This is a genomic window from Akkermansia muciniphila, from assembly GCF_018709685.1.
Classification (GTDB): domain Bacteria; phylum Verrucomicrobiota; class Verrucomicrobiia; order Verrucomicrobiales; family Akkermansiaceae; genus Akkermansia; species Akkermansia muciniphila_E.
Genome location: NZ_JABDHQ010000019.1, coordinates 1 through 43,696, shown reverse-complemented (window position 1 = coordinate 43,696; position 43,696 = coordinate 1). Strand labels below are relative to the sequence as shown.

The following is a 43,696-nucleotide window of genomic DNA, read 5'->3' as shown; positions in this document are numbered from 1 at the left end:
CCGTTAAGTTATCCAATTCTGCTTGATTCACTTAGGGCAAATGAAGCAATCATTGGAGTGCGGATTGATAAGTCAAAATATCACGAATGTACGCGTATTTTGATAGAAAATCTTCCGCGCGGCGCGAGCGACTTCTTTAAGTTTTGCATGGAAAGAATGGAATGTTCCGTGCGATGGAACGTTTTTCCGTCAATTTTTTCCGTGCAGGGACGGGATGGGGGCCCTGGCCGGAAGGGTGTATAGTTTCTCAATATCGTCCAGGTACCGGGAAATAGGGGTGTTGGCCGGCTGGTCCTGTTCGCGGAGCAGCTTGACGGCTGCCGCGTAGGAGGCAAAGGTCTTGCCGGTTCCGGTCCGCGTATTGATCTCATACCAGTCCATGTAGTCCCGTACGCGCCGGGCGGTTTTCATGGAAAGCTCCCTGATTTCCCGGAGCTGGCTGATTTTTGGCGCGGCTTCCCGGCTGTGGATCCTGCCCGTCTGCATCAGGGCGGCGAGTTTGGCGTATTCTACAATGACGGGCCGGTAAGCCGGAAAACACCGGCGGCTGAGATTGAGCAGGCTGCCGGAGATGTTGGAGAGCTGCCTGTTCAGGTCCGTCAGGGAATGGGCCTGTTCCAGGTCATCCAGGGGAAAGGTGGCGGTGGTCCGGGTATCCGGGTCATACTTCACCAGGGTAAGGGCTTCCTGAAGATGCCGTTCCGTTTCCGTGATCGTCAGGGTTTCCGTCAGGGGAGGGGTAGCCATGCGGGAGAGCTGGAGCGTCCACCATTTGTGAAGGGAGGAGGGGGTTAGGTTGAGCTGCGGAAAATGGCGCCTGATAAGGTTTTTGGGGTCGTCATTGCCCAGGATGGCCTGGTCCAGAAGCTGTTTCATCCCTTCCGGGCCGTTTTCCTGGTTCAGCAGGCAGAGCACCAGGGCCCCGCAGGAGGTTTGATAGGCGGCGTAGGAAGTGGCGTCCAGTTCCTTTTCCGGTTCCTTGCAGTTCAGGATTTCTTCCGGAGTCATGATGCCGGACTGCTGGAACAGCGTAGAGTACATGGCCCGGTCCGCCTCGTTATTGTGCCACAGGACGGCCTGTTCCAGTCCGGAAATGAGCCACGGGGGGAGCGTCACTTCATCCGGCAGCCCCTCCGCGTCCACGGCGCGCAGCATCATTTCATAAAGCAGGGTGGAGACGATGCCGTGGCGGAGCCTGTCCTGGTTGATGCCGCGGCCCAGGTGAATGAAGATGTTGTAGGAGAGGCTGCTTCCCACAATCAGGGTTTGCAGGCGGATGGGATTGGCGGGAACGGGGCTTCCCGGCTCCCCCACCAGGCGGATGATGATTTTATTTTTCCATTCGTCAGGCTGCTTGAGGATTTTCACCAGGGCGGCGCGTATGGAATCCGCACGCGTGGCAATGGCTCCGGCAAGCAGGGCGTCCATCCCGATGACGTGGAACTGCTTGGACGCGGAAACGCTGGTGAACGGCTGGCGTTTGATGGAAGGCTCCTCCCTGCCGGCTCCGGCGGGGGAGGCCCCCGGCTGCTGCGGGGCAGGGAGAACGGGGCTGACGTTGGAGCTGCCCTCCGGAACGGCCCGGTCTGAAGCGTCGTCAATCAGGGAGGTGTCCGGAACGGGGACGGAAGGCGCTTCCTGAGGAGGCTGCGGTTCCGCGGCCGGAGCTTCCTTCTTCTCCTGGCCCAGAACGGGCGGCGGGAGAAGGGCCAGCAGCAGGGCGGCGCATGTTCCTCTGAATTTCATGAACAGGGAGGTTAGTCAAATTGTTCCGCCAGGCAGCCGAAGTCTTTTTCCGCATGCCCTTCACGGCACAGCTTCCCCATGATGGAGGAGACCAGGGCGGCGGCGGGCGGGTGGATTCCCTTTTCCGCGGCCAGTTCCTGGGCGTAGATGCTGTCTTTCCTCATGTTATCCAGGGAGAAATGGGTGCTGAAGTCACGCTCCGCCATCAGGGGGAGCTTGAAGGCCGCCAATGGGGAGGCGATGACGTTCCGGGAGATGGCCTGGCCCAGCAGTTCCGGGGAAATGCCGTATGCCTGAGTGATGGACAGGGCCTCGCTCAGGCTCTGCACCATGGTGGCGGAGACCATGTTGGTGACCAGCTTGACGACGGTGCCGGCCCCGATGCCGCCCAGATGCAGGATGTCCCGGGAGCTGTGTTCCAGAATGGGCCGTATGCGGTCCAGGGTGGAGGAATCCGTTCCCGCGTAATAGACCAGCTCCCCTTTTTCCGCAGGCAGGCGGGAGCCGGTGAACGGGCAGTCCACATACGTGCAGCCGATGGCGGAGCACATCAGGGAGAGTTTTCCTACGGTGGCCAGGTCAATGGTGGAATGGTTCAGGATGATGTGTTCCGGGGTCAGCGCGCCCCTCATTTGTTCAAACACTTCCAGGCAGGCGTTCCTGTCCTTGAGATAGAGCTGGATGATTTTGGAGGCGCGGGCGGCATCCGCCGGCGTGGCAACCGCCTCCGGAAAGTCCTCCCGGGGCGTGCGGTTCCATACGGTAACCTTGTCGCCCAGGCTGGTCATGTGGCGTGCAATTCGCGAGCCGATGAGGCCCAGGCCTAAAATGGAAACTTGGTACATGGCGGTTTTCAGAGGAAAGGGTGGGGAGGGAAGCGGGCGTCAGGAGCCGATGCGGAAGCGGCTTCTCCTGCGCGGCGCTTCCTGTTTTTCCGGCCTGGGCTGTTCCGCAGCGGCGGTCGCGGCTTCCGCCTGCGGCTGTGCGGGAATAGCCGCGGAGCCTGTTTCCCGGACCTGGGTTTCCAGGGAGGCGGCCGCGGTTTCCGGACGGTGGCTGACGACGACCTGCTTGGGGCCCGCAGACGGTTTTTCCACGGCATTGGGGTCTTCCGCCACGCTGGCGGGCACCTCATGGCCGTCATGGGGAATGTCCGCCGGATTACTCACAGCCGCCAGTTGCATGCCCTGTTCATTTGCGGCGCCCGCGGGGGCGTTGCCGGGAGCCGCTTTTTTGACGGGGAGGGTGGTGGCGCCGGTGATGGCCAGTTCCAGGTCGGAATCCGGCAGTCCGCCGCAGCGGATGGCGGCATCATAGCTCTTGCGCGCCTGCGCCGTGCGGCCCAGGCGGGAATAAGTCCAGGCCAGGTTGAAATGGGCGTCCGATGATTCCGGCTGGATTTTCAGGGCGTTTTCAAAGTGGCCCACCGCTTTTTCATAATTGCCGGCGCTGGTTTCCAGGTTGCCCAGGTAAAGCAGGGCCGGGGCGTTGGCCGGGTCCAGACGGACGGTTTCCGTCAGGGAGGCGATGGCATGCTGGTCCTGTCCGGAGCGGTACTGGGCCACGCCCATCATGAACCACGCGGGAGAGGAGGATGCGTCCAGCTCCGTGGCCTTTTTCAGGTATTCTATGGCTTCCTCCGCCTTGTTGCGCTGGAGCAGGATGGTGCCCAGGTTGACCAGGGCCGGAACGTGGGCCGGCTGGAAGTCCAGCAGGGTGCGGTAAAGCTGTTCTGCGGCGGCATAACGCTTTTTGGCGAAGGCCTCCGCGGCGCCCTGTCCCAGGGCCTCCGCTTCCAGCTTTCTGCGCACGGTGGTTTCCATGCTCCGGTTCAGCGCTTTTTCCTGGTCCGGCGTGATGGCTCCGGCGGAAATGGCGGCCAGGCGCGCCTGTTCCGCAAACCGGGTTTTCAGCTCATCCATCTGCCGGGTAAGTTCCTCCACCTGGAGGTTTTTCTGTTCCAGGGCCTTCTGGGTGCGGGCCAGGGTTTCCGCCTGGGCCTTGTCATTTTTGGCGGACTTGGCCGCCTTGGTCTTCGGCTGGGTGCGCGCCTGCTCCAGGTCCTTTGCCAGCTGGGCGGCCTTGTCCCGTTCTGCGGACAGGGCCAGCGCCAGCTTGTTGATTTTTTCCTTCTGCTGGTCCGTCAGGGGGATGTTGATTTTGTTGTCGCTGGCGATGGCGTTGACAATCTGCTTTTCCGCCGGAGTGAGCTTGATGGCCTCTTCATTGTCCATCAGGGCGGCTATTTCCGCCGTTTCCGGGTTCTCCTGGTGCAGCCGCTTATATGTGCTGATGAGGAGGGAGCGGCTCTGGTCCTGCACGGAAAGGATGCGGAGCTGCTTGGCTATGGTGGAGCGCAGCAGCTGGTTTTCTTCCAGCAGCAGGGGGCTTTTGCCCGGATTGGCTTCCAGCTTGGAAAGCTCCACGTCCGCATTGATCAGCTTGGTATTCAGCTCCGTGATGCGCTTGCGGTAGCCGATGTTTTCATCCCGGATGGCAATGAGCTTCTGCTTCAGGTCCGCGGATTCGCCGCGCGCCTCCTCCAAGGCTTTCAGGTTGGCCTTCCGCTGTTCTTCCGAGTCCGACTTGGCCGTCTCCAGGGCGCTTATTTTATTCTGCGCGTCCTTGAGCAGGGCCGCCAGCGTCAGGTTGCGGTCCAGCAGGTTCTTGGTTTTATCCGGGCTGTTGAGTTCCACCAGGGCGGCGAGCTGGTCGCGCTCCTTCTTGAGGGCGTTCCTGTCATCCGTGACCTGGGCCAGCTTGTCCTGATGCTCCTTGAGCTGAAGCTGCAAAGAGGCTATCTGCTCCAGGTACTGGGTTTTTTCCCGGCTCAGGGTGGCGACAGTCAGTTCCAGTTCATCCACGCGCTTGGTAAGGGTCTTGAGAAGCTTGTTGCTGGTCTTCCTCTCGTCGTCCATCTGCTTTTTGACCTTGAGCAGCTCATCACGGTAGACGGATTCCCCGGCGGACGCAACAGCCAGTTTTGCCAGAATGTCCTCCTGTTCCTTCCGGGTGCGCTTGAGCGCCTGGACCAGGGCCTTGTTCTCCATGATGGTTTTGTCCAGCAGCCTGCGGATGCGCTCGTAATTGCTTTCCACTACTTCCGGGGCCGCGCCCGGGGCAACGGAGGAGGACGGAATGGTGTTGACCAGGGGCTCGCCGGGACGGTTGGGGAATTCCACTCCCTTGTAGCCGGGGGGAAGGGCAATGTTGGGCCTGGGGCGCGGCGCGCGGGCCGGGCGTTCCAGTTCCAGCCCGGGGCCGGAGGGCGCGGCGGCGGCCTGCCGCTGGGCCAGTTTCTGCCACTTGTCCAGATTCTCCCTGTTGAGCTGGCGGCGCGTCTGGAGCATGTTGGGCTTCCATTGGGGATATTCCTTCACCAGGCGGCCAAATTTTTCTTCCGCCTGCTGTGTCAGGCGGATAGCCCCTATGTAGTCCCGTTTTTCCACCAGGTCCGCGGCCCTGGTCACCAGCTTTAACGCTTCCAGATACATGTCCGCAGGATCCTGCCTGGCCCCGGCGGAGACGGGCATGGGACCCGGCACATAAGTGCCCTGGGCCAGAAGGGGCAGGGCGCCGCAGGTCAGGGACAAAGCCAGGGTAATGCCAAGAGGGAGAGGAGTCATCATGGGGAGAAGCTTTGTTTACATACTGTAAACCATCCTGAATCGCAAGGATAAACCGTGTCTTGTGCTTGTGTTCGCGGGGGCGGGTGCTAGACTCCTTCCAATCCTTGATTTTCCTGATGAATATCTCCGTTTTAGACCGTTTTTTGAAGTATGTTTCCGTGGATTCCCAGTCTGATGCGGATTCCGCCGCCGTTCCGTCCACGCCCGGCCAGACGGCCCTGGCCCGGATGCTGGTTGCGGAACTGGAGGAACTGGGGGCGCACGCGGAACTGGACGCGGCTTCCGGCATCGTGTACGCCTCCATCCCGTCCAACGTGGACGGGCAGGTGCCCGTCATCGGCTGGGTGGCCCATGTGGACACGGCCCCGGGCGTCTCCGGCAGCGGCGTAAAGCCCCGCATCGTGCACTCCTATGACGGCGGAGACATCATTCTGGACCGGGAACAGGGAATCGTGCTTTCCCCGTCCGTTTTTCCGGAATTGGGCAGGTATGCCGGCCAGGACCTGGTGGTGACGGACGGAACTGCCCTGCTGGGCGCGGACGACAAGGCGGGAGTGGCGGAGATCATGGACATGGCCGCCTCCTTCCTGCTGCATCCGGAACGCCCTCACGGAGAAATCCGGATCGCCTTCACGCCGGATGAGGAAATAGGCCGCGGCGCGGACTCGTTTGACGTGGCGCGCTTCGGCGCGGATTTTGCCTATACCGTGGACGGGGGAGGCTTGGGGGAAATTGAGTACGAGAATTTCAATGCGGCCTCCGCCGTGGTGACAGTGCGCGGCGCCGGCATCCACCCGGGCAGCGCCAAGGGCCGGATGCTGAACGCGTGCCTGGTCCTCATGGAATTCCAGGGGATGCTCCCCGTGTTCCAGAACCCGGCCTTTACGGAAGGTTATGAAGGCTTCTACCATCTGGACTCCCTCCGCGGGAATGTGGAGCAGGCAACCGGGGAATACCTGATCCGGGACCACGGCAGGGAGGAATTTGAACGCAAGAAGGAATTCATGCGGGAGTGCGCGGCCCTGTTGAACCGGAAATACGGGGAGGGAACGGTACGGGTGGAGGTAAAGGATTCTTATTACAACATGAAGGAAAAGATTCTCCCCCACATGCACCTGGTGGAACACGCCCGCAGGGCCATGGAGGCCGTGGGCGTGCAGCCGGAAATCATTCCGGTGCGGGGCGGCACGGACGGCGCCCGGCTCTCCTTCATGGGGCTGCCGTGTCCCAACCTGTGCGCCGGAGGCCACAACTTCCACGGAAGGCATGAATACGTTCCGGTCCAGTCCCTGGAGAAAATTTCCTCCATCCTTCAGGAAATCGTTTCCGGATACGCCAGGTACGGGCTGGAGCCCCCGGCGCGGGAAAAACAGGAATAACGGGGAGCTTTCCCCGCAGAAGCCCGGTTCCCCGGCCCTTGGGAAAGAACCCCGTAAAGCGGCGGCTTTTCCGCCCGTTGCCGGGAATGAACCGTAAAACCCGGTTGCCCCCTGAAAGGGGAAAGTGCTTGCTTTTTTCCCTTCCGTCACGATCATGGCGGTCCACCGTTTTTTATAACCCCCGCATACACACATTTTGATATGAGCGTGATTCCCAATGTCCTGGCTGAAAGGTACGCATCCTCCGCCATGAAATCCATCTGGTCCGCAGAGGGCCGCATCATTCTGGAACGCGAATTCTGGATTGCCGTGATGAAGGCCCAGAAGGATTTGGGGCTGGATATTCCGGACGGCGTGATTGAGGCCTATGAACGGGTGAAGGACCAGGTGAACCTGCCCGCCATTGACGCCCGCGAACGCGTTACGCGCCACGACGTGAAGGCGCGCATTGAAGAATTCTGCGAGCTGGCCGGGTGCGAGCACATCCACAAGGGCATGACCTCCCGCGACCTGACGGAAAACGTGGAACAGCTTCAGATCTGGAAGTCCATGCAGATCATCCGTGACAAGGCCGTGGCCGTGCTGAACCGCATGAGCGCCCTGTCCGAACAGTGGAAGCACGTAACCATTGCCGGGCGCACGCATAACGTGGCCGCGCAGACCACCACCATGGGCAAGCGCGTGGCCATGTTCGGGGAAGACATCGTGCACGGCCTGGGAACCTGGATTTCCCTGATGGACCGTTACAGCGTCCGCGGGCTGAAAGGCGCCGTGGGCACCCAGCTTGACCAGCTCTCCCTCTTCGGGAAGGATGCCGCCCGCGTCCTGGAACTGGAGGACCGCGTGTGCGCCCACCTGGGCATCCCCTCCAAGTGGATGAACGTGGGGCAGGTATATCCCCGCTCCCTGGACTTCTCCGTGGTTTCCGGCCTGGTGGAGCTGACCTCCGGCTGCTCCTCCTTTGCCAAGACCCTGCGCCTGATGGCCGGCCATGAACTGGCTACGGAAGGCTTTGCCAAGGGGCAGACCGGTTCCAGCGCCATGCCGCACAAGATGAACGCCCGCTCCTGCGAACGCGTCAACGGCTTCCACGTCATCCTGAAGGGCTACCTGATGATGGTCTCCGGCCTGGCCGGGGAGCAGTGGAACGAGGGGGACGTATCCTGCTCCGTGGTGCGCCGCGTGGTGATGCCTGATTCCTTCTATGCCGCGGACGGCCTGTTTGAAACCTTCCTGACCGTCCTGAACCAGATGGGCGTGTATGAAGCCGTGGTGGCCGCGGAACTGCGCCGCTACCTGCCTTTCCTGATGACCACCACCATCCTGATGGAGGCCGTCAAGCGCGGCATTGGCCGTGAAACCGCCCATGAGGTCATCAAGGAGCACGCCGTAGCCGTCTCCAACGACCTGCGGGCCGGAAAGATCATGGAAAACAACCTGCTGGACCGCCTGGCGGCAGACGGCCGCCTGGGCATCGGCAGGGAGGCTCTCCAGGACATCTTTGACTCCAACTCCTCCGCCACGGGCATGGCCGACGCCCAGGTGGAGGCATTCCAGGCCATGGTGCGGGAGCTGACGGGCAGGTTCCCGGACGGCGCCTGCTACATGCCGGGAGACATCCTGTAAGCGAACGCCGGAAGAAGGCGTGCGCTGCGGCACCCATTGTATTTTCAGACGCCGTCCATCCGGGCGGCGTCTGTTTTCATGCCGGATGCGTACATTCTTTTTCAATTTCTTTGCGTCAGGAGAGCTTGACGAATCAGAAGGTTGCCAGTAAGCTTGAATCCAGTAAACGGGCGCGTACGTTGCATGCGCCTTTGCAAGCAACCCTCCTGTTAACCAATTTTCAATATGGAAAACCAGCAGCTCAGCCTTTTGGACCGTGTGTACACCGTTCTCAGAAAGAGAGGGGAAGAAACGGAATGGATCACTTCCGCAGACAACCTCAATCTCAGAACGGGCATCGCGTTCGTCCCCTGTGATACGTTCACGCCCGTGAGCCTCCTGTACACGATGATAGAGCATCCGGAGACGCTGGTCATTGACGTGCTCTTTGCCGCCAAGGTGCCTGAACACCGCCGTGTGGAAGTCAGCATCATCCTCAGTGAACTGAATGCGGACCAGACGGCCGGCGCCTTCCAGCTGGACCCCGACAGCGGATACGTCTACTACCGCCAGTCCTTCGTTCTGGAAGGCATGGACCTTACGGAAGCCCAGTTTGCCCAGTTGATGAAGAACATTGAAACCGTGGCTGTGGAAACGGCGGAAGCCTACTCCCACATCATGGAGACGGAATACCCCAAATAACGGGCCGCGTTCCCCCCGGAGCTGTTCATGAGCGAGGCCCCTCACAAAAAGGGAACATCATGGTCCATAGGCATCGGCCTGGGGATCGTCGCTCTCTTGATCGGCACGGCCATTATCACGGACCCGTCTTTCTCCTCCTCCGGAGAAAGGGACGAGGCCTCCTCCGCCGGAACGGCGGAACCCCTGCATTTGCAGGAAAACGTTCTGACCATTTCCGCGCCCGGCGTGGTGAAGGCTTCCCACCTGACCATGCTTTCTCCCGGTGTTTCCGGAAAAGTGGACAAGGTGCACCCCCTCTTTAACGCGGGGGAAATCATCCTGAAGGGAACCCCCCTGCTGGAGCTGGAAAAATTTGAATACCGCGCCCGGCTGGCGAATGCCCAGGCGGAACTGGAACAGGCTCGCCTGGACGTCTCCACGGAACAGGCGGAAGCCCTGAAAGCCATTAAAAAGACGTACAGCTCCGTCTCCAAAAGCGGCAAGGAATCCGAGCTGGTGCTCCGGGTGCCGCAGCGCCGGGCCGTGAACGCGCGGCTGAACGCCGCGGAGGCGTACGTGGCTGAGGCGGAGCAGGCCCTCCGGGATACGGTGCTGGAAGCCCCCTATACCTGCCAGGTAGTGGAATGTTCCGTAGGCGCCGGGGCCCGCGTGGTTGCCGGGCAGCCCGTGGGAAAGGTGATCCCCCTTCAGGAGCGGATGATACGCGTTCCCGTGCCGCTGGAAGAATTTTCCGCGCTGCCCAGGGATGAGCAGGGCAAAATCAATACGGCCCTGACCGCCTCCTGCGTGCTGAACAACGGCAAACGTCTGCAATGGCTGGGCCACGTGACGGCGGTAGACTCCGCGCTGGATTCCGAACGCAATTCCGCCGTGCTGATCGCCTCCCTGGAGCCTAACGGCTCCCACGTTTCCGAATGGCAGGTGGCCCCCGTCAACATGGCCCTTCAGGTGAATATCAACGTTCACGTTCCCGCCTCCGTATGGATTCCCTCCCAGGCCGTCCGGGATGGGAGCTCCATCCGGGTGAAAACCCCGGAAGGCGTGCAGGAGCGCAAGGTGCACGTGGTGGCGCTGAAGGACGGCAAATCCCTGGTCACCATCCCGGAATTCCAGGAAGGGGACGCCCTGGTGCTTTAAAGCTCGCGGGAGGATTTCCCCACTCCCTTCACCCGGGAAAGCCGTTCTTTCAATACGGTTTCCGTCACCGGAGCCAGCCCGTAAAAAACCATGCCGGCCGGAGGGGAAGGCATGGTATTCCATTCATGGGGCTTCCCATGTGTCAGCGTCCGTCCGTTCTCATGTCAAATACCAGCACCTCAAAGGGCTGGAGCTCCACGCTCACGGGCTTGCCCTGTTCCAGTTTCAGCGTCTTGACGCGCTGGTCCGGGTAGGAGGCTTTCATGGAGAAAACAGCGGGCTGCCCTGGAACGGGCTCAAAGACGGTCCCGGCATCCAGCTCAATCGACCGCGGCCTGTCGTCCGGATTGCGGAGGGCCAGCGTGCAGCCCCGCGGGCTCCAGGCCGCGTAACCGTAAGGTTCCAGTTGGTTCGGGTTGCCGCCCACCCAGTGCGCGTCCGCCAGAACGTCCTGGAAGCGCCGCGCCCAGCGCGCTCCTGCCGCTACGTCATCCCATGCCTTTTTGTCCATCATGGCAGGGGTAAGGTAAAGCTCCTGAAGATTGGCTCCGGAACCAAAATAAATGCGGGCGTCGTTTTTAAGGTTCCTGTTATCCTGTTTTCCGTCCTGCCCCTTGCTGACACGCTCCGCCTGGAACTTGGTGCCCAGCACCATGCCATGGTGCATGATGGAATTCAGCGGGTAAAGGGGACCCGGCTTGACAATGACGTTGTAGCAGGCGCCGTCACGGAACGTGATCCACTGTTCACGGTCATTTCCCTTGCCGGTCCAGCCCACGTCCGCCGTGCCGCTGCGCCAGGTGGAATCCACATGGTTGAGCCAGAAGGGGGAGGGCCAGGTACCCACCGTCGTATTAATGAACAGGCGGGGATTTTCCCGGCGAAGCTCGCTGGCGATGGAAAGAAGGGCCATGAAATGGGGACTGATGCCGTCCCCGGCCTTGTCCCATTTGAAATATGTCACCTTGTCTTTCTTCATCAGGTCGGAACAGCGTTTTTTGAACCACTCGTAATACTTGGGGAAGGAGAGGTCGAACCCCGCGGCGTCCGCGGGCAGAATGCCTTTTTCCTTGGCGTGCTGCACCCGCTTTTCCGGGCCAAAATATCCGCCCAGCGGGGAAATCCAGATGCCGAACCCGGAGGGAATCCGCCCCACCGCCTTGACCACAGGTCCAAATCCGTGCGGGAATTTTTTGGTGGATGGCTGCCAGAGGTCTTCATTCACGTCGTCCCACCCGTCATCCAGGACAAAGCCGTCCAGCTTCACCTGGCGGGAACCCAGCTCCTTCCTGTATTCTCCGGCGGTCTTGACGAGCGTTTCCTCCGTAGGGTCCAGGCCGTCGTCATACCAGCCGTTATAATGCAGGAACTGGTGGTAGGGCGCGGCCCGCTCCCGTTCCAGATAATAAAGAAAGCCGCGGCGCAGCTGGTTTTCCGGCCATACGCCCAGCACCGTGGTGAAAGTCTGGGCGCTTCCCGGCCCCATGGGCAGGTTGCAGTCAAACCCTACGGTCCCCGTTCCGCCGCTAACATGCGCCCTGGCTACGGGAAGTTCTATGCCGGCAAATGTGCCCTCCTTCCCGCTGACCAGGGGGCTGCCGGGTACGGAGCCCTTCACGGCCAGGGCGGGGTCCAGCAAATCAATCAGCTGGATTTTCTTCAAATCCACCTCTCTGGACGCTTCAATCCTGTAGGTTTCCTTGACGTAGGAGGAACCTTCCCTCAGCTCCGCCTTCCAATAAACCGTGAGCCCGCTCTGCTTGTCCCTGAAGACGGCGGAAATCACCACCCCCTCCAGCCGTTCCCCCAGCCGGGGACTCGCGGCGCGGCCTTTCAGCGCGCTGATGGAGGGCGTTCCCTCCATCACAAACCGGGAGGAGGGGAGGTTGTAGCCTTCCTTCTCCGTGGAAAGACGGAACAACTCCGGAGCCTGTCCGCCGGAAGCGTCGTTCTTCTCTCCCTTGCCATCCCGTTCCCGGTTCACGATCCCCAGGGGAACCAGCCTGCTGCCGGAAACCTTCCATGAGGCTGTCAGCACCTTGTTGCTCAAGGTGTAAACATCTCCCTCCCGATGGGCGGCGGGAGCTCCGGGGGCCGTTCCCGGATAGATGACGGATGCGGCGGCGTCTTGAAGGCAAACGCAGGAACAGGCCGCCAGGGCAATCACGGGAAGGGATGATACATGCATGATGTGAAAACTTCCAACATCTGAAAGCATCCGTCAATTTAAAAATACGGGAGGAGCGGAGAAGACCCGGCGGCATCTCCGTTCCCCCTGGACCGGGCAAATGGGTCAGTGGGCTTCCAGCCAGTTGCTCCCCGTCCTGGCCTCCACCAGGATGGGGACGCCGTTGGGGAGGGGCAGGGCGCCGATCATGGCCTCCTCAATCTTGGGGATGAGGTCCGTTTCATCCTTGTGCAGGTCCACCAGCAATTCATCGTGAATCTGGAGGATCAGCCGGGACCTGGTTCCCTCCAGCAATTTGTTCACATGGATCATGGCTATCTTGATCATGTCCGCCGCGGTGCCCTGGATGGGGGTGTTGATGGCGGTGCGCTCCGCGGCTGACTTGATGGTCTTGTTGGCGGAATTGATTTCCGGAATCATCCTCCTGCGGCCCAGCAGCGTTTCCGCGTAACCGGTCTTTTCCGCCTTGTGCACCAGGTTCTCCATGAAGGACTTGACCACCGGGAACTGGGTGAAGTAATTTTCAATCAGGGTGGCGGCCTCACTGCGGGAGCATCCCAGCCGCTGAGAAAGGCCGAAGGCGGAAATGCCGTAAATGATGCCGAAGTTTACCGTCTTGGCCGCGCGGCGCATGGTCACCTCCACCTCGTCGCGGGAAATGCCGTACACCCTGGCCGCGGTTTCCGTGTGAATGTCCCTGCCGGCCTGGAACGCCTCGCACATGGCGGGGTCTCCGGAAAGCGCCGCCATGATGCGCAGCTCAATCTGGGAATAGTCCGCGGAAAGCATGGTGTACTCATCAGAGGCGGGGACGAAGGCCGTGCGGATCAGGCGCCCCTGTTCCGTCCTTACCGGAATATTCTGCAGGTTGGGGTCCTGGGAGGCCAGCCGCCCGGTAGTGGTCAGCATCTGGTGGAACTGGGTGTGGATGCGGCCGTCCCGCGGGCAGATGTACTTGGGCAGCGTGTCCAGGTACGTGCTTTTCAGCTTCATGTTCTCCCGGTAGGCCAGGATATCCGCCACAATGGGGTGGCCGGGAGCCAGGGCGGAGAGGGTGTCTTCATCCGTCACGAACTGGCCCGTCCGCGTCTTCTTGGGCTTCTTCACCAGCTCCAGCTCCCCGAACAGGAAATCTCCGAGCTGCTTGGGGGAATTCAGGTTGAGGGGGTGGCCCGCGGCTTCTTCAATCCTCTCCCGCAGGCCGTCAATGATGGCGCCCACCTTCACGGAAGCCTTTTCCAGGGACTCCGGAAGCACGCGTATTCCGGTAAACTCCATGTCCGCCAGCACGGGCAGCAGGGGCAGTTCCACCGTGCGGAAGAGCTCCTGCATGCCGCTCTCCTTCACCTGCTTTTTCAGGATGCCGGAAAGCTGGAGGGTAATATCCGCGTCCTCCGCGGAATACTTGCCCATGACTTCTACGGAAATGCCGCTGGTATCCAGTTCCCGCTTCCTGGCTCCCGGCGCGGCGATGTCCTTCAGCTTGATGGTGGAATATTGCAGGAAGCTCTCCGCCAGAAGGTCCAGGTCATGCTTCATGCCGGGGGCGATCAGGGCATGGGCCAGCATCGTGTCAAAAAAGGGCCCCTTTACCCGGATGCCGTTGGCGCGCAGGATTTCCAGGTCAAACTTCAGGTGGTGGCCGATCTTTTCCGCAGTGCCTTCCAGAAGCGGCCTCACCGCTTCCAGAGCCTCCGGACCGGAAACGGGCAGGTACCATGCCTTGCGCGGTTCCGCGCAGAAGGCGATCCCCCGCAGCTCGTCCGTCAGGGGATTCTGGCCCGTGGCCTCCGCCTTGAAACACCAGGAACCATGCTTTTCCAGTTCCGCCGCCATGGCGGCGCGGGCTTCCGCCGTATCCGCAATAAGGTATTCATGCTTGAAATCATCCGCCGTTTTCAGATGGCGTTCTTCAAACAAATCCATTTGGCCCGCTTCATGCTGCTGCCTGGGCTGTGCGGGAGCGGCAGGCGCTTCCGCCGCGGGCTCCGGCGTCCCGGCCGGAGCAAACAGGTCATCCGCGGGGATGGGGGCTTTTCTGGCCTCCGGGGCTTTTTTACCGAACAGCTTGGACTGCATGGCACGGAATTCCAGCTCCTGGAGAAGGGCCAGGAGGTCCTCCGGGCTCGGTTCCTTCTTCACCAGGTCAGGCAGGCTTACCGTCAGGGGCACTTCCCGGTCAATGGTGGCCAGTTGCTTGGAAAGGGTGGCCAGCGCGCCGTTCTCCTCCACCATCTGCCTGCGCTTCCCCTTCAGCTTGTCCGTGTTGGCCAGCAGGTTTTCCACGGAGCCGAACTCCCCGATCAGCAGCTTGGCCGTTTTTTCACCCACGCCGGGAATCCCCGGAATATTGTCGGAGCTGTCCCCCATCAGGGCCAGGATGTCAATCACCTGGTCCGCGCGTTCAATGCCCCAGTTCTCTTTAAGCTTTTCCAGGTTAATCACCTCATGGTCATTGCCCCGCTTGCCGGGACGCCACAGGAAGCAGGTGGGGGAAATGAGCTGCCCCAGGTCCTTGTCCTGGGAGACCATGTAGGTCTGGAACTCCTTCGTATCGTCCGCCAGGCGCGCCAGCGTGCCTATCGTATCGTCCGCCTCATATCCCTCATAACGCAGGATGGGAATATTCATGGCCTCCAGAAGCCGGAAAATCAGCGGCATCTGCGCGCTCAGATCCTCCGGCATGGATTCCCGGTTGGCCTTGTAGGCCGGGTAAAGCTGGTGGCGCTCCGTGGGAGCAGAAGTATCAAAGCAGGCCGCGATGTGCGTGGGCCGCTCATGCTCCAGAATGCCCAGCAGCGTATTGGCAAAGCCGTACACGGCGGACGTGTTGACTCCCTTGGAATTGCGGATGGGGTTGGAGAAAAAGGCAAAATGGGCTCTATAGGCCAGAGCCATTCCATCCAGAATAAAAAGGCGTTTGGAAGGGGAATCAGTCATTTCTGCCCCACTTTACCATGCGGTGCAGGGGGACGCTACCGTTAAATGCGCCCCCGTCCGCCACTTTCCGCAAACCCTGGACAACGGATAAAATTCATGGGCAAACTCCTGCAAGCGGAAAGCGGAAGAAACGGCCGCCGCCGCGTTCAGGCGGGAAGGGACCCATGCCGGAAGCGTTTCCGCCCGCCAATCATTCTTCTTCCAAGGTTGATTTCCATGTCCGGGACGTTATCATTCCTCCGCTTCCATGACTTACACCATCACTCCCTTGATTGGGGAGCAGGCCATCAATGACCGCGTCAAGGAACTGGCCGCTTCCATTGACGCCGACATGGCGGGGCGGAACTACGTTCTGCTCCTGTTGTTGAAGGGCGCCCTTCCTTTCGCGACCCTGCTGACGGGGCATTTGAAATCCCGTCCCGCGGTGAAAGCCGTCAAGGTCACCAGCTATGCGGGAATGGCGGCCTCCGGCTCCATTGTCTGGGAGGGTGACTGCGGCTCCTTCCATCCGGAGGAACCCGTTCTGGTGGTGGACGACGTGCTGGACACGGGCGCCACGCTTGCCGAAGTCTGCCGGGAATTGAAAAACAGGGGCGTGAAGCGGGTGCTCACCGCCGTGGCCGTGGACAAGCATTGCTGCCGCAAAGTGCCCTTTGAGGCTGATTACGTCGCTTTTACCTGGGGAAATGACTTCCTGGTGGGGTTCGGAATGGACCTGGACGGGCGTTACCGGGAATTGCCCTATATCGGAAAAGTGGACATGGATTGAAATAATCCCGTTTCAAATTGAACAACCTGCTGAATAAAAGTGTCCAAGTACGTTGGAGCGGTAGGATGATCCGCCGTCCCGCACAGACCAGGGAAACCGGAAAGGAGAACCAAGACATGAAAATCAACAGGGCAAGACAACAGGAAAGCGTGGCCGTCTTTGGCCATGAAACGTCCCTTATACGGGATGTTTTGGACAATCTGGAACTGGAACACGCGCTGACATGGCTGCTGGAGGCCATCAGCGGCCACCAGTCCGGAGAAACGGATGACGAACCGTGGCATCTGTACCAGACCACGCTGTTCGCCATGTATGTGGATTATGACAACGGCATGGTGCGCATATCCGCCGCTCTGGCATGCCATGATGCGGACCTGGAAATGTCCCTGAAGGACTTTGTGGAGATATTGAGCCGGGAAGCCGCCAGGGAGGCGAACCCGCTCCACTATACCCCGGGCGCCCCCAGGAACTGCATCCACCGTTACCGCAACCCCTACTTCAAGCGCAGGCGGCAGGAACGGGAACCGGACACCGGTTTTTATTCCTGAACGCAGGCCCTGGTGCACGGGGCATCCTTTCCAATGGCCGGGTCCCTTCGGGAATCCGGCCGTTTTTTATGGGACGGGAAAGCGGGGATTCCCGGTTGGACAGGAATGCGAGGCATGGGCCCGCAGGGTAAGATGAATCAGCTTCTTGTTTCCGGCAAGGTGGCTGTTAAAAAATGCTGGGAAGGGCATGTTCCCGGGAATAGTCCTTCATCCGCCGGCTGGGAGCGGAGGCCTCCGGCCTTCGTCCAGGAAATTGTTCTGAAGCGTAGCGGAGGGAAATTTTCCTCTCCCCGTTTTTCATTGGGAGTTTGCAAGGGGGCAAGCCCCTTGTCCCCAACAGAAGGGCCATAGAAAAACACGGGAGAGGACCTACTCTCCGGTGCGGCTGGAAACCTCCATGGAGCGCCGCAAAAGTTGCGGCCTTCCGTCAATAGAAAGAGTGACAGAACGGCCCCGGCACGGTATGAAGAAAGGGCCATGGATACGTGCACGCCTTCACAGCCTCTTGCCGGACACAGGCACGGAATCAGCCTGCGGGCGGCAACGGAACGGGATGCGGAGGCGCTCCTGTCCATTTACGGGCCTTATGTGGCAGCTACGGCGGTTACCTTTGAATATGAAATTCCCTCCCCGGAGGAGTTTGCCGCACGGATCAGGCGCGTACAGGAAAAATATCCCTGGCTGGTAGCGGAAGCGGACGGGGAAATTCTGGGATATGCCTATGCGGGCGCCTTTCATGAACGGGCGGCTTATGAGTGGGACGCGGAGCTTTCCGTCTATGTGGCTCCGGACAGAAAAAGACTGGGCATAGGCTCCAGGCTTTATGAAGCCCTGGAACTCATTCTGAAGGAGCAGGGAATCCTGAACCTGTACGCCTGCATTGCCTGTCCGGAGAAAGAAGATGAATACCTTGCCGCGGACAGCATCAGGTTTCATGAAAAGCTGGGGTTTCACATGGCGGGCAAATTCCACCGGTGCGGGTATAAATTCCACCGCTGGTACCACGTGGTCTGGATGGAAAAGCACCTTGGCCTTCATGTGGAGAACCCGCCCGGAGTCAAAAGCTTTGGAGAAATTGAACCCGTGGCCGGCGGAATACTGGAAGGATGCTAAAAAACGGACGGGCAATAAAAATAGTGCTTTTGCGGCACGGTTCGTCCAGAATGGCGCCGTCATGACCGCTCTCTCCGCCACCCCTGTCTTTCAGGGCCGTTTGCCCTGGGTGGAGATTGCGCGCCTGCTGGCCACGCTGGTGGTCGTCATGCAGCATGTCCCTTCCGCGGGATTCCCTCCCAACCAATGGCTGATTGGCCCTGCGCTGGCGGTGTTTTTCCTGCTGGCGGGGTATTTTTCCGCGCCACGCCTGCTGGGGGCGGGCGCGGCCAAATGGACCGCCGGGCGGCTGATGTCCCTGCTGCGCCCGTACCTGTTCTGGTGCGCGGCCTACTGGCTGCTGGCGGGAATGCCCGTTTCTCCCGGCGCGCTGGCTTCCGTATTCGGCCTGGGGGCGTGCCCCATGCTCACCCCCATGTGGTTTTTGCGTGACCTGATGATATTCACGCTGGCCGCGTTTCTTCTTTCCAGGGTCCGCTGGGTTCTTTACTCGCTGGGCCTGTTGTGCCTTTTCCTGAACCGGTGGGATGATTCCCTGGCATGGCCCAGCCCCTACATGTTCGGGGATTTTGTGCTCGGCCTCCTGCTGGCGTCTTCCGTGCCGGACTGCCTGAACCGCTGGGAAAAACTGCCCCTGGCCGTCCACGGCTCCATTCTGCTGGCCTGTGCGGCGCTGGTCTGGGCAAGCTGTACGGATACCTTCCCGGTTCCGGCCGCCGCTTTTTCAGGGCTGGCCGTGCTGGCCTTCCTGAGCTTCGGGATAGTGCTGAAAACCGTCAATTCAGGCGCGGCGCGGCGCATGGCGGAATGGGCCTCCGGCAGCTTCTTCGTGTATTGCTCCCATATCTTTGTGCTGATTGCTTTGACGGGCGTGGAAATGTGCTTCCCGTCTCCATGGCCCGCCTGGGCGTGGTGGTGCCTGGCGCCTGTGGTTTACATGCTGGCGCGTGGCGTTTATTTGTTTATCAAGCGGTATTTCCCGCGCGCCCTCATCCTGATGACCGGGGGAAAATGACTTCCGGGGCTGCGGGGGAAAAGCGGCGGAGACGGAAAACCGTCCCCGCCTCACAGATTCAGGGGGCCGCCACGCGGAAGGCCCGGGCCGGAATGGCCTCTTTTTTGCCGCCTTCCTTCTGCCAGAAGAGGGTGGGAAGCTCGGAAAAGCCTTCCGTCTCCACCAGGAGGGGATGCCAGCCCTTTTCCAGCGGGATGGGTTTCAGGCCCGTCTGGTCAGGCGCGCCTTCCGTGGTATTTTCCCCCATGGAGGAGGATACCTCCGTGCCGGGCCTGTAGCCGTATTCCGCATCCAGCAGGTGAGCGTCGTGCAGCCTGACGAATGCCATGGCCCCCTTTTTGGCCGGAGTTTTCATGAAAAAGACGTATTTCCCCGTTTCCGGAACGTTCAGGTAAAGCACTCTTTTCATGCTGCCGTCCTTCCGGCGGACGCCCTGGGCGGACTGCGCCGTCAGGGGAACCAGTTTTCCGGGCATCTCCTCCTTCCTGAGGGCCGGAACGGGTTCTTCATCATAGGGCCGCTGGGCAAAGGTGCCGCGTTCCGGATGGGTGTAATCGTAAATGCGCCGCATCCTCAGCACTCTGTCATGCATGACGGGCTGCATCTTTTTGCCTTCCGGCGTGTCTTTCAGGTCATGGCGTTCCGCCGGGTCCTTCGCGGTATCGTAAATCTCAAACGGGTCCGCATGGGACTGGATGTTGGTGCGCACTCCCTTGTATTTGCCGATGTAAACCATCTGCTCGTCACCACGGACGGCGTTCCTCCTGGACGGCAGGAAGTCCTTGTAGCCGGGCGTCGTCTTCTTGCTCTGGGACATCTTGGCGCTGTACTCCATGTACAGGCGGCTTTCCGGCTGGGCCCCCTTGTTCAGCAGAGTGGGGAGCAGGGAAACGCCGTCGCTGCGGAAGGGCGCCCTGACGCCGCCGATGGCGGCCAGCGTCGCCATCCAGTCGTGGAACTGGGACGGATGGTCGCTTACGGAACCGGCCGGAACGTGGCCGGGCCAGCGCACGATGGCGGGAACGCGGAAGCCGCCCTCCCACGCATCCTGCTTGATGCCGTCAAAAGGCCCGTAATTGCGGAAAAACTGCGGATTCTGGCCGCCCTCGTCATGGGGCCCGTTGTCGGACGTCATGATGATGACGGTGTTCTTGTCAATGTTCAGGTCCTTCAGGGTCTGGATGAGGTCTTCAAAGGAATCGCTCAGGCGAGCGATCATGGTGGCGTACCTCTTCTGCGCCATGGGCCATTTCTTGTCCGCATAGCGCGGATAGATGTAGGAGTTGATCTTGCCCTCCGCGGTGTTGACCAGCTTGTGGGGCTTCCCCAGCCACTGTACGCCGCCTTTCACGCCGCGGCCTTCCGGATACGGGCCGGTGGGTATTTGAAGCTGGGAGTGGGGGGCGATGTGGGTCAGCGCCAGAAAGAAGGGCTGGCGGGGGTTCTGGCGGTTTGTGTCTATAATCCATTTTTTGGCGCGGGCCGTCAGCAGGTCCACGGAATAGGCCTTGTCGCAATCCGCCGTAATGCACTTGTCCCCGTCCCAGATGCCGCTTCTTTTGGTCGGAGAAATGGGATTGGGGTCTTCCTTGGGATAATGGTGGTGGCCGCTGACGTGGTCCAGGTAGCCGAAGTAATAGTCAAAGCCGCGTTTGGTAGGGTAGGCCGTGGATTCCTGCGGGGTGCCCGCATGCTCCCGGCCGCCGCCTATCCCCCATTTGCCGATGAGAGCCGTCCTGTACCCGGCGGACTGCATGACCGTGCCGAGGGTGGGGGCATTTTCAATGGGCAGGTCAAAGGACCTGTCCCGGATCACCTTGGCATGGCCCTGGTGCACGCCCGTGAACAGGGAGCCCCGGGCAGGGGCGCAGAGCGGGGCGGAGGAATAATGGCGCGTCAGCGTCATTCCCTCTCTGGCCAGGGAGCGCAGGCCGGGGTTGTCCATGGCGGGAAGCCCCTCCTTCATGCGCTGGTCCTGGTAGGAGGGCAGGTCCCCCCAGCCCATGTCATCCATCAGGATGAGAATGACATTGGGCCGCTGGGCGGCCGTGGCGAAAGGAACCGCCAGCAGAAAAGCCAGCAGGGGGAATAAATGTTTACTTCTCATGGCAACCGGAAAGCTGGAATCCTACTTTTTCCCCCTGGTCTTGACGTAATAGCTTGGATCGGCAACCCAGCGGTCTCCCGATTTTTTCACCGGAATGAAGCTGACGCCCCAGGACTGGAAGCTGCCCGTGTACGGCTGTTCAATCAGGATTTTGTTTTCCCCGGCCTTTACCTGGAAGGGGACCGGAGGCCGCGCCCACCAGAATTCCTCATTGTCAAAGGATATTTCATTGGCGGGAGAATTCCAGGTGTGCTTTTCATAACGCCGCTGGCCTGCCAGCTTATAGGTCTGGGGGTTTTTCACTTCCTTGCCGTTCACCCATATCCTGGTGCCGCACTGGGACCATTCCCCGGCAGCCGGAACGCCGGAACAGCGCCGTGTGGAGCGGGCCGGAGCGTCAAAGCCCACCATGGCGTACATGGTGCCTGCCTTGGGCGCGTAAAAGGTCGTCTCCGCCCAGGCGGTATTGCCTGGCTTGGTCTTGGAGAACAGGCCTTCCGCTCCCGCACGCGTGCGGAAGTACAGGTTGCCGCCGCGCGCCTGGAGCTGCTCCACGCCCGCGGGGGATTTTCCGGCCAGCAGGCCGTTCCTCACTTCCTCCTGCCTGTCTTTCGGAACGGGGCCGGACACGGTCCATTCCACGAAGGAATCCCGCCAGTAGGGGAAGGGCTTGTTTCCGGCCAGGGCTTCCATGCGTTTTTCAAACAGGGAGAAGGCCTGATAGGCCTCCGTATCCTTTTCCGGCAATTTTCCGGCAAAGCGGGAGCCGTCCTCCGGAATGCCCTTCCAGCTGCGCTCCGCCATGGCGAACATGGCCGGCCACTGGGGGCTCTGGATGGGGATGTTCTTCTTGTCCTCCACCCGGGTATCCGGCCACAGGCACTGGATGACGCCCAGGGAATGGTCGTCGCTCTTCGCCGTTCCGCAGGGCTGGCGGAAGAAATTCCTGCGCACCAGGATGCCGGGGTCAAAGGAATTGATGTAGCCTGCCGTGGAGTCAAAATAGGGGTTCTTCTGCTTGGCGGGGTTCGGCAGGCCTACGGAATTCTCGTCATTCCACAACTGGGCGTAACTGTCTCCGGAAACGGGCAGGTCGTTATTGCCCGCCCACTGGATGGGCTGGCGTCCCAAAGATTTGACCTTGGCCGCCATCCGGTCCGCAAACTGCTTCCCGTTGGGGATGTGGATTTCATCCGCGCCGATGTGGAGGTAGGGGGACATTTCCACCGGAATTTCCCGGCAGAATTCTTCCAGCAGTTCCTCCAGAATCTTAGCGCCCCTGGGGTCGTGCATCGGAAAACCGAAGCAATTCTGGAAATAGGTGCTGTGCCCCGGCATGTCGATTTCCGGAATGATCTGGATGTGGCGCTTTTTGGCGTACCGGAACAGGTCCCGGATCTGGTCGTAGGTATAAGTGTCGTTGACGTCCCGCCCCTTGATCCTCTTGGAGGGATCATTTAAAACAGGGTACTTCTTGCACTGGATGCGCCATGCGGGGTAGTCCGTCAGGTGCCAGTGGAAGGCGTTTATCTTGAGCCGGGCCATCTCGTCAATGTCCGCCTTGAGCGTTTCAATGGGCCGGAAATTGCGGCCTACGTCGTGCATGAAGCAGCGGATGGCGAATGCCGGGCTGTCCTTGATGTCGCAGCACGGGTAATCCCCCTTGGCGCCCAGCTGGTCCAGCGTCCTGCGGGCATAAAAAACGCCTGCGTCGGCAGCCGCCCTGATCAGGATGCCGTTGGGGCGGATCTGGAGCTCGTAGCCTTCCTTGCCCAGCGTTTTGGCCAGGGCGGCGTTCTTTTTCACGGAAACGGGCGCTTTTTTAGGGCATGTTCCCGGTTTCCAGTCTACCTGGGCCGGGAAGGGGATGAGGGGCACCGGTGCGGCTTTTTCCTGCTGGAGGGGGTGCGGGGAAGTCCAGTCTCCGTAGGAAGAGGGGGAACAGAGCATCAGGCCTGATGCCAGCAAAAGGAGGGAGGATGTTAGTCGCATAATAGTAATACACTTAAATAAAAGCCTCTCTTTCATCAAACTTTAAATGGCGCGGAACACTGGTCTTTTCTGTTGTCTCACCTTCTTTTCCTTCTGAGGGCGCAGACACCAAGCCCGAGCAGCGTGACGGCAGCGGAGGAAGGCTCCGGAACCAAAAGGCCCTCCATGCTGAAATTGCTCACGGCAAGCTCCTGGTAAGCGTAGCTGGTATTAAGAACGCCGGTATTCATCACCAGGTAAAAGGTGGCTCCCCGGTCAAACAAGCTGCCGTACTCCTCTTTGGAAATCGTCCAGCCATAGGAATTGTTGCTGACATTCCCCGCCAGCCCGGAAATCGTGGACCCGGCCTGGAGAAGGGAATCTGCCTCTCCCCCCAGGCTGTACCAAAGGCTGAAATTCTGGGGCTGCCCCGTTCTGCTGGCGTCGTAAAGCCCTCCCGTATCAAAGGAAATCCTCAGGGCTTCATATCCGGACAGGGTAGTTGCGGACACTTCATGGAATTTGACGGCGGTAAACCCTCCGCCTGCGCCGGTGGCGGAAACCAGGTTGGTAGTGCCGTCCGCCGTCACGGAAGCAAGCGTACCGGTATTGTTATTCCTGGTGCCGGAATACCATCCGGCGTCCAGGGCACCAAGGACGGACTGCACGGTATTTGCGGAGGGCCCTCCATTCGCGATCAGAGCGCTTCCGGAGGAATAATTAATGCGGGTGACCGCGGTTTCCCCCATCTTCAGTTCCGGAATGATTCCATCCAGGGAGCTCCATATTTCCGCTCCGGATGCCGCCAGGGCTGCCGCTGTGGATAATGCCAGAAAGAAGGTCGTGTTCATCAGTATATTAAGTTGCTGCTGGAAAGCGAAAGGGCCGCGCCCGCCATGGCGCGTATTTCACTTGATTCATGATGAAGCTACAGAATTTGTAATCCGCTAAAGAAACATTAACGGCAATAAAATAGTTAATTTACTGATTAAAAGCTGATGATAAAAATATCCAACATTTAATTTCCTGCGATTTTCTCCTTTGGGAAAGCCGCGGGAAACGGCAGAAAGGCCCTGACCGTAAATCAGGAAAGAAAAAAATCCGTTTGACAGCGGATTACAAATCCCGAACATGTTTTCAATCTCCGTTAACGCAATGAAGAGCAGGAGATTGACAGGGTAGGGCGCCTGTCCGAAGGAAAAATTATCCTATCCGTATGCGGATGGAATGGACGGCATTCTTGCCGAACTGCTCCTTCAGCTTTCCCAGCAGGGCGCCCTGCCACTGCTGGAGGTGGTAGCGCATGGCGGGCTGGAGCACCTGCACGGTAGCCACTCCCTTGACGATGGACAGCAGGTTGGCCTGCTGGCCCAGGAAGGGCCCTGCGGCGGCCATCCAGCCTTTCCGGAGAAGTTCCGGATCCATCCCTTCTTCATCCAGGGGCAGTTTGGCGAGAATATCCCCCAGCAGGGACTCCGCCGTATGGAGATTCCGCGTCTCACTGGTTCCGGGGGAAACCTGGAACCAGTCCGCCAGCGCCTGCCGCACCTCCCGTTCGTCACGGGAAAGGTATTCATACCGGGCAGGGGAGGCGTAGGGATCCGGACGGTCCCGGTCAGGGACGTATGGAGACTGCGGAAAAGGCATGAATATCAATTAAAAGCCCGGAGCGTTGAATGTCAACAGCCCCGGGCGGTTTGAAAAATAATATGAAACTATATTATTCGCCGTCGTCACCGATGGCTTCCACGGGGCAGCCTTCCATGGCTTCCACGCAGGCAGCCGTTTCTTCGTCGTTGTCAGGCTGCTTCTTGACGTAGGAGACGCCTTCGTCATCATCCCTGCCAAAGTTTTCCGGAGCCGTTTCACGGCAAAGGTCGCAGTCAATGCAGGAGCTGTCCACGTAAAACTTGCCGGGGACGTTAAGAGGTGTTTTTTCGTCGATATCTGCCATATGTGTGATGGGTTGTATGAACTGCGCCCACTATTTCCGCATTTGGCCGAATTTTGCAATCTTTTTTGTTGCAGGAATGAGTCAGCATAAGGAAGAATGCCGGCGTGCCTTTTCCGGAAAAGAAGGCTTTTTACCATGAACACCGCTTCTCCCTCCCCCCCCCGCCTCCTGCCTGTCTGGGCCGGGCTGCTCCTGGCCGCCCTTTCCGGCGTATTGACGGCCTGTTCCTTTATTCCCGTGGACTGGAGCGGCTGCGTCTGGATAGGCTTCCTGCCGCTGCTCACGGCGCTGTGGTACGGCCCCCGCCGGCAGGGGAGGAAAGGGGCCCTGGCTTATGCCCTGTACGGCTGGCTCTTCGGTGTGGCGTATTACGGCATCTCCTTCTGGTGGGTGAATGAGGTCAGCACGCTGGGCTACATTCCGCTGATGATTTTTTACGGGGGCCTGTTTCCCGGCGTCTGGGCGCTGGTCATGGGCGTGTTCTTCCGCCCGGACGCCCAGCCCCTGCCGGATGCGCGGCAAACGGGAACGGACCGCCGGGCCGCCTGGAAAGCCTGGGCCATGGCGGACATGCTGCCCAGCGCCGCCGCCGCGCTGGGCGGAGCGGCCCTGTGGGTGTGCCTGGAATGGGTGCGGGGCTGGCTGATACCGGGCTTCGGCTGGAACAACCTGGGCGTGGCCCTGTACGGCAATCCCCTGGCCCAGTGGGCGGAATACACGGGGGTGACGACCCTAGCCTTTATTCCGGTAGTCTTTTCCATCTGGCTGTGGCGCGTTTGCCGCCGGGCCGGAACCATGGTGGTGCATGAAGGCAGGCGCACGGTGCCCTGGGACTTCTTCTCCCTGGTCTCCGTCCTGCTGGTCATGTTTGTCGTGGGCGTGCTTTGGACGGCGCGCTACTCCCCCCAGTCCGGCACAGCTACCGGGAACGGCAAATGGACCGTTCCCGTCATGACCGTGCAGTTGAACCTGAGCCAGAAGGAAAAATGGGACGCCGCCAACAGGGGCGCCGTTTACAGGGCTTTGCTGGATACGACGGAGCAGGGATTGCTGGACCTTCAAGCCCGGACCCTGGAAGAGGCCGCCAGAAACGGGACGGAGGCCTCCCTGGACCTGCCGTCCTGGGTGATCTGGCCGGAGAGCTCCTTCCCCATCTCCACCTTTTACCGTGATTCCACGGGGGAGCTCTTTCCGGAGCAGGACAACGTCAATTTCCTGAGCGCGGAGGAGGACTACGTGCAGGCCATCCGGAACAATCTGGGCAACTTCATCCTGCTCACGGGAACGGATGACATTTACCTTTCCGATGAAGGCCGTGTGGCACGGGCCTACAATTGCCTCACCGTGTTTGAGGGGGACTATTCCACGGCCAGGCCGCATGCCAAGGCCATGCTGGTCCCCTTCGGAGAATACATTCCCATGCGCGAAACCTTCCCGTTCCTGGAAAAGGCCTTTGAAGCTTCCGCCGGAACGGCCATGGGACTGAATTACACGCCGGGCGCCTCCACGGAGCCCGTTCCCGTTCCCATCCGCCCGGGAAGCTCCGTCACGGTGGGCGTCATCCCGCTGGTGTGCTTTGAGGACGTGGTGGGGGGCTGGGTGCGCCGCTTCGTGCGGCAGGAGCCCCAGCTGATGGTGAACGTCACCAATGACGGCTGGTTCAACCGCTCCAGCGCCAATGAACAGCATTGGCGCAATGCGGCGTTCCGGTGCATTGAACTGCGCCGCTCCATGGTCCGCGCCGCCAATACCGGCGTCAGCGTGGCCCTGGCGCCCAACGGCGCGGTCATTGCGGATTTGAGGGATTCCTCCGGTTCCCCGTTTACCCGGGGGGTGATGAACGCCACGCTGCCCGTGGGCTGTACGGAGATAACCCTGTACGCCATGCTGGGGGACTGGGCCGTCCTGGCCTGTTTCCTGCTGTTTGCGGCTCTTCTCCTGCGCAGGATGAATAAGGGAAAGAGAAACGCCGGCCCCGTGAAGGACGGCGTTTACCGGCGCGGCGCTACGCCCAGGTAATTCCTGACCTGCTTGAATGCGGGGTAGGAAATGCCGGACTCATGGCACCAGAAGGCGGAGGAAGAGCCTCCGTCCAGGTTCAGCGCCGTCTTTACCCTGAAATCCCCCAGCGCTCCGGGAGAAGCCAGCCAATCGGCCAGTTCCTTCAGCGTCAGTGAGGAGGAAACGCCGATGCACCATCGCTTGCCGCCGTCCGTAGCGATGAAGGTGCGGTAGGTGGACTTCTGCGCGTTAAGCCCCTTTACGGCTGAACCGTTCTCCACCAGAAAGGGGCCGCCCTGAATGGCCGCCTGCATGACGGGCAGTTTTTTCATGCGTTTCAGCACGGAACTGCGGACAAGGGCCAGATCGCTTTTACCGTCCTCATAAACGACTCCGGAAACGGCGAAGGAACCCGTGGCCAGCGGAGAAAGGCGCTTGCCGTCCTGGACGACGAGGCCCAGCGGGGTTCCCTCCGCGTCCGCGCCGAAGAATCCGCCGTTGACTCCGGCCACGCAGGGACTTTTCCTCATGGCCTTGTCCAGGGAACCGTACCGGGGAGCCCTGACGCTCCCTTCATCCCGCACCAGAAGGCGGTGCGTGCCGGACTGGAAAAAATAGACGTTCAGCTTGTCCCGCATGGACAGGAAGCCGTCTTTTCTGGTGAACACGCGGTGTTCCGCCTGGACCGTGCCGCAGAAGAATGAGAGGAAAAGGAGAAAACGCAGGAAAGGCATGGGTGGGCAGTCAAAGAGAGAGATGAAAAATCCGCCGTTCCGCACGGGTGCCGGCGGGAACGCGGACGCCGGGCCAAACAATGCATTCCCGCAGGCGGCAGCCTTCTTCCACGACGGCGCGGGGCCCGATCACGCTGGCAGCGTCCACGGAGGCCCCGGGAGACACTTCCGCGTCCGGATGAATGCGCGGAGCAGGGGAGGGAAAATCCAGATGGGCCTGGATGTAGGACTCCGGAGTACCCATGTCCATCCACAGGCCGTCGTCCGCCGGCATGCCGCGCAGACGGCCCTGGCGGATGTAGTCCAGAAAAACGGGAATGATGGAAACGGCCCCATGGGGAGGGATATGGCTGAAAACCTCCGGTTCCATGCAGTATGCCCCGGTAAACTGGCGGGAACCGGGATCGCGCCCCAGGGCGTGCCGCATATCCGTCACCAGTCCGGAGGAAGGGTCAAAGCCCACATTCCTCTTGTCTCCGGCAGTCCGGAGGGCCAGCGTCACGGCGGGACGGTTCCGCAGATGGTCCTCCAGCAGCCGGTGCAGGTCAAAGGTGGCCGCCATGTCCCCGTTCATCACCAGCAGGGGTTCCTCCGCGGAGGCCCAGGGCTTGACCTTCCTGACGCCGCCGCCTGAATCCAGCAGTACGGCTTCATGGCTGAAATGGACGGGGCACCCGTTCCAGGAACGGTCCGGGAACACGCGGTCCCAGGCTTCCGCCAGATGGTGTGTGTTGATAATGAACTCCCGGATGCCGCAGTCATAACAGCGGCGCATGGAATGCAGCACCAGGGGCTCATGGAAAAAGGGAATCAGCGGCTTGGGAAGCACGCTGGTCAGGGGCCGCAGACGGGTGCCCAGCCCGGCGCCGAGAATGAATGCGCGGGAAATGCCGGGGCCTGCTGTGATGTGCATGGAACATCACTACCGGGAGAAAGGCGTTTTTTCAAGCGCCCTTTCTCCGCTCCCTCACCGGATGACACGCCGGAATACCGTCCATTCCCTGAATTTACAGGAAAATCCGTGATTTCGTGCTTTCCAAACGGGAGCTCATTAACTAGCATTCCCCGCATATGGCATGTGGAAACCAAAGAACTGTCGGCTCTCCGGCCTCCCTGGCCGGTACCTCTTTGCATACGGGACAGCCCGTGACCCTGACGCTGAAGCCGGCCCCTGCCGACTTCGGCATTAAATTCCGCCGGGTGGACATTCCGGACCAGCCCTTCATCAACGCGGACGTGGAAAAGGTGCAGACCGTGGAGCGCGCCACCAGCCTGGCGGAAGGCTCCGTCAAGGTACACACCGTGGAACACATCCTTTCCGCCCTCACGGGCATGGGGATTGACAACGCCGTCATTGAAATGGACGCCAATGAACCGCCCATCGGGGACGGTTCCTCCGCCCCCTACGTGGAGCTGATCAAGAGCGCCGGCATCGTGGAACTGGATGTGCCGCGGCGCTATCTGGAAGTGCGGGAAGCCGTCACCATTGAAACCAAGGGCGGTTCCATCCTGACCATTCTCCCCTCCAAGCAATTCCGCGTCTCCGTCACCTGCGTGGGCCCGGAAAACCGCATCACCCAGTACTTTGACGCGGTCATCACGCCTGAAACGTATGAAAAGGAACTGGCCCCGGCCCGTACCTTCACCTTTTACGAGGACATCAAGCCCCTGCTGGAAAAAGGCCTCATCAAGGGCGGCAGCCTGGAAAACGCCGTGGTCATCCGCGGAGAGGAACTCATGAGCAAGGAGCCCATGCGCTTCATCAATGAATTCGCCCGCCACAAGGCCATGGATCTCATCGGTGACCTCAGCCTGTGCGGAAAGCCCATCCTGGGCCACGTGATCGCCATCAAGCCGGGCCACGGCCCGAACACGGAGCTGACCGCCAAGCTGAAGAAGGAACACCGCCGCAACCAGCAAATGGCCCCCAACCCGGTCAACGTGCCGTACGGAGACGCCGTGCTAGACATCAATGAAGTGATGAACCTCCTGCCGCACCGCTATCCCTTCCTGATGGTGGACCGCATCATTGGCTTTGAAGGGGAAACCAAGTGCCGCGGCCTGAAGAACCTGACGATGAATGAACTCTTCTTCCAGGGCCATTTCCCGGGGCATCCGGTCATGCCGGGCGTCCTGCAACTGGAAGCCATGGCCCAGGTGGCCTCCATCGTCATGCTGCGCCAGCCCGGCAACGCCACCAAGCTCGGCTACTTCATGAGCGCGGACAAGATCAAATTCCGCCGTCCCGTGGTCCCCGGTGATACGCTCATCATTGAAGCGGAGATGACCAAGATGCGCGGCAACATCGGCCAGGCCCTCGGCCGCTGCCTGGTGAACGGCCAGGTGGTATCGGAAGCAGAGCTCAAATTCGGTCTTCAGGACATCTGACCTGCCTGAACGCAGCCCCGTCTTTACAAAACCCCGGCGTGCATGCCCGCGCCGGGGTTTTTCCTTAATCAATTCTCCCGTATGGAAACGCAGCCTGTGGGAATGCGGCACATGGCCACATACTCTTCCAGGCGCTTGCAGAAAGTCTCCGCCGTCATGGAAAGAAGGGCGTCCGCGGAAAAGGACTCGCAGGTGAAGGAGGCGGCTACGGTGCCGTAAATAATGCCTCTCTTCATCTCCTCAAAGGAAGGAAGGCCCGGCGGCAGGGTGGCAAGATAACCGGCCAGGGCGCCCAGGAACGTATCTCCCGCCCCGGTGGGGTCCACCAGGGTTTTCAGCGGGTAGGCCGGGCAACGGAAAATGTCCGTCCCTCCCTCCGGCCCGCGTCCGAGGAGTGTGGCGCCGTATTCCCCCTGCTTCACCACCGCATAAACGGCCCCCTTGGAAAGAAGGAACTCCCCGGCCTCCAGCACGGTGGACGCATGGGCGTACTCCTTGGCTTCATCCTCATTCATCATGGTGATGTGGGAACGGCTGATCACGGCGTCCAGCAGCTCCGGCTGGCGGCGCAGCCACTTGTCCATGGAATCGGAAAGCACCAGGGAGGCGTCCGGGCACTGTTCCATGCACTTGAGCTGCTGGGCCGGAACCATGCAGCAGCACGCCAGCACCGGGTGGCTCTGGAGAGGTTCCGGCACGTGAACGTTCCATTCCAGCATGACGGAATCATTGGCGCAGACGGTCCTGCGCTTGTTCATATTGTCAAAATATTCCCCGGTCCAGGAAAAGGACGGCCCCTTCTTCCTCTCCACGCCGTCCATGCGCAGTCCCTTGGCCGCCAGGGACTCTTCATAATGGGTGGGAAAATCCTCCCCGATGATGCTGACGGCGTCCACCCGGTCCGCGAACATCAGGGCCGCCACGGCCGCAAAGGAAACGGAACCGCCCAGCACGCCCTCCGCACGTCCGCGGGGAGTGAGGATGGTATCAATTCCGATGGTTCCGGTAACAAGCAGGGGCTGGGACATGGAAGAAAGGGAATACGGATTTAAACCCGCGATCAAGAATAAAAGGCTGGAGATATGGAAAAAACGGGTTATTTTACCTGCACACGCTTAAAGGAAATGAGGCTCTTCCCTGGGAACGCTCCCTAAACCGCCTGCACGGCAGGCTGATGGCTTCTGTATCACACCGGATGCAGAAGCCTTGTACCCGGTAAAGGATATCCCCATACGAACATGAACGCCTTTAAACCCATTCCCGGAAACGCCGGACGCCGCCATTCCGTTCAAGGAAACGGGCCGTTTCCTCCAGTCTTCGGCCGCCTTTTTCTGAACTATCCGGTCACGGCCACTTTGGAACCGCGCCCGGAGCCTTATTCCCATTCAACCGGAGAAAAGCCGCTATCATGAAAATGCTGATGATGGTCGGGCTGGGAAGCTTTGCGGGAGGCGTGCTGCGCTTTCTGCTGGCCCGTTTTGTCCAGACCAGCTCCATGAGTCCCTTTCCGTGGGGAACGGCGGCGGTCAACCTGCTGGGATGCCTGGTCCTGGGCGTCCTCTACGGGCTGTTCAGCCGGGGCCTGCTGCTGCATACGGAAACGCGGCTTTTCCTTACCGTGGGGCTGTGCGGCGGCTTCACCACCTTTTCCACGCTGATGAATGAATCCTTCCTTCTGCTGAAGGAAGGGAACTTCCCGGCCTTCTTTCTTTACACCCTCCTCAGCTTTGCCGGGGGCCTCATTGCCATTGGCCTGGGATACTTGGCCGCCAGATAGGAAACAACTTGATGAATACTCCGGAAGAAACCCTCATGCTGCGCATCTACGTCAGCAGCACTGACGCCGTCAGGCACACCCCCATTCACGAAGCTGTAGCGTATGCCGCCCGGCGCTACGGCATGGCCGGCTGCACCGTTTACAAGGGACTGATGGGGTTCGGCCGGCATACGCGCCTGATGAGCCCCAAATTCTGGGAAATTACCGAGAAGGTGCCCGTCATCATTGAGATCATGGACACCTCCGAACGCATTGAAACGTTCCTGGAAAAAATCTCCTGCTGGCTGGACAGGCTGCCGCACGGCTGTCTGGCGTGCACGCAGCCTGTCCGCATTCGTTCCGTAGGCGGTTCCCGCTCTTAGGAATAGGACTTTTCCAGGATGCTGACGACATCCGCCGGAGTAAACTTGCAGCGGTCCAGCTCAAACAGGTTGCCCATGGTGGAAAAGGCCGTTTTGGCGTACTCCTCAAACAAATCCGGAGTGATGCCGTACTCGGACATCTTCAGCTTGTCCACGCCGCAGGCCTCCTTCAACTTGTTCAGCCCGTTCAGGAAGCCGTCCACGGAAGCTTCCTGCCCCATGGCGGCGGCTACCCTGGCGTAACGTTCCGGGCAGGAAGGAGCATAAGCTTCATGATAGGCCCAGGAAATCATGATCAGCCCAGCGCCGTGGGGCAGGGACGGATGGAAGGCGCTCAGGGCGTGTTCAATGGAATGCTCCGAGGTGCAGCAGGAAATCGTTTCCACAAAACCGGAATACGTATTGGCCAGCGCCACGTAGGCGCGCGCCTCCAGGTCATCCCCGTTATGCACGGCGCGGGGAAGATACTTGGAGACGTATTCAATGGCCTGGAGCGCGAACATATCCCCCATGGGAGAGGCGATCGTGGCCATGTACCCCTCCACGGCGTGGAAAAAGGCGTCAAAGCCCTGGTAAGCCGTCAATTTGGGCGGAACGGAAAGCATCAGCTCCGGGTCCACGATGGACATGGTGGGGAAGGTGCCCTTGAAGCCGAAGCCGATCTTCTCCTGCGTATCCTCCTTCGTGATGACGGTCCACGGGTCCGCTTCCGTTCCCGTGCCTGCCGTGGTGGTGATGCAGACAATGGGAAGGGGCTTGTTGGGAATAGGCAGGCCCCTGCCGGAACCGCCCTGGATGTAATCCCAATAGGTTCCCGGATTGGCGGCCATCACGGCAATGCTCTTGGCGGAATCCATGCTGCTGCCTCCGCCCAGGCCGATGACGAAATCACACCCTGTCTCCTTGGCCAGGGCGGCCGCTTCCATCACGTGCTCCACCACGGGGTTGGGCTGGACCTTGTCAAAAACGACGCTGTCTACTCCCTGCCGTTTCAACAGGTCCTGAACGCGGTCCAGATAACCGAGACGCCGGACGGACGTGCCGCCGATGACGATCAGGGCCTTGGCGCCGGGCAGGGGGGCGGAACCAAGATTGTCCAAAGAACCCGCGCCAAAGAAAATCTGCGCGGGCATGAAAAACTGAAATGGCTGATACATGCCCCTACTGTATAAAAGGACGGCTCCAAACGTCAAGGATGCTCTGTGCATTCCATGGGCGCCGGAGCCGCCGTTCAGGCAACAGACTTGGCTAAAACCTGTTACGCGTCTTCAAAAAAATCGTCGCTCCGGGTGGGGTCCGGCTTGGGCGGCTTAGGCACATCCGTACCGATGGCGCCGGGATCATCCATTTCACGGCTGGTCGTAATCGTGGTGGGAGGGGTTTTCCTTCTGGGCGGCCGCACTGCGGGGCGCGGCGCGGCGGATGAAGATGAAGAGGAACTGTCCGCCATGCTCCCATCCTCTGAGGCTGTGACCATGCTCTTCATGCTCTGGATCAGCTTGTCACGGAGCGTCCGGATTCCCTGTTCCCGGCGCACGGGGTCCACCGTGGTCCGGATCAGCGTCATCATGTTCCGTGTGGCGTTCGCCTGGTCGCCCAGGTCAAAGCAATCCAGTTCACAGCGCCAGCGCAAACGGTCCAGGATGGAGGAATCCTGCTCGTCGAACTCGTCTTCAGACGCATTGGCGATGCGGCCCTGCATGCCGGACTTCTTGCCGGTGGAAATGGCATGGCTGACCTTGCCCAGGGCCACTTCCATGGAAATTCTCTTGCTCCATGCCTGCCTGAGGGCGGGAAGGTTGCGCGTCTTGCGGTAGCCCGTAAAGAACAGCTTGTCAAAAATCTCGTCACGGTTCTTCATGGAATCAGGGAAGGCCTTGGAGGACATGCTGCTGATGCCCAGGGCTTCTCCCACCTCCGTATTCAGGACGGACTGTTCCGCAATGCGGGCGCCGGATTTGCCGGCTCCTCCTCCGTTGTTTTTGGAGGAAGCCGTGGCGGAGGGATCAATGAAATCCGGGTCCGCGCAGGCGGAAAGGTAGGCGTTCAGCAAATCCATGGCGGGCTTCTGGAACTCCGTCACGTCCAGGGACTCCTCCTCCGCTCCGTTGGTGGCGCTTGACGTGGCATTCATCAGGTTCTCCTTAAGCCGGGCCCTGAGTACCAGCACGCCCCATTGATATTGGAGCATCAACCCTTTGCGGGCATTCTTGTCCTGGTACTTCTTGGCCTCGCGGTCCATCCAGTCCTTCAGGGAATTGGAGGCGATCTTCGCGCTCTTTCCCTGGCTCTTATCCTTCTCCTTTTCCGCCTCCATGAGGAACTTCTTGGACTGGATCAGCAGGTCGTACGCGGCGCTGGGGTCTCTGCCGGCGGAATTAAGCTTGCTGATGGCGGCATTGATCACCTTGGTTTCCGCAGACCTGTTCAGGGCGAGGAGATTCTCCAAATCCTTGATCACCTTCTTCTTGGCATCATTATCCATGTGCTGGGCATAGCAGAGGGACCCCAGGCTGAGGCCTCCGATAAGGCAAAGAGAGACGAAAGTATTCATGCTTTTTTCATTATGACGGATGAAAGATGATCTGGCAAGAGAGAAGCGCAGGGAAGGGACATCTAAATGCCGGTAGTTATCTTCCCCAGAGAAGATCGGGAGAGTTCTACCAAGATAGCCAAGATAGGAGCCCCACGGTTTGAATGGAAGCGCCCGGCTGGCTGCTTGGAAACGGGAAGAAGAAAGGCATCCAGGGAGCGCGCGGGTTCTAGAAATTGACTGGATGGGAGCCAAGGAGGCAATTGGAAAGAGAACCTGCCTTTCGGTCGAGTTATATTGATTCGAATGGCTGCAAAAGGCTGGCGGCGCTCCCTCTTGTCGGTTCTGATGAACGGGGCAGTCCGGGAAACCCTGTAGAAAAGAAAAACGGGCTGGAGAATACCCCTGTTAATACTTCGCATAATATATGTAATGCAAAATATAGAGCTAGTGAACAAAGCCCGTTGAATACTGTCTTTAAACAGGATACTTCCCAATCATCCCCCCGGCCATGCCTCATGCAGGAATCCTGCACCGCACCTTCACCCCCTGGGATGAAAACGGTGATGAATGGCGTTCAGCCGCTGCTGTTCCAGATGCGTGTAGATCTGCGTGGTGGAAATATCCGCGTGGCCCAGCATCTCCTGAATGATGCGCAGGTCCGCGCCATTCTCCAGCAGATGCGTGGCAAAGGAATGCCGCAGAATATGCGGGAAAACGTGCTGGTCTATTCCCGCGGCCCTGGCGCGCTCCTGAAGAATCTGGCGCACCCGTTCCCTGGTCAGCGGCCTCCCGCGCACCGTCAGGAAAATATGGCTCTTCGTTCCCGGCTTGACCAGTTTGGGCCTTCCTTTCTCCAGATACGCCTTCAACGCCTCCAGAGCCGATCTTCCTACGGGAACCAGCCGCGTCTTGTCCCCCTTCCCCTGGACTCTGACGAACGCGTCATCAGCGTCAAAACTCTCTAATTTACAGCTAATTACTTCACTCACCCGCATGCCGCAGGCATAAATCATCTCCAGCAGCGCCCTGTCTCTGCATCCAAGAGGAATATCTTGAACGTCAATGTTTTCAAGCAATTTTGAAACGGTCTGCTGATCCAGCACATGGGGAAGGGACAGCCCCTGCCGGGGCATTTCCAGAAAAGCGGAAGGGTCTTTTTCCAGCATCCCCATCCCGGCCAGCCAGCGGAAGAAAATGCGCAAATGCACCATTTCCACCCGCATGGAACTGCGGGCCATGCCGCGGGCCTGCAAATGCCGCAGGAACTCCGTAAGCCTGCCGATGTCCACCTGGGAAAGATCGGCGTCCTCCGTTCCCAGGAACCGGGCGAATTCCTCCAGCGTCTGCCTCACGGAAAGCTGGTAGGCGGCGCTCAAGCCCTTCTCTGCGGCCAGAAAACGGATGAAGCGTTCCAGATGGGCTTGCATGACCTTCTACCTCTCCTTCCCGTTAAAAACGTTCCACCAGGAACAGGAACTCCGTCACGTTCTGAGGGCGGTTCCTCAAATTCCGGCTCCCCCGGAAGGTGGCGTACGGCGTTTCCAGCGTCACAATGCGGCCCAGGCGCCCCAGGAACTCCGTCATCTCCTCATAGCTGATGAACCCCTCCGAGCTGTAGGAAAGCAGGATAAACCTGGCCGGGCACTCTTCCAGCAGCCGGAACAGGGCCGCCGGGGCGTGCTGGCGGCTGTTGTACGTGGAACGCTTCCAATCCGTGGGAATGCCGGAGACGCGGCTGGTTTCCTCCGGCTTTTCATAGGAAGACAGCAGGTTCAGCATGAAATAATTGGAACCGTACGGATGCTGGTTGTAAGGGGGGTCCAGATACACCACATCCATCTCCGGCAATTCCGCAACCAGTTCATTGGCATCCCGGCAATGGATGGAATATTGGCATTCAAATCTGGAAAACACGGGAAACGGTAGAGAAATATCCCCCAGGATGCGGGCGAGGGCGTTGCCGCCCGTGCCGCCGAATTTGCCCACGCCCTGCCTGTCCTTGTAAAACCCCTTGAACACGCCGGACGTGTTCGTATGCACGGAGGCTTCCGCCAGAAGGGGGGCGATGAAATACGGCCTGACGTCTTCCGGAAGCAGGTTGATGGTCTGCCGGGCCGTATCCAGGTACACGGCATTGCGGCGCGTATAAAAAACGCGGTCTTCCGGCGTGATGCTGTCCGGATTTTTGGGAGCGTACAATTCCGTGATAAAGCCCGGGGACTCATGCTCTTCCATATACCGCAGCAGGCGCCGGTAATGCCTCTCCAGCTCCAGATTCTCCACTTCCTCCGGGTTGCTCAGGTAGCAGGTGTTGACGATGCGGCTGTATTCCTCCAGATCATTGACAATCAATTCCTCCGAATGCTTCTTCAGGAAACGGGCTACAATGCCGCTGCCGGAAAACAGGTCTCCTGCCCTCAATTTCTCCTTCCCCAGGCGGCTTTTCACCTCCTCCAGCCCCGTACCCAGGAAATGCAACAGGGAACGCTTGTTGCCCAGATACGTCACAATCTGTTCCGTCAGGTATCTGGGGTCTTCCTCCATCGGCAGAGCGGGAGTGGATGATGGCTCGTTCCGGGTCATATATCAGGTCTAAACCATCATACGGCACTCCCGCCTTTCCGTCAAGTTGTGCCGGGTACGGAAATGCTTGGAATAAGGAAGAAACCCGCGCCTGCTGAAAGAGACGAGGGGGAAACATATAGAAGGGGAAATGCATTTTGAAAATTTCCCTGAATGGTGAGGGCGCATTCACGCACGCCTCATGAATAGAAAATAAAATCATGAATAATTCATATATGGATCAATTCTGCTCAGAGCTGGTAGCTAATTCCGAATCCAAGTGGTTCCTGTCTGCGTTGCGGGAATGGGAACACGTGGAAACATTTTTGGAGGAGGAAGAAGGTACATGCATTTGCGGGCACGTTATTAAAGAGCACTGTATCATTCAAAACATGATCAATAGAAAAAAACTGACCGTAGGTAATCACTGTGTGAAAAAATTCATGAACCTTGATATATCAAACACTTTGATGCCATCCGCCGGGTCCGGAAAGACATCACTAAGCCTTTTAATCCGGCGTGCCTGCGGGAAGCTTTAAATGGCAAGATCATCAGTGAGAATGAATGCCGTTTCTATGCTGATACATGGCGGAAGAGGAATCTGACCAAAATAGAGAAGGAGTGGCGTATATCCATCAATAAGAGAATATTGAAAGCAAAAGAGCAGAATATGCTCCACATTAAAATAAGCATGATAATGAGGCACTTTTTTGGCGTTGGAAGCGGAGGGGTATATCGTAACAATTGCTGGTCTGAACACATAGGCATTAGACTGAAACAGCTGGGGAACGTGAGGATTCCGGTCAATGGGGAAAAGTTTTACGATTGGATCAGGGAACCCGGCCGCACCCCGCAGGAAATTCTTCAAATGCTTCGCCGCAAATTAGATAGGCTTCGTTCATAAAAGAGGAAACATCCATCCTCCCGCTCATCTCCAGGCCGTGGCCTTCCCCTGCTCCATGTGGACATGCCGGAAGAAAGGCCTTTCCAAAACGGACCCGCATGCTATAGTTCCAACAATCATGAAAAGACATCTTCTACCCTGTTCCCTGCTCTGCATGATCCTGGCGTCCATGACGGCCCTCGGCGATCCCGGAGACACGTTTTACGAAGCCAACCTTTCCCTGACGCGCGCCGCGCGGCTGGAAAAGGAAGGCGATTACAAGGCTGCCATGGAAAGCGGCAAAAAGGCCGCGGAACTCCTTCAATCCCTGAAAAGTTCAACCCCGGAATGGAATCCGGAATGGGTGGCTGGCAAGCTGGAAACCGCCGCGCAATTGCAGCAACGCGTGGAGCCCCTGGCCCGGAAAGCGGGGGAATCCAAGAAGGCGGACTACTCCCTGAAACCCGGGGAACAGAGAGATTTTACCCTGCAGCGCGCCTACAAGTCCCATGAACAGCAAAAACTGGTGGCCGGGACAGTCCCCGCCCCTGCTCCGGTCCATGCCGCGGAACCCGGGAAAACTGTTGTACCCGCTGCTACCGGGCGGACGGAAATCCGCGTGGTCAGGCCGTCCGCAGCCAGACCGGCGACTGTTTCCAGAAGATCCGCGCCTTCACGCGGGCTGCCTCCGCGCACGGACCGGGACGGACGGTTCCGCATCGGGAGCTGATTTTCGGAAGGAAATAGCAGCGGGAGCCGGTAATTCCTCCTTTTCCGCCCTTCCCTTGTTCACCAAGCCATAAAAAGAGCCGCTTCCCCTCATCAGGGAAGCGGCTCTGTGAATTTTTAACGGAGCGCTCAGGCGTTTTCCTTGGCGGCTTCTTCAACAGCCACGGCCACCGCTACGGAAGCGCCGACCATCGGGTTGTTGCCCATGCCGATGAGGCCCATCATTTCCACGTGGGCGGGCACGGAGGAGGAGCCGGCGAACTGGGCGTCGGAGTGCATGCGGCCCATGGTATCGGTCATGCCGTAGGAGGCGGGACCGGCAGCCATGTTGTCCGGGTGCAGGGTGCGGCCCGTACCGCCGCCGGAAGCCACGGAGAAGTACTTCTTGCCCTTCTCGTTGCATTCCTTCTTGTAGGTGCCGGCTACCGGGTGCTGGAAGCGGGTGGGGTTGGTGGAGTTCCCGGTGATGGAAACGTCCACGCCTTCATTCCACATGACGGCCACGCCTTCGCGCACGTCGTCGCAGCCGTACACGCGCACGGCGGCCTTCGGGCCCTTGGAGAAAGCCTTCTCCTGGATGATGTTCAGCTTGCCCGTGGCATAGTCGAACTTGGTCTGCACGTACGTGAAGCCGTTGATGCGGGAGATGATGTACGCGGCATCCTTGCCAAGGCCGTTCAGGCAGACGCGGAGGTCCTGCTTGCGGACGCGGTTGGCGGACTTGGCAATGCCGATGGCGCCTTCAGCGGCGGCAAAGGATTCGTGCCCGGCCAGGAAGCAGAAGCATTCCGTTTCATCACGCAGGAGCATGGCGGCCAGGTTGCCGTGGCCCAGGCCCACCTTGCGGTCATCCGCAACGGAACCGGGGATGCAGAAGGACTGGAGGCCTTCACCGATGGCTTCAGCGGCGTCGGCGGCCTTCGTGCAGCCCTTCTTGATGGCGATGGCGGCGCCCACCACATAGGCCCAGCCGGCGTTTTCAAACGCGATGGGCTGGATGCCGTTCACGATTTCGCGAACGTTGATGCCCTTGGAAAGGCAGAGTTGTTCCGCTTCTTCAATGGAGCCGATGCCGTATTTGGCCAGGGCTTCATTGATCTGCTTGATGCGGCGGTCGTAGGATTCGAAAAGAGGCATAATGGTAATAGTGCTTGAAGTTGATATTCTCTTCTTAATTCAATCTCATTCGTGACGAGGATCAATGTACTTGGCGGCCTCGTCAAAACGACCGTAATTGCCCGTGCACTTGGCGAGGGCTTCATTGGCGTCCATGCCCTTCTTGATCATTTCCATCATCGGGCCCATGCGGACGAACTCGTAGCCGATGATTTCACCGTCTTCGTCCAGAGCCAGCTTGGTGATGTAGCCTTCAGCCATTTCCAGGTAGCGGGGGCCCTTGGCGCGGGTGCCGTACAGGGTGCCGATCTGGGAGCGGAGGCCTTTGCCGAGGTCTTCAAGGCCGGCGCCGATGGGCAGGCCGCCTTCGGAGAAAGCGCTCTGGGTGCGGCCGTACACGATCTGCAGGAACAGTTCGCGCATGGCGGTATTGATGGCGTCGCACACGAGGTCCGTGTTCATCGCTTCCAGCACGGTCTTGCCGGGCAGGATTTCCGCGGCCATGGCGGCGGAGTGGGTCATGCCGGAGCAGCCGCTGGTTTCCACAAGGGCTTCTTCAACGATGCCGTTCTTGACGTTCAGCGTCAGCTTGCAGGTGCCCTGCTGGGGAGCGCACCAGCCCACGCCGTGGGTCAGGCCGGAAATATCCGTGATCTCCTTGGATTGCGTCCAGTTGCCTTCCTGCGGGATGGGGGCCGGACCATGGTTGCAGCCTTTCTTGACGCAACACATTTGTTCGATTTCGTGTGTAAACTGCATGGTATTAGGATGTTAATATGAAGATGGGCCTGCAGTCATCGGACAGCCCCACCTTGAGCGGGACGGATCATACCAGCAAAATCCCGATTGGCAAACACGAATGATTGAAAACCGGGCGAAATGCTTCATCATCAGTCCGGAGCCCGCCCCGCATGAAGTCACGCCCGCGTCATCCCCTTCTCAACAAACTTGCAATCATCTCTGTCTCAGTACTGATGATCGGCTTTTCCTTATTCATGTGGGCGTGGCAGGTGGAACCCAGGCGCGTGGAAACCGTCACAACCGCGCTGGAAGTGCCGCAATGGAAGGAAAAAGGCGGCTCCCCGCTCCGGATCGTGATTGCCGGAGACTTCCATCTGCGCCCGAACGGCGGCGACCAGGCGCACCGGTACATGGAAAAAATCATGGAGGCCCAGCCGGCCATGATCTTCCTGATGGGGGACTATGCCAACGGCCACACCCGGGAGAGCAGCATGAGCCCGGAAACCGCCCGGGAATACTTCAAGATGCTGAAAGCCCCCCTGGGCATCTTTGCCGTGCAGGGCAACCATGACCAGTACTACGGCTGGGACCTGTGGCGGAACATGTTTTCAGAACTGGGCATCCTGCCCATGTGGAACGATTCCCTGCTGCTGCACCTCCCCGGAGGAAGGGACCTCCAGCTTTCCTCCGTCCGTGATGACTACCACCTGAGAATCAGGCCGGAGGAACTGCCGCTGCGCCTCTCCCCGGACATTCCCCACATCCTGCTATCCCACGTACCGGACATCTTTCCGTTGCTGGCTCCCGGCACGGCGGACGCCGTTATCAGCGCCCACACCCACGGCGGACAGATTTGCCTGCCCGGCGGCAAGCCCCTGGCGAACATCTCCCGGGAGAAGGCCAAATTCTCCTATCCCTGGTCCCAGCTGAATGGAACCCCATTCCTCATCACGCGCGGGCTGGGGTGCAGCGTTCTTCCCCTCCGCTTCTGCTGCCCTCCGGAAATCATCGTGCTGGAAATCCAATAAAACAACCATTCGGAACCCTCCCTGCCAACCTATGCCCTCTCTTTTTTATTCACATGATATTTTCATGTTATTCACAACAGCGTGCGTTGCGGTGCTGCTGGAATCGTGCTCCGTGCCCTCCCCTGCTCCGGAAGCCGTGGCCGGATGGTATGAAGGAACCCTTTATGAAGGCAAGCCCTTCTACATCACTAAAAACACCATCAGCTGGACCAGCGGGAGAAAAAAGGCGGACTTCGGCCACTGGACAGCCTCCAGCGTTTACGACCCTTCCATCCGTCTGGAAGCGGAGGGCGGCACATTCACCATCTCTCCCGGCTACGGCTGGGACGGCGTCACCTGGGGAACCACCCCGCCGGACATGCTCCTCCCTTCCCTGTTCCACGACGCCATGCTGCACGCCAAAATGAACGGGGCCCCCATCGCCAGAAGCCAGATAGACCTGGCCTTCTACGACCTCATGACCACCCAGCACGCCAGCCGCAAGGGACTTTACTACCGCTTTGTACGCCTCTTCGGCTGGTGCTTCACCCTTCCCCAGCATCCGCACACGTTGACGGTCCATAGGGAAGAGCCTAGGCATTAAGTCTTCTGAACCTAATGCCCCCTTCTTCCGAAGCAACGCGAAAGCTTAAAAACACACATCTTATTTCCCCTTCGCTACACTCCGGAATTCTTCAACGATGAAGGCCGGGAGGCCTTCACTCCCATTTTCCTGCCGTCTCATCAGCTCAAAGGCGTCCGTGACTGGCGAAACTCCACTTCCTTCTTTCCTCCTAAATGATGGAGCCTGAACTTGGCCACATCCACCAGATTGGTAAAATCCTTCAATTTCGGTCCCGCAATCACTTGATTCAAATACTCTTCCTTATCATGAATGACAGGCAGATAATTGACCGACAGACAATTTTTCCCCGTCAATACCTTGAGGGACGAATCATTATACGGATGCAACGATAAAATCCTCAATTCCTTTTCATCCTTGAATGCGGCATCCTTCACCAGATGCCTCAGGTAAATAAGCATTTCCAAGGCCGTCTGCTGATATTTCTTGCTGATTGACTTAAAATAGTACCGAATTCTTTTCAGTGATTCCCCAATATTCTTAACTCTCTTACGGTCAGATTTTCGAAAAGAATCTTCCGTCATCTCCAATTCCCGATTCAAACTGTGTTCCGTACACGCAGGCGTATAATAAACGTGTCCGGACTCGCAGTCATAGTACAATACCCAGTAAAGGGGAAGTTTATGGCCTGTTTCCGTTTCTTCCTTGAGAAATTGTTCCTCCTCCCTTTTGACGGCAATCAGAGAAACCTCTCCAGGAGCGGCAAAAAAATCCCGGTTGAACACTAGGCAAAGTCCCGTTCCTTCTTCTCCGTCTTTTTTGCCGTAAAGACGGAACTGGTTCAAGGAATCAATAGCGGAAGAAAAGGAAGTCTGTAGTACGGAAAGATCGCTTTGAATTCTTGGGGAAGGTATACAATTTTTATGAAGCAAAGAAAGGAACACGGTTCCTTCCGTAGGGTCATTGGCCGCTGCCACGCTACACAACCGTAAAGGTGCCGCTTTCCCCTTTGTTTCTCCCTCTTCTTGAAGCAAGATTTCAAAGACGGAGGATGATGTATAATGCCCTACCTGCTTAAGGTCTGCGCTAAGCAAATATAATATCCGGTACTGTTCTACCCATAAACGGTGAATACAGGATAAATCCTTACTGGAGCAGTCTTTCAATTTTTCTCTACTAGCCAAAGTATTGAAGTCATCATCTCCGCTCCATAAATCAATGCGACTATTTCCAGACAAGCTTTCCCAGAATTGTTGACTGCCAATCAAAGATCTTCTTTTCTGTTTCGCTATTTTATTATCTTTATTAATTTTCAGAGCTTGAATATAACACTTCAACGCTTCTTTTTGCTTTCCAAGATTGGATAATACTATTCCCTTATTAGCAAAGGAGGCATCATCAGCAGGATTAATTTTTAATATCCTGTTATAACCTTTCAAAGACTTCTTGTAATGAAGTAGAGCCTCCTCATTCT

At 59.0% G+C, this 43,696-nt stretch carries 36 protein-coding genes and 1 riboswitch; of the genes, 15 read left to right on the top strand and 21 right to left on the bottom strand.

All coding sequences use genetic code 11. From position 1 onward, the window contains the following. Positions 1 to 189: 189 nt before the first annotated feature. Genes HHJ06_RS10640 through HHJ06_RS10630 form a run of 3 tightly spaced genes read right to left on the bottom strand, consistent with a single transcriptional unit; the run spans position 190 to position 5,375 of the window. A complete protein-coding gene (locus tag HHJ06_RS10640; RefSeq protein ID WP_215429590.1) occupies positions 190 to 1,746 on the bottom strand; it encodes a hypothetical protein in 1,557 nt (518 codons plus the stop codon). Positions 1,747 to 1,757: 11 nt separating this feature from the next. Beyond that, positions 1,758 to 2,591 carry an NAD(P)-dependent oxidoreductase gene (locus HHJ06_RS10635; RefSeq protein WP_215429588.1) on the bottom strand — a complete coding sequence of 278 codons (834 nt, stop codon included), beginning with the start codon at positions 2,589 to 2,591 and terminating at the stop codon, positions 1,758 to 1,760. Between the two features lie 39 nt (positions 2,592 to 2,630). Continuing rightward, positions 2,631 to 5,375, bottom strand: a complete 2,745-nt coding sequence (locus tag HHJ06_RS10630) for a tetratricopeptide repeat protein (protein WP_215429586.1) — start codon at positions 5,373 to 5,375, stop codon at positions 2,631 to 2,633. A 116-nt stretch (positions 5,376 to 5,491) separates the two neighbouring features. Here HHJ06_RS10630 and pepT point away from each other — a divergent pair, with 116 nt between their 5' ends. The 4 genes from pepT (at position 5,492) to HHJ06_RS10610 (ending at position 10,198) form a co-directional block, all read left to right on the top strand. Beyond that, on the top strand, positions 5,492 to 6,754 hold the full coding sequence (pepT, locus tag HHJ06_RS10625; protein WP_215429584.1) for a peptidase T: 1,263 nt from the start codon (positions 5,492 to 5,494) through the stop codon (positions 6,752 to 6,754). Positions 6,755 to 6,955: 201 nt separating this feature from the next. Continuing rightward, positions 6,956 to 8,380, top strand: coding sequence for an adenylosuccinate lyase (gene purB / locus HHJ06_RS10620; protein WP_215429582.1), 1,425 nt, complete (start codon positions 6,956 to 6,958; stop codon positions 8,378 to 8,380). Between the two features lie 225 nt (positions 8,381 to 8,605). Further along, positions 8,606 to 9,061, top strand: a complete 456-nt coding sequence (locus HHJ06_RS10615) for a YbjN domain-containing protein (RefSeq protein WP_215429580.1) — start codon at positions 8,606 to 8,608, stop codon at positions 9,059 to 9,061. Positions 9,062 to 9,088: 27 nt separating this feature from the next. After that, positions 9,089 to 10,198 (top strand): efflux RND transporter periplasmic adaptor subunit, encoded by a 1,110-nt coding sequence (locus HHJ06_RS10610; protein WP_215429578.1) that lies wholly within the window; start codon positions 9,089 to 9,091, stop codon positions 10,196 to 10,198. 142 nt (positions 10,199 to 10,340) lie between these two features. Here HHJ06_RS10610 and HHJ06_RS10605 read toward each other — a convergent pair whose 3' ends face one another. Beyond that, on the bottom strand, positions 10,341 to 12,386 hold the full coding sequence (locus tag HHJ06_RS10605; protein ID WP_215429576.1) for an alpha-galactosidase: 2,046 nt from the start codon (positions 12,384 to 12,386) through the stop codon (positions 10,341 to 10,343). A gap of 105 nt (positions 12,387 to 12,491) precedes the next feature. Beyond that, the gene (gene polA / locus HHJ06_RS10600) at positions 12,492 to 15,326 is read right to left on the bottom strand and encodes a DNA polymerase I (protein WP_215429568.1); all 2,835 of its coding nucleotides are present in this window, start codon (positions 15,324 to 15,326) and stop codon (positions 12,492 to 12,494) included. 247 nt (positions 15,327 to 15,573) lie between these two features. Here polA and HHJ06_RS10595 point away from each other — a divergent pair, with 247 nt between their 5' ends. The 4 genes from HHJ06_RS10595 to HHJ06_RS10580 all read left to right on the top strand — a co-directional run bounded on the left by HHJ06_RS10595 (position 15,574) and on the right by HHJ06_RS10580 (position 18,771). Further along, positions 15,574 to 16,095 (top strand): phosphoribosyltransferase, encoded by a 522-nt coding sequence (locus tag HHJ06_RS10595; RefSeq protein ID WP_215429566.1) that lies wholly within the window; start codon positions 15,574 to 15,576, stop codon positions 16,093 to 16,095. 116 nt (positions 16,096 to 16,211) lie between these two features. Then, positions 16,212 to 16,643 carry a hypothetical protein gene (locus tag HHJ06_RS10590; protein ID WP_215429564.1) on the top strand — a complete coding sequence of 144 codons (432 nt, stop codon included), beginning with the start codon at positions 16,212 to 16,214 and terminating at the stop codon, positions 16,641 to 16,643. A gap of 477 nt (positions 16,644 to 17,120) precedes the next feature. After that, a complete protein-coding gene (locus HHJ06_RS10585) occupies positions 17,121 to 17,756 on the top strand; it encodes a GNAT family N-acetyltransferase (RefSeq protein WP_215429562.1) in 636 nt (211 codons plus the stop codon). Positions 17,757 to 17,817: 61 nt separating this feature from the next. After that, positions 17,818 to 18,771, top strand: a complete 954-nt coding sequence (locus HHJ06_RS10580; protein WP_215429560.1) for an acyltransferase family protein — start codon at positions 17,818 to 17,820, stop codon at positions 18,769 to 18,771. A 58-nt stretch (positions 18,772 to 18,829) separates the two neighbouring features. Here HHJ06_RS10580 and HHJ06_RS10575 read toward each other — a convergent pair whose 3' ends face one another. The 5 genes from HHJ06_RS10575 to HHJ06_RS10555 form a co-directional block, all read right to left on the bottom strand. After that, positions 18,830 to 20,878: a sulfatase-like hydrolase/transferase gene (locus HHJ06_RS10575; RefSeq protein ID WP_215429558.1), complete on the bottom strand. Its 2,049-nt coding sequence runs from the start codon at positions 20,876 to 20,878 to the stop codon at positions 18,830 to 18,832. Positions 20,879 to 20,899: 21 nt separating this feature from the next. After that, the gene (locus HHJ06_RS10570; RefSeq protein WP_215429556.1) at positions 20,900 to 22,870 is read right to left on the bottom strand and encodes a family 20 glycosylhydrolase; all 1,971 of its coding nucleotides are present in this window, start codon (positions 22,868 to 22,870) and stop codon (positions 20,900 to 20,902) included. 77 nt (positions 22,871 to 22,947) lie between these two features. Continuing rightward, positions 22,948 to 23,700 (bottom strand): PEP-CTERM sorting domain-containing protein, encoded by a 753-nt coding sequence (locus HHJ06_RS10565; protein WP_215429554.1) that lies wholly within the window; start codon positions 23,698 to 23,700, stop codon positions 22,948 to 22,950. A 352-nt stretch (positions 23,701 to 24,052) separates the two neighbouring features. Next, on the bottom strand, positions 24,053 to 24,496 hold the full coding sequence (locus HHJ06_RS10560) for a DciA family protein (protein ID WP_215429552.1): 444 nt from the start codon (positions 24,494 to 24,496) through the stop codon (positions 24,053 to 24,055). A 73-nt stretch (positions 24,497 to 24,569) separates the two neighbouring features. Continuing rightward, on the bottom strand, positions 24,570 to 24,803 hold the full coding sequence (locus HHJ06_RS10555) for a ferredoxin (RefSeq protein WP_215429550.1): 234 nt from the start codon (positions 24,801 to 24,803) through the stop codon (positions 24,570 to 24,572). A gap of 135 nt (positions 24,804 to 24,938) precedes the next feature. Between HHJ06_RS10555 and lnt the strand changes: the two genes are divergently transcribed. Next, entirely contained in the window at positions 24,939 to 26,822 is a 1,884-nt protein-coding gene (lnt, locus tag HHJ06_RS10550) for an apolipoprotein N-acyltransferase (RefSeq protein ID WP_215429548.1), read from the top strand. Here the strand turns inward: lnt and HHJ06_RS10545 are convergent. After that, positions 26,795 to 27,538, bottom strand: coding sequence for a phosphodiester glycosidase family protein (locus tag HHJ06_RS10545; protein WP_215429546.1), 744 nt, complete (start codon positions 27,536 to 27,538; stop codon positions 26,795 to 26,797). The genes lnt and HHJ06_RS10545 overlap by 28 nt on opposite strands. A 10-nt stretch (positions 27,539 to 27,548) precedes the next feature. Further along, complete coding sequence (locus HHJ06_RS10540) at positions 27,549 to 28,451, bottom strand: nucleotidyltransferase family protein (protein ID WP_215429544.1); 903 nt, start codon at positions 28,449 to 28,451, stop codon at positions 27,549 to 27,551. Positions 28,452 to 28,609: 158 nt separating this feature from the next. Between HHJ06_RS10540 and HHJ06_RS10535 the strand changes: the two genes are divergently transcribed. Further along, a complete protein-coding gene (locus tag HHJ06_RS10535; RefSeq protein WP_215429542.1) occupies positions 28,610 to 29,926 on the top strand; it encodes a bifunctional UDP-3-O-[3-hydroxymyristoyl] N-acetylglucosamine deacetylase/3-hydroxyacyl-ACP dehydratase in 1,317 nt (438 codons plus the stop codon). Between the two features lie 68 nt (positions 29,927 to 29,994). On the opposite strand, the gene HHJ06_RS10530 is transcribed toward HHJ06_RS10535, so the two are convergent. Then, complete coding sequence (locus tag HHJ06_RS10530) at positions 29,995 to 30,954, bottom strand: PfkB family carbohydrate kinase (RefSeq protein WP_215429540.1); 960 nt, start codon at positions 30,952 to 30,954, stop codon at positions 29,995 to 29,997. An 83-nt stretch (positions 30,955 to 31,037) separates the two neighbouring features. Beyond that, positions 31,038 to 31,117: riboswitch (Fluoride riboswitch) on the top strand. Between the two features lie 217 nt (positions 31,118 to 31,334). On the opposite strand from HHJ06_RS10530, the gene crcB reads away from it, so the two are divergent. Then, positions 31,335 to 31,703, top strand: coding sequence for a fluoride efflux transporter CrcB (gene crcB / locus HHJ06_RS10525; protein ID WP_251841501.1), 369 nt, complete (start codon positions 31,335 to 31,337; stop codon positions 31,701 to 31,703). Positions 31,704 to 31,714: 11 nt separating this feature from the next. Continuing rightward, positions 31,715 to 32,065 carry a DUF190 domain-containing protein gene (locus tag HHJ06_RS10520; RefSeq protein ID WP_215429538.1) on the top strand — a complete coding sequence of 117 codons (351 nt, stop codon included), beginning with the start codon at positions 31,715 to 31,717 and terminating at the stop codon, positions 32,063 to 32,065. On the opposite strand, the gene HHJ06_RS10515 is transcribed toward HHJ06_RS10520, so the two are convergent. From HHJ06_RS10515 to HHJ06_RS10495, 5 genes are all read right to left on the bottom strand, one after another. Beyond that, positions 32,062 to 33,222, bottom strand: coding sequence for an iron-containing alcohol dehydrogenase (locus tag HHJ06_RS10515; protein ID WP_215429536.1), 1,161 nt, complete (start codon positions 33,220 to 33,222; stop codon positions 32,062 to 32,064). The genes HHJ06_RS10520 and HHJ06_RS10515 overlap by 4 nt on opposite strands. A 101-nt stretch (positions 33,223 to 33,323) precedes the next feature. Then, positions 33,324 to 34,619, bottom strand: coding sequence for a hypothetical protein (locus HHJ06_RS10510; protein ID WP_215429534.1), 1,296 nt, complete (start codon positions 34,617 to 34,619; stop codon positions 33,324 to 33,326). Between the two features lie 521 nt (positions 34,620 to 35,140). Beyond that, positions 35,141 to 36,028, bottom strand: coding sequence for a tyrosine recombinase (locus tag HHJ06_RS10505; protein WP_215429532.1), 888 nt, complete (start codon positions 36,026 to 36,028; stop codon positions 35,141 to 35,143). A gap of 22 nt (positions 36,029 to 36,050) precedes the next feature. Beyond that, a complete protein-coding gene (locus HHJ06_RS10500; RefSeq protein WP_215429593.1) occupies positions 36,051 to 37,145 on the bottom strand; it encodes a DNA adenine methylase in 1,095 nt (364 codons plus the stop codon). A gap of 553 nt (positions 37,146 to 37,698) precedes the next feature. Further along, positions 37,699 to 38,031 (bottom strand): hypothetical protein, encoded by a 333-nt coding sequence (locus tag HHJ06_RS10495; RefSeq protein ID WP_215429530.1) that lies wholly within the window; start codon positions 38,029 to 38,031, stop codon positions 37,699 to 37,701. Positions 38,032 to 38,185: 154 nt separating this feature from the next. Here HHJ06_RS10495 and HHJ06_RS10490 point away from each other — a divergent pair, with 154 nt between their 5' ends. Next, entirely contained in the window at positions 38,186 to 38,776 is a 591-nt protein-coding gene (locus HHJ06_RS10490; RefSeq protein ID WP_215429528.1) for a hypothetical protein, read from the top strand. A 128-nt stretch (positions 38,777 to 38,904) separates the two neighbouring features. Here HHJ06_RS10490 and HHJ06_RS10485 read toward each other — a convergent pair whose 3' ends face one another. Beyond that, entirely contained in the window at positions 38,905 to 39,912 is a 1,008-nt protein-coding gene (locus HHJ06_RS10485) for a GGGtGRT protein (protein ID WP_215429526.1), read from the bottom strand. Positions 39,913 to 39,957: 45 nt separating this feature from the next. Next, complete coding sequence (locus HHJ06_RS10480) at positions 39,958 to 40,650, bottom strand: iron-sulfur cluster assembly scaffold protein (RefSeq protein WP_102711579.1); 693 nt, start codon at positions 40,648 to 40,650, stop codon at positions 39,958 to 39,960. 215 nt (positions 40,651 to 40,865) lie between these two features. Between HHJ06_RS10480 and HHJ06_RS10475 the strand changes: the two genes are divergently transcribed. Beyond that, complete coding sequence (locus HHJ06_RS10475) at positions 40,866 to 41,660, top strand: metallophosphoesterase (protein ID WP_215429520.1); 795 nt, start codon at positions 40,866 to 40,868, stop codon at positions 41,658 to 41,660. A gap of 64 nt (positions 41,661 to 41,724) precedes the next feature. Then, on the top strand, positions 41,725 to 42,243 hold the full coding sequence (locus HHJ06_RS10470) for a hypothetical protein (RefSeq protein WP_215429518.1): 519 nt from the start codon (positions 41,725 to 41,727) through the stop codon (positions 42,241 to 42,243). A gap of 140 nt (positions 42,244 to 42,383) precedes the next feature. Here HHJ06_RS10470 and HHJ06_RS10465 read toward each other — a convergent pair. Continuing rightward, a partial coding sequence (locus HHJ06_RS10465; protein ID WP_215429516.1) for a tetratricopeptide repeat protein occupies positions 42,384 to 43,696 on the bottom strand: 1,313 nt, incomplete at its 5' end.

Excerpts from the sequence above, each read along its gene's own strand:
- HHJ06_RS10605 (WP_215429576.1), bottom strand. The coding sequence starts at position 12,386 with ATGCATGTATCATCCCTTCCCGTGATTGCCCTGGCGGCCTGTTCCTGC.
- HHJ06_RS10490 (WP_215429528.1), top strand. The coding sequence starts at position 38,186 with ATGAAAAGACATCTTCTACCCTGTTCCCTGCTCTGCATGATCCTGGCG.
- crcB (WP_251841501.1), top strand. The coding sequence starts at position 31,335 with ATGAAAATGCTGATGATGGTCGGGCTGGGAAGCTTTGCGGGAGGCGTG.
- HHJ06_RS10500 (WP_215429593.1), bottom strand. The coding sequence starts at position 37,145 with ATGGAGGAAGACCCCAGATACCTGACGGAACAGATTGTGACGTATCTG.
- polA (WP_215429568.1), bottom strand. The coding sequence starts at position 15,326 with ATGACTGATTCCCCTTCCAAACGCCTTTTTATTCTGGATGGAATGGCT.
- HHJ06_RS10570 (WP_215429556.1), bottom strand. The coding sequence starts at position 22,870 with ATGCGACTAACATCCTCCCTCCTTTTGCTGGCATCAGGCCTGATGCTC.
- HHJ06_RS10480 (WP_102711579.1), bottom strand. The coding sequence starts at position 40,650 with ATGCAGTTTACACACGAAATCGAACAAATGTGTTGCGTCAAGAAAGGC.
- HHJ06_RS10610 (WP_215429578.1), top strand. The coding sequence starts at position 9,089 with ATGAGCGAGGCCCCTCACAAAAAGGGAACATCATGGTCCATAGGCATC.
- HHJ06_RS10485 (WP_215429526.1), bottom strand. The coding sequence starts at position 39,912 with ATGCCTCTTTTCGAATCCTACGACCGCCGCATCAAGCAGATCAATGAA.
- HHJ06_RS10585 (WP_215429562.1), top strand. The coding sequence starts at position 17,121 with ATGGATACGTGCACGCCTTCACAGCCTCTTGCCGGACACAGGCACGGA.
- HHJ06_RS10555 (WP_215429550.1), bottom strand. The coding sequence starts at position 24,803 with ATGGCAGATATCGACGAAAAAACACCTCTTAACGTCCCCGGCAAGTTT.
- HHJ06_RS10545 (WP_215429546.1), bottom strand. The coding sequence starts at position 27,538 with ATGCCTTTCCTGCGTTTTCTCCTTTTCCTCTCATTCTTCTGCGGCACG.
- purB (WP_215429582.1), top strand. The coding sequence starts at position 6,956 with ATGAGCGTGATTCCCAATGTCCTGGCTGAAAGGTACGCATCCTCCGCC.
- pepT (WP_215429584.1), top strand. The coding sequence starts at position 5,492 with ATGAATATCTCCGTTTTAGACCGTTTTTTGAAGTATGTTTCCGTGGAT.
- HHJ06_RS10475 (WP_215429520.1), top strand. The coding sequence starts at position 40,866 with ATGATCGGCTTTTCCTTATTCATGTGGGCGTGGCAGGTGGAACCCAGG.
- HHJ06_RS10565 (WP_215429554.1), bottom strand. The coding sequence starts at position 23,700 with ATGAACACGACCTTCTTTCTGGCATTATCCACAGCGGCAGCCCTGGCG.
- HHJ06_RS10470 (WP_215429518.1), top strand. The coding sequence starts at position 41,725 with ATGTTATTCACAACAGCGTGCGTTGCGGTGCTGCTGGAATCGTGCTCC.
- HHJ06_RS10560 (WP_215429552.1), bottom strand. The coding sequence starts at position 24,496 with ATGCCTTTTCCGCAGTCTCCATACGTCCCTGACCGGGACCGTCCGGAT.
- HHJ06_RS10540 (WP_215429544.1), bottom strand. The coding sequence starts at position 28,451 with ATGCACATCACAGCAGGCCCCGGCATTTCCCGCGCATTCATTCTCGGC.
- HHJ06_RS10520 (WP_215429538.1), top strand. The coding sequence starts at position 31,715 with ATGAATACTCCGGAAGAAACCCTCATGCTGCGCATCTACGTCAGCAGC.
- HHJ06_RS10630 (WP_215429586.1), bottom strand. The coding sequence starts at position 5,375 with ATGATGACTCCTCTCCCTCTTGGCATTACCCTGGCTTTGTCCCTGACC.
- HHJ06_RS10535 (WP_215429542.1), top strand. The coding sequence starts at position 28,610 with ATGGCATGTGGAAACCAAAGAACTGTCGGCTCTCCGGCCTCCCTGGCC.
- HHJ06_RS10615 (WP_215429580.1), top strand. The coding sequence starts at position 8,606 with ATGGAAAACCAGCAGCTCAGCCTTTTGGACCGTGTGTACACCGTTCTC.
- HHJ06_RS10530 (WP_215429540.1), bottom strand. The coding sequence starts at position 30,954 with ATGTCCCAGCCCCTGCTTGTTACCGGAACCATCGGAATTGATACCATC.
- HHJ06_RS10515 (WP_215429536.1), bottom strand. The coding sequence starts at position 33,222 with ATGTATCAGCCATTTCAGTTTTTCATGCCCGCGCAGATTTTCTTTGGC.
- HHJ06_RS10575 (WP_215429558.1), bottom strand. The coding sequence starts at position 20,878 with ATGAGAAGTAAACATTTATTCCCCCTGCTGGCTTTTCTGCTGGCGGTT.
- HHJ06_RS10580 (WP_215429560.1), top strand. The coding sequence starts at position 17,818 with ATGACCGCTCTCTCCGCCACCCCTGTCTTTCAGGGCCGTTTGCCCTGG.
- HHJ06_RS10505 (WP_215429532.1), bottom strand. The coding sequence starts at position 36,028 with ATGCAAGCCCATCTGGAACGCTTCATCCGTTTTCTGGCCGCAGAGAAG.
- HHJ06_RS10590 (WP_215429564.1), top strand. The coding sequence starts at position 16,212 with ATGAAAATCAACAGGGCAAGACAACAGGAAAGCGTGGCCGTCTTTGGC.
- lnt (WP_215429548.1), top strand. The coding sequence starts at position 24,939 with ATGAACACCGCTTCTCCCTCCCCCCCCCGCCTCCTGCCTGTCTGGGCC.
- HHJ06_RS10510 (WP_215429534.1), bottom strand. The coding sequence starts at position 34,619 with ATGAATACTTTCGTCTCTCTTTGCCTTATCGGAGGCCTCAGCCTGGGG.
- HHJ06_RS10595 (WP_215429566.1), top strand. The coding sequence starts at position 15,574 with ATGACTTACACCATCACTCCCTTGATTGGGGAGCAGGCCATCAATGAC.
- HHJ06_RS10635 (WP_215429588.1), bottom strand. The coding sequence starts at position 2,591 with ATGTACCAAGTTTCCATTTTAGGCCTGGGCCTCATCGGCTCGCGAATT.
- HHJ06_RS10640 (WP_215429590.1), bottom strand. The coding sequence starts at position 1,746 with ATGAAATTCAGAGGAACATGCGCCGCCCTGCTGCTGGCCCTTCTCCCG.